The 42,584-nt window shown below is 36.5% G+C and carries 42 protein-coding genes, 1 tRNA gene and 1 pseudogene; 26 read left to right on the top strand and 18 right to left on the bottom strand.

Annotated features, from left to right (window positions below; all coding sequences use genetic code 11):
- From VLB74_RS04965 to VLB74_RS04930, 8 genes are all read left to right on the top strand, one after another.
- Window positions 1-753 (top strand): TolC family protein (locus VLB74_RS04965; RefSeq protein ID WP_325202355.1); only part of this gene is annotated, 753 nt, incomplete at its 5' end.
- Window positions 754-769: 16 nt separating this feature from the next.
- The gene (locus VLB74_RS04960) at window positions 770-1,672 is read left to right on the top strand and encodes an HlyD family secretion protein (RefSeq protein WP_325202354.1); all 903 of its coding nucleotides are present in this window, start codon (window positions 770-772) and stop codon (window positions 1,670-1,672) included.
- 3 nt (window positions 1,673-1,675) lie between these two features.
- A complete protein-coding gene (locus VLB74_RS04955) occupies window positions 1,676-2,632 on the top strand; it encodes an ABC transporter ATP-binding protein (protein ID WP_325202353.1) in 957 nt (318 codons plus the stop codon).
- Window positions 2,622-3,365, top strand: coding sequence for an ABC transporter ATP-binding protein (locus tag VLB74_RS04950; protein WP_325202352.1), 744 nt, complete (start codon window positions 2,622-2,624; stop codon window positions 3,363-3,365). Before VLB74_RS04955 ends, VLB74_RS04950 begins: the two co-directional genes overlap by 11 nt.
- 28 nt (window positions 3,366-3,393) lie before the next feature.
- Window positions 3,394-4,500, top strand: a complete 1,107-nt coding sequence (locus VLB74_RS04945; protein ID WP_325202351.1) for an ABC transporter permease — start codon at window positions 3,394-3,396, stop codon at window positions 4,498-4,500.
- Window positions 4,497-5,621 (top strand): ABC transporter permease, encoded by a 1,125-nt coding sequence (locus VLB74_RS04940; RefSeq protein ID WP_325202350.1) that lies wholly within the window; start codon window positions 4,497-4,499, stop codon window positions 5,619-5,621. Before VLB74_RS04945 ends, VLB74_RS04940 begins: the two co-directional genes overlap by 4 nt.
- Window positions 5,622-5,826: 205 nt before the next feature.
- Window positions 5,827-6,456, top strand: a complete 630-nt coding sequence (gene pnuC / locus VLB74_RS04935) for a nicotinamide riboside transporter PnuC (protein WP_325202349.1) — start codon at window positions 5,827-5,829, stop codon at window positions 6,454-6,456.
- A complete protein-coding gene (locus VLB74_RS04930) occupies window positions 6,449-7,450 on the top strand; it encodes an AAA family ATPase (RefSeq protein WP_325202348.1) in 1,002 nt (333 codons plus the stop codon). Before pnuC ends, VLB74_RS04930 begins: the two co-directional genes overlap by 8 nt.
- An 88-nt stretch (window positions 7,451-7,538) precedes the next feature.
- Here VLB74_RS04930 and VLB74_RS04925 read toward each other — a convergent pair whose 3' ends face one another.
- Together VLB74_RS04925 and VLB74_RS04920 are read right to left on the bottom strand one after the other, a co-directional pair.
- Complete coding sequence (locus VLB74_RS04925) at window positions 7,539-7,790, bottom strand: 4a-hydroxytetrahydrobiopterin dehydratase (RefSeq protein ID WP_325202347.1); 252 nt, start codon at window positions 7,788-7,790, stop codon at window positions 7,539-7,541.
- Window positions 7,791-7,930: 140 nt separating this feature from the next.
- The gene (locus tag VLB74_RS04920) at window positions 7,931-8,575 is read right to left on the bottom strand and encodes a hypothetical protein (protein WP_325202346.1); all 645 of its coding nucleotides are present in this window, start codon (window positions 8,573-8,575) and stop codon (window positions 7,931-7,933) included.
- 326 nt (window positions 8,576-8,901) lie between these two features.
- Here VLB74_RS04920 and VLB74_RS04915 point away from each other — a divergent pair, with 326 nt between their 5' ends.
- Together VLB74_RS04915 and VLB74_RS04910 are read left to right on the top strand one after the other, a co-directional pair.
- Entirely contained in the window at window positions 8,902-9,648 is a 747-nt protein-coding gene (locus VLB74_RS04915) for a hypothetical protein (protein WP_325202345.1), read from the top strand.
- A gap of 168 nt (window positions 9,649-9,816) precedes the next feature.
- Window positions 9,817-9,957 (top strand): SsrA-binding protein, encoded by a 141-nt coding sequence (locus tag VLB74_RS04910; protein WP_325202344.1) that lies wholly within the window; start codon window positions 9,817-9,819, stop codon window positions 9,955-9,957.
- Window positions 9,958-9,975: 18 nt separating this feature from the next.
- On the opposite strand, the gene VLB74_RS04905 is transcribed toward VLB74_RS04910, so the two are convergent.
- Window positions 9,976-10,488 carry an adenine phosphoribosyltransferase gene (locus tag VLB74_RS04905; protein WP_325202343.1) on the bottom strand — a complete coding sequence of 171 codons (513 nt, stop codon included), beginning with the start codon at window positions 10,486-10,488 and terminating at the stop codon, window positions 9,976-9,978.
- Between the two features lie 73 nt (window positions 10,489-10,561).
- Between VLB74_RS04905 and VLB74_RS04900 the strand changes: the two genes are divergently transcribed.
- The 4 genes from VLB74_RS04900 to VLB74_RS04885 all read left to right on the top strand — a co-directional run bounded on the left by VLB74_RS04900 (window position 10,562) and on the right by VLB74_RS04885 (window position 14,092).
- Window positions 10,562-10,635, top strand: a tRNA-Arg gene (locus VLB74_RS04900).
- A gap of 113 nt (window positions 10,636-10,748) precedes the next feature.
- On the top strand, window positions 10,749-13,106 hold the full coding sequence (locus VLB74_RS04895; RefSeq protein WP_325202342.1) for a PAS domain S-box protein: 2,358 nt from the start codon (window positions 10,749-10,751) through the stop codon (window positions 13,104-13,106).
- On the top strand, window positions 13,106-13,489 hold the full coding sequence (locus VLB74_RS04890) for a response regulator (protein WP_325202341.1): 384 nt from the start codon (window positions 13,106-13,108) through the stop codon (window positions 13,487-13,489). Before VLB74_RS04895 ends, VLB74_RS04890 begins: the two co-directional genes overlap by 1 nt.
- A gap of 27 nt (window positions 13,490-13,516) precedes the next feature.
- Window positions 13,517-14,092, top strand: a complete 576-nt coding sequence (locus tag VLB74_RS04885; protein WP_325202340.1) for a pentapeptide repeat-containing protein — start codon at window positions 13,517-13,519, stop codon at window positions 14,090-14,092.
- A 51-nt stretch (window positions 14,093-14,143) separates the two neighbouring features.
- Here VLB74_RS04885 and VLB74_RS04880 read toward each other — a convergent pair whose 3' ends face one another.
- The 3 genes from VLB74_RS04880 to gyrA form a co-directional block, all read right to left on the bottom strand.
- Window positions 14,144-14,821 carry a hypothetical protein gene (locus VLB74_RS04880; protein ID WP_325202339.1) on the bottom strand — a complete coding sequence of 226 codons (678 nt, stop codon included), beginning with the start codon at window positions 14,819-14,821 and terminating at the stop codon, window positions 14,144-14,146.
- Window positions 14,822-14,974: 153 nt separating this feature from the next.
- Window positions 14,975-16,294: a tetratricopeptide repeat protein gene (locus tag VLB74_RS04875; RefSeq protein WP_325202338.1), complete on the bottom strand. Its 1,320-nt coding sequence runs from the start codon at window positions 16,292-16,294 to the stop codon at window positions 14,975-14,977.
- Between the two features lie 18 nt (window positions 16,295-16,312).
- On the bottom strand, window positions 16,313-18,868 hold the full coding sequence (gene gyrA / locus VLB74_RS04870) for a DNA gyrase subunit A (protein WP_325202337.1): 2,556 nt from the start codon (window positions 18,866-18,868) through the stop codon (window positions 16,313-16,315).
- 266 nt (window positions 18,869-19,134) lie between these two features.
- On the opposite strand from gyrA, the gene VLB74_RS04865 reads away from it, so the two are divergent.
- The 7 genes from VLB74_RS04865 to VLB74_RS04840 all read left to right on the top strand — a co-directional run bounded on the left by VLB74_RS04865 (window position 19,135) and on the right by VLB74_RS04840 (window position 25,280).
- A complete protein-coding gene (locus VLB74_RS04865; RefSeq protein ID WP_325202336.1) occupies window positions 19,135-21,684 on the top strand; it encodes an ATP-dependent Clp protease ATP-binding subunit in 2,550 nt (849 codons plus the stop codon).
- A gap of 79 nt (window positions 21,685-21,763) precedes the next feature.
- Window positions 21,764-23,131: a 30S ribosomal protein S6--L-glutamate ligase gene (rimK, locus tag VLB74_RS04860; RefSeq protein WP_325202335.1), complete on the top strand. Its 1,368-nt coding sequence runs from the start codon at window positions 21,764-21,766 to the stop codon at window positions 23,129-23,131.
- 42 nt (window positions 23,132-23,173) lie between these two features.
- Complete coding sequence (locus VLB74_RS04855; RefSeq protein ID WP_325202334.1) at window positions 23,174-23,677, top strand: DUF421 domain-containing protein; 504 nt, start codon at window positions 23,174-23,176, stop codon at window positions 23,675-23,677.
- 6 nt (window positions 23,678-23,683) lie between these two features.
- Window positions 23,684-24,262 (top strand): TMEM175 family protein, encoded by a 579-nt coding sequence (locus tag VLB74_RS04850; RefSeq protein WP_325202333.1) that lies wholly within the window; start codon window positions 23,684-23,686, stop codon window positions 24,260-24,262.
- Between the two features lie 14 nt (window positions 24,263-24,276).
- A complete protein-coding gene (locus VLB74_RS04845) occupies window positions 24,277-24,705 on the top strand; it encodes an SRPBCC family protein (RefSeq protein ID WP_325202332.1) in 429 nt (142 codons plus the stop codon).
- Between the two features lie 10 nt (window positions 24,706-24,715).
- A complete protein-coding gene (locus VLB74_RS13425; RefSeq protein ID WP_414655587.1) occupies window positions 24,716-24,913 on the top strand; it encodes a GldL-related protein in 198 nt (65 codons plus the stop codon).
- 1 nt (window position 24,914) lies between these two features.
- The gene (locus VLB74_RS04840) at window positions 24,915-25,280 is read left to right on the top strand and encodes a DUF1304 domain-containing protein (RefSeq protein ID WP_325202331.1); all 366 of its coding nucleotides are present in this window, start codon (window positions 24,915-24,917) and stop codon (window positions 25,278-25,280) included.
- A gap of 109 nt (window positions 25,281-25,389) precedes the next feature.
- Here the strand turns inward: VLB74_RS04840 and hutH are convergent, their stop codons facing one another.
- Window positions 25,390-26,898, bottom strand: coding sequence for a histidine ammonia-lyase (hutH, locus tag VLB74_RS04835; RefSeq protein ID WP_325202330.1), 1,509 nt, complete (start codon window positions 26,896-26,898; stop codon window positions 25,390-25,392).
- Between the two features lie 128 nt (window positions 26,899-27,026).
- Here hutH and VLB74_RS04830 point away from each other — a divergent pair, with 128 nt between their 5' ends.
- A complete protein-coding gene (locus VLB74_RS04830; protein ID WP_325202329.1) occupies window positions 27,027-28,391 on the top strand; it encodes a TlpA family protein disulfide reductase in 1,365 nt (454 codons plus the stop codon).
- A 59-nt stretch (window positions 28,392-28,450) separates the two neighbouring features.
- Here the strand turns inward: VLB74_RS04830 and VLB74_RS04825 are convergent, their stop codons facing one another.
- The gene (locus VLB74_RS04825) at window positions 28,451-29,296 is read right to left on the bottom strand and encodes an NAD(P)H-hydrate dehydratase (protein WP_325202328.1); all 846 of its coding nucleotides are present in this window, start codon (window positions 29,294-29,296) and stop codon (window positions 28,451-28,453) included.
- Window positions 29,297-29,389: 93 nt separating this feature from the next.
- Between VLB74_RS04825 and gcvT the strand changes: the two genes are divergently transcribed.
- Window positions 29,390-30,472, top strand: a complete 1,083-nt coding sequence (gcvT, locus tag VLB74_RS04820) for a glycine cleavage system aminomethyltransferase GcvT (protein ID WP_325202327.1) — start codon at window positions 29,390-29,392, stop codon at window positions 30,470-30,472.
- 65 nt (window positions 30,473-30,537) lie between these two features.
- On the opposite strand, the gene VLB74_RS04815 is transcribed toward gcvT, so the two are convergent.
- Window positions 30,538-31,152 carry a porin family protein gene (locus VLB74_RS04815; RefSeq protein WP_325202326.1) on the bottom strand — a complete coding sequence of 205 codons (615 nt, stop codon included), beginning with the start codon at window positions 31,150-31,152 and terminating at the stop codon, window positions 30,538-30,540.
- 121 nt (window positions 31,153-31,273) lie between these two features.
- Here VLB74_RS04815 and VLB74_RS04810 point away from each other — a divergent pair, with 121 nt between their 5' ends.
- Window positions 31,274-31,984 (top strand): YebC/PmpR family DNA-binding transcriptional regulator, encoded by a 711-nt coding sequence (locus tag VLB74_RS04810; RefSeq protein ID WP_325202325.1) that lies wholly within the window; start codon window positions 31,274-31,276, stop codon window positions 31,982-31,984.
- Between the two features lie 82 nt (window positions 31,985-32,066).
- Here VLB74_RS04810 and VLB74_RS04805 read toward each other — a convergent pair whose 3' ends face one another.
- The 3 genes from VLB74_RS04805 to VLB74_RS04795 form a co-directional block, all read right to left on the bottom strand.
- The gene (locus tag VLB74_RS04805) at window positions 32,067-32,369 is read right to left on the bottom strand and encodes a hypothetical protein (protein ID WP_325202324.1); all 303 of its coding nucleotides are present in this window, start codon (window positions 32,367-32,369) and stop codon (window positions 32,067-32,069) included.
- 79 nt (window positions 32,370-32,448) lie between these two features.
- Window positions 32,449-33,489, bottom strand: coding sequence for a cysteate synthase (locus VLB74_RS04800; RefSeq protein WP_325202323.1), 1,041 nt, complete (start codon window positions 33,487-33,489; stop codon window positions 32,449-32,451).
- A gap of 81 nt (window positions 33,490-33,570) precedes the next feature.
- Entirely contained in the window at window positions 33,571-35,631 is a 2,061-nt protein-coding gene (locus VLB74_RS04795) for a S9 family peptidase (RefSeq protein WP_325202322.1), read from the bottom strand.
- Window positions 35,632-35,774: 143 nt separating this feature from the next.
- Between VLB74_RS04795 and VLB74_RS04790 the strand changes: the two genes are divergently transcribed.
- Entirely contained in the window at window positions 35,775-36,098 is a 324-nt protein-coding gene (locus VLB74_RS04790; protein ID WP_325202321.1) for a YbaB/EbfC family nucleoid-associated protein, read from the top strand.
- Window positions 36,099-36,132: 34 nt separating this feature from the next.
- Here the strand turns inward: VLB74_RS04790 and phoU are convergent, their stop codons facing one another.
- From phoU to VLB74_RS04760, 6 genes are all read right to left on the bottom strand, one after another.
- Entirely contained in the window at window positions 36,133-36,807 is a 675-nt protein-coding gene (gene phoU / locus VLB74_RS04785; protein ID WP_325202320.1) for a phosphate signaling complex protein PhoU, read from the bottom strand.
- A gap of 43 nt (window positions 36,808-36,850) precedes the next feature.
- The gene (pstB, locus tag VLB74_RS04780; protein ID WP_325202319.1) at window positions 36,851-37,603 is read right to left on the bottom strand and encodes a phosphate ABC transporter ATP-binding protein PstB; all 753 of its coding nucleotides are present in this window, start codon (window positions 37,601-37,603) and stop codon (window positions 36,851-36,853) included.
- Between the two features lies 1 nt (window position 37,604).
- Window positions 37,605-38,483, bottom strand: a complete 879-nt coding sequence (pstA, locus tag VLB74_RS04775) for a phosphate ABC transporter permease PstA (protein ID WP_325202318.1) — start codon at window positions 38,481-38,483, stop codon at window positions 37,605-37,607.
- Window positions 38,484-38,486: 3 nt separating this feature from the next.
- Window positions 38,487-39,695, bottom strand: coding sequence for a phosphate ABC transporter permease subunit PstC (gene pstC, locus VLB74_RS04770; RefSeq protein ID WP_325202317.1), 1,209 nt, complete (start codon window positions 39,693-39,695; stop codon window positions 38,487-38,489).
- 185 nt (window positions 39,696-39,880) lie between these two features.
- Complete coding sequence (locus VLB74_RS04765; protein WP_325202316.1) at window positions 39,881-40,753, bottom strand: phosphate ABC transporter substrate-binding protein; 873 nt, start codon at window positions 40,751-40,753, stop codon at window positions 39,881-39,883.
- Between the two features lie 194 nt (window positions 40,754-40,947).
- Window positions 40,948-41,802 (bottom strand): DUF2490 domain-containing protein, encoded by an 855-nt coding sequence (locus VLB74_RS04760; RefSeq protein WP_325202315.1) that lies wholly within the window; start codon window positions 41,800-41,802, stop codon window positions 40,948-40,950.
- Window positions 41,803-41,981: 179 nt separating this feature from the next.
- Here VLB74_RS04760 and VLB74_RS04755 point away from each other — a divergent pair.
- Window positions 41,982-42,584 (top strand): annotated as a pseudogene (locus VLB74_RS04755) (RNA pseudouridine synthase); the annotation flags it as partial.

Here is a 42,584-nt window from a genome sequence, read left to right as displayed (position 1 = left end):
AAAATTAAGTTGTCAAAGGAAAATGGTCTTGCGTACCAAACCGATGTGGATGAAGTAAAAGCCGAGGTATTAAATGTCGAACAAAAGAAAATCGAGTTCTATTATACCCGCAAAGGTTACGTGGAAATGCTTTCGCTGCTTATCGGAGAAAAACTTAACGACTATGTGAAATTGGAAACTCCTTTCATATCGTATTCATCTGAAACTCTTGATAATAACCGACCTGAATTAAACCTATATGCCAATCAGTTAAAATTGGTCGAAGCACAATCTGCTATGAACAAAGTAAGCAATATGCCGAAAATAGGATTGCTTGGCGCGGGTGTTTTACTGGAGCCGGGTATTAATTTCGGATCATCAAAGTTTAACAGCCTGGCCGTTGTCGGATTGAGTGCATCATGGAACACCGATGGAATTTTCAGAAGCTCCAACAATAAAAACCTGGATAAAATCCGCATGGAAAAAATCACCAACCAGCAGGAGACTTTTTTGTTCAACAACAAACTGGAGCTGAATCAGGCATCAAGCGATATTGAAAAACATAAAGCCATTATTGCTAAAGATGATGAAATTATCCGCCTTAAAACTGCCATTAAAAAAGGCTATCTGACAAAATATGATGCCGGAATGTGCTCTATGAATGATGTAATAACTTCCTTGAATAAAGAAAGTGAAGCGTTAAGCAACAGGGCATTGCACAATGTTCAGCTATTAATGAGCATGTACAACCACAAAACAATCAACGGAAATTAATTTAACATCAGATAAAATGACAAGTAAACACATCACCATAAGTCTCTTACTACTTGGCTCTATACTGTCTTCATGCAATGATAAGGATAAAGAATTTGATGCTTCCGGAACTTTTGAAGCGACAGAAACGATTGTCTCTGCCGAAGCCAACGGAAAAATACTCGCACTGAACATCAACGAAGGCGATATTCTCAAAGAGGGTCAGCAGATTGGCTACATCGACAGTACGCAGCTACATTTATCAAAACTCCAACTGATGAAGAATCAAAAGTCAATTTTATCAGGACGTCCGGATATCAATGTTCAATTACAATCTCTGGAGAGAGAAAAAGCAAGCGCGATAAGTGATAGAAAAAGAATCGAAATATTGGTAAAAGGCGATGTAGCTTCCCAAAAACAACTGGACGATGCGAATACTAAAATTAGAGTGCTCCAGTCGAAAATTGATGCCATGAAAAGCTCGCTATCCACTACCACTTCTACACTGAACGAGCAAGGTGGCGGCGTAGGAATTCAGTTGCAACAGATTGAAGACCAATTACATAAATGCAACATTACCAGTCCTGTCAATGGTACGGTTTTGACTAAATACTCCAATACCTATGAAATGGCCGCTATAGGAAAACCATTGTATAAAATAGCCGACTTGTCCACTATCATCCTTCGTGCCTACATCACCGGAAACCAGTTATCCCAGGTGAAAATCAATCAGAAAGTAAACGTGTCCGTTGATGATGGTAAGGGGGGTTTTAAAACAACCACGGGGACTATCAGTTGGATAAATGATAAAGCCGAATTCACCCCAAAAACCATTCAGACAAAAGACGAAAGAGCCAATATGGTCTATGCCATAAAAGTAAAAGTTGCCAATGACGGCACTTACAAAATCGGGATGTATGGTGAAATAAAATTTCAGTAAGACATGATAGATGTCCAGTTAAACAATATTGTCAAAACCTACAACAATGGCGAAATAAAAGCCGTGAACGATGTTTCTTTTTCGGTTGAAAAAGGAGAATTGTTTGGCTTGATAGGTCCTGATGGTGCAGGTAAAACAAGTATTTTCCGTATACTCACCACGTTGCTGCTTCCGGATAGCGGCACGGCCACTGTAAACGGATTCGATATAGTAAAAGACTATAAGCAAATACGACAACAAGTTGGCTACATGCCCGGTAAATTTTCGCTCTATCAGGATTTATCCGTTGAGGAAAACCTGAACTTTTTCGCTACGGTATTCAACACCACCATCGAAGAAAACTACGATTTGATTAAAGACATTTATGTGCAGATTGAACCCTTCAAAACCAGAAGAGCCGGAAAACTCTCGGGTGGTATGAAACAGAAATTAGCCTTGTGCTGTGCCTTGATCCACAAACCCGAAGTATTGTTTTTAGATGAGCCGACTACTGGTGTAGATGTAGTTTCACGTAAAGAGTTCTGGGAAATGTTGTACAAGCTGAAAGATCAAAATATTACGATTGTCGTTTCGACACCTTATATGGACGAAGCCAAATTATGCGACCGTATTGCGCTGCTTCAGAACGGAACAATAATGTCTATTGACAAACCCGGGAATATTGTTCAAAACTTTCCCAAGCCTTTATTTGCTGTTAAGGCCGATAATATTTATAAGCTGCTAAAGGATTTGCGATCTGATGCCGCAGTTGAAAGTTGTTATGCTTTTGGAGAATTTCTGCACCTTACATTTGTTTCAAACGATATCAGCGAACAAAAAGTAAAGGAAATTACCGGTAAACACAGCCCCGAAGGATTAGAAGTAAAAAAAATAACACCTACTATTGAAGACAGTTTCATCCGCTTAATGAAGGAACGTAGCAACATAAAAGAATTGAAAGAAACTGCAGATGGAAAATAAAGTAATTATCTGTAAAAATCTCACCAAAAGATTTGGCGATTTTAAAGCCGTAGACAACATAAGCTTTGATGTTGACAAGGGTGAAATATTCGGATTTCTTGGTGCCAATGGTGCAGGGAAAACAACGGCTATACGGATCCTTTGCGGTTTGTCTCATCCTACATCAGGCGAAGCAATGGTTGCAGGATTTGATGTTTATAAACAACGGGAAGAAATCAAACGGAATATAGGCTATATGAGTCAAAAATTTTCTTTGTACGACAATCTCTCCATTCTCGAAAACATTGAGTTTTATGGCGGAGTTTATGGCGTTTCCCGGTCGGAAATAAAAGTTCGCAGTCAGGAGCTCGTCACTACATTAGGATTAGAAAATGAAGCTAAAAAAATGGTGGGTTCATTGCCTTTGGGATGGAAGCAGAAATTAGCATTTTCGGTCGCTATTTTTCATCGTCCCCAAATCGTATTTCTGGATGAACCCACGGGAGGTGTAGATCCCATTACAAGACGACAGTTTTGGGATATGATTTATGAAGCGGCTGCAAACGGTATCACTGTATTTGTAACCACGCACTATATGGATGAAGCGGAATATTGCAACCGCATCAGCATAATGGTCGATGGCCGTGTAGAGGCGATGGACAGTCCTTCGAATTTGAAAAAACAGTTTAACACCCATTCGATGGACGAAGTTTTTGTTCAACTGGCACGTGGTGCGAAAAGATCATCCGATTAATTGACAATGGACAATTGATAATTGAAAAATGAAACAGTTATTAGCATTTATACGCAAGGAATTTTACCATGTTTTCAGGGATAAAAGAACCCTGCTCATCCTATTTGGGCTTCCGATAGTGCAAATAGTGCTTTTCGGATTTGCATTGAGCAGTGAAGTGAAAAATATTGGTATTGCTATTCAGGATAATGCCCATGATATTCGTTCACAGGAAATCATCAACAGAATAAAAACCAGTTCTTATTTTCATGTAAAAGACCCCGTAATTAACTATGCAGCTATTGAAAACCGATTTAAAGACGGAAGTATAAAATGCGCTTTAATTTTTCCCTCCAATTTTGGCAATGACCTCTATCGTACCGGCGGAGCACAAATACAAATTATTGCCGATGCTTCCGATCCGAATACAGCAACTATTCTAACCAACTATCTATCGGCGATCTTAAATAATTATCTGCAGGAACTTAATCCTAATATAAAACCGAAGTACCAAATTGTACCACAGTTAAGGATGCTTTACAATGAAGAACAAAACGGTTCCTTAAATTTTATTCCCGGAGTCATTGCTCTAATTTTCATGATAGTAAGTACAGCTCTTACATCAGTTTCAGTTGTGCGGGAAAAAGAATTGGGCACAATGGAAATATTGCTGGTATCGCCCTTCAAACCTATAATGGTCTTAATAGCAAAAGCAATTCCTTATCTGGTATTGTCGCTAATCAATTTTATTATCATCCTTTTGCTTTCCGTATTTCTGTTGAAAATTGAAATTAAAGGCAGCCTGCTATTACTTTTTGCCGAAAGCATCTTGTTCATTATTACCTGTCTTTCACTGGGTTTGTTGATTTCAAATGTTACCAACTCCCAGCAAACTGCCATGCTGATATCCATGATGGGGATGATGATACCTACTTTATTATTTACCGGATTTATGTTTCCGATAGAAAATATGCCATGGATATTCCAGGTGATATCTCACATAGTACCTTCGAGATACTTTTATGCAATTGTAAAAGCCGTAATGCTGAAAGGACTTGGTTTCAGTTATGTCTGGAAAGAAACACTGGTACTGGCAGGAATGTCTGTACTGCTGCTTACGATCGCCTTGAAAAAATTTAAAATCAGGTTGTCATGAAAGTATTAAGGTTCATATTACAGAAAGAATTTCGCCAGATATTCAGGGATAAGATAATATTAGCAATGATGTTTGCAGTACCCACTATTCAGTTGATCATTTTGCCGTTGGCAGCCAATTTTGAAGTAAAAAACATCAACGTAGCCTATGTAGATCACGACCACAGTACCTATTCCCAAAAGCTTATCAACAAAATCGCCTCATCAGGTTATTTTCAGATTGTAAGCAGTCCGCTTTCCTACAAAGAAGGATTGCAAATGATTGAAAAAGGCGAAGCCGATTTGATTTTGGAAATCCCCGCCGGCTTTGAACGGAATTTAGTAAGGGAAGGCAAACAAGAGGTGAACGTTACCGCAGATGCAATCAACGGAACCAAATCTTCTCTTGGTGGTGGCTATCTCACTTCGGTGCTTGCAGATTTCAATCGGAATCTTGACATAAACATCAAATCACCAGCAACTATGATTTCAGGCTCGGTAGCAACGCTGGATATTGCCAATTCCAATTGGTATAATCCGCGGGCAGAGTACAAATACTACATGGTTCCCGGTATCCTGGTTTTACTGCTGACACTGATTGGCGGTTTCATAACGGCACTAAACATTGTCAGGGAAAAAGAAATTGGCACGATAGAGCAAATTAACGTAACCCCTATTAAAAAATGGGAGTTTATCTTGGGTAAGCTCATTCCGTTCTGGATTGTGGGAATGATTGTTTTTACCGTGGGTTTGATCGTGATGTATGTGGTATACGGTATTTTTCCAAAAGGAAATATTGCCGTATTGTATTTGTTTGCAGCAGTCTACCTAATTGCATTGTTAGGCATGGGATTGTTTATTTCAACACTTGGAGACACACAGCTACAGGCAATGTTTATTGCATTTTTCTTTATGATGATTTTCATGCTGATGAGCGGTTTTTTTACAAGCATTGACAGTATGCCGGATTGGGCAAGAGCATTTTCCAACTTCACACCGGTTACCCATTTTATAAAAGTGGTCCGACTGATTGTCCTAAAAGGAAGCGGATTGAATCAAGTAGGAATTGAACTTCTTTACCTGTTAGGATTTGCTGTTATACTAAATGGTTTGGCTATTTATAATTACAGAAAAACCAATTAGGAAAATAGGTCTTGATTATCAACTGAAAACAAAGTCGAGAAACTTCCCATTATATCGGACTTGATAAAATTATTTTCAAAAGGAATTATTCTCCTCTAAATATTTATTTTTGAAGAAAAGTTCGCTTAAAAGTGTTTTTTTAAACGGACTTGTACTGTGTCTGATTTTAAAACAGGACAGACCTCAAAAAACTCAAAAGTTTAAAATGACCTTTTTCGACATAAACAATATTGCTTTTGAAGTAAGCGCTTATCCTATCAGTTATATTGAATTAATTGGAACATTATTCGGATTCTTATCTGTTTATTTTGCATCAAGGGCCAATATTCTTACTTGGTCAACTGGAATAATCAATGAATTGTTTCTGTTCATTTTATTTTTTCAAGTACAACTTTATGCAGATATGTTTTTGCAGATTTATTTTTTCGTAGTGACTCTTTACGGCTGGTACAATTGGAAACATAAACCGAAGCAAAACAGCATTATTTCAGTCAGCTTCAAAACAAAACTTTGGATTGCAAGTACGATTTTTATAGGAACAATTGTCGCAGGTTTTCTATTCGCTAATATTCACATGTATTTACCTCAATATTTTAAAACGCAAGCCTCATTCCCTTATGTGGATTCATTCGTAATGGTATTGAGCATTATTGCGACCATTTTGCTTGCCAGAAAAGAAATAGAAACGTGGCATTTATGGATTTTAGTGGATATAATCTGCGTATTCTTATTCTTTAAAAAAGGTATCCTATTTTTAGCATTAGAATATCTTATCTTTCTTGGGTTAGCAACTTATGGCTTGTTAAATTGGAAAAAGCAGTTGAATAATGGTTAAAGCATTTGTATTTGGAAAATTTCTACCTTTTCACAAAGGACACGAAGCAATGATAAAATTTGCTTTGACAAAATGTGATTTTCTAACAGTGTTAATTTGTTGTAGCGATAGAGAAAATATTCCTGCTAAAACAAGGCAAAATTGGATTCAAAAAACTTTTGAAACAAATAAAAAAATTGAAATAAGAATTTACAATTATTTAGAAAGTGAACTACCTAATACTTCTGAATCTTCAAAAGAAGTTTCAAAGGTATGGTCGGAAAAATTCAAAGCGTTTTTCCCTGATTATGATTTGGTGATTACTTCAGAAGCATACGGAAATTATGTAGCTTCTTTCATGAAAATAGAACATATTGCTTTTGACATTCCCAAACAACAGTTTCCCGTTTCGGCTACTGCAGTACGGAAGGACCTTTTTACTAACTGGAAATTTTTACCCAATAGTGTAAAACCCGACTTTGCTATAAAAGTTGTTGTGCTTGGCACTGAAAGCACAGGAAAAACTACATTAACCGAAAAACTTGCCCAATATTTTAATTGTAGTTCAGTAAAAGAAGCCGGCAGGGACTTAATAGCCAATTCCAACTCATTTGAATTTGATGACTTACATAATGTTGCCATAGAACAAGCCAAGAAGATTGATACAGCTGTTTTAGAACAAAGTCCACTTGTCATTATTGACACAGATATTCACATAACCAAATCTTACGCTAATTACCTATTTGACAAGAAACTTGAAGTAGATAATAAAATCTACAATTCTAATAAAGCTGATTTATACCTTTATCTCAATAATGATGTGGAATATGTACAGGACGGAACCCGCTTGAATGAAACAGACAGAAACTTATTGGATTTATCTCACCGAGAAATTTTAAAACTACACAATATTGACTTTATAGAAATAAACGGGAATTGGGAACAGCGATTTGAAAAAGCAGTAGCAATTATAAACCGGCTAATAAAAAAGAATAATAGAAAATACCTTAAGTAGAATGGTATTACTTTAGATTGCTTAATCTGAACGTCACTCTACCTGACATTCGGGTAACCAACAATCAGAGTAAGTTCAGCTTCTCGATTTAAACCAAACTGTCAATTTTTGACGCTAATTCACGATCCTTACTTGTAACTACATTTCCTGCGGAGTGAGTCGACAGCCAGATTTCGACTTTATTCCATGTATTTGTCCAGGTTGGATGATGATCAAGTTGCTGGGCTATCAATGCAACTCTAGTCATAAACCCAAAAGCTTGAGAAAAATCATTGAAAAGAAAACTTTTGTAAAGCTTGTTGTTTTCTTCTATCCATTCAGCGTTATTATTTGTTGTCATAAGCTTTCATTTTAACTTATTGTTTTTATCACTTAAAGTTACGCAAAATTGTGTTGGGAAATGGTACTGATATTACTTTTGTCCTTTAACCTTTTTGATTACCACGTTAGTTACAAACTGAAATTTTTAGGAGTTTTGTTTTAACACGGAAACCACCAATGCATCAAATAAAGTCTGTCATTTTTGAAAAAAATCATAATGTGCCCTTCTGAATTATTTTCAGCATCTTCTCTCAACGTAATTACTTCCAGTGGTCCTTCATCATAAACATCAAGTATTCCAATGTTTTCTATTGCATACGGAAAGTACTTTTTTAAATCATTTTTTGTTGTTTTTGCATTCATTATGATGCCTCTGTAGTTAATAAAGTTCTTATCCGTAAATTTAAATTCGTCAACAGCAACTTTATCTTTTGAATTTTCAAATCTTGATCCGTCTTTATAAATATATTTATCTTCTAAATCTTTACTGCCATCCTCATTTTCAAATTCATAATTACAAGGTTCCTCTTTTGACATTAGAATCAGACTATCAGGCTTTCCGAAAACGTTTTCAAATTCTTTCAGATTAAAATAACGCGTGAGTTTTCCATTGAACAGGATGTCATTTTGATCCATTACTTCAGCTTTTTGCAAGTCATAGTAAAGACTGTCATCTAAAATTAATTTTTCTTCCTTTATTGAATTAAGATGTGTTGTTTTAGGATCAGTTTTTTGTGGTTTTTGAACAGTATTCTTTTTACTGCAAGCGGCAAAAATTAAAAGTAGAAAAAAGATTTTTTTCATAGACAAAGTTTTACAATTTCATTCAAATCAAAACAAACCAACAATGTAATTACTGTCTGTTTTAATTTCTCAAACATAACCATTTCATTCCAATTCCGTATTCACCAATTTTGGTAATTTTTTCATACTTCTATTACTGATTTTTTGTTTCAAAAAACGGCATCAGAAGCAGTTTAATTATAGAAAAAATCAAAATTAATACCGCATATTACACACACATATATCGCTGATAATAAACAAATTAACAACCATAAAAATCATTTTTTCGTCGTAAATTTGATAGTACAAAGAAGACCGGTTAATAAATACTAAAAAACAGAGGAATCATGAAAAATGGACCATACCACTCAGAACTCAGAGCCCTACTGTCAATAAGAAATTTTAACAGCGCTTTGGAAAAGCATTATACTCAAATGCTTCAAATAGAGAAAAACCTGGATGAGTTGAACAAAAATGCTTTAGTGATAATTGAAGCTCATAGTTCTCCGAAATTACAGGAAGAATGGAAGGAAGGTCTAAAGGAAGTAAATCTTTCTTTAGAGGGTATAAACGATGTACTAAATTCCGCTAAAGAAAAAGTCAAAAACCATGACAGATCTGATTCATCAGAATTATGGAATCAGTTTCATTTCTATTTGAATAAGTTGGAAAAAACAATTAAAAAACAGGAAGATTTAGGATTCAAAATACTTCCTGAAAGCCAGCATGTACATTGGAAAAAAGACGTATGTAATTTTGAAGATACAATCTTACCCCTAATTGTTTCACATGCCAAAGCTTGTGAAATAGAACTTCAAATGATGGAAAAATATACGCCAAAAGAAATACATAAGCTCACTGAAATTCTTGTGGCTCACATCCCTGAAAGTTACAGTTTTGAAGAAGCGGAAAAATATGAAGAAGACTATATGAAAACTTTTGAAACTTTTAAAAAAGAATTTAGCGAGGACAAAAATCTTTGGGACACGTTTCTCGATATTTTAGCAGGTGGAACACATCAAGCTCCATCTGAAAGAGTAATGCTTCAAAGATGGATTGAAGGAGAAAGAGGTGATTTAAAGGATAATCTGTAATCCCGGTTTGTAATTTTATCAACGAATATTCCGACGCGGAATCACCAGAATAAACGGCATGCCAACAAAAAAGTGTTGACGCAGTCAATTGATCCCACAATTTAAGCCATAATTGATCTGGTACAGAAATGTAATCTTAATTTCTATATTTGTAAAAATTAAGAGTTTATGTTCAAAATATTAGCCCGAATAAACAAATTTATTTTACCTAGTTTTACAAAACAGCGCCTTGATTTGGGAAGAGCAAAAAAGTGGCAGAAAGCAATAATCGCCTATCGTTATTATGTAACCGTAAGAGCATTAGGTTAATTGTAATTTGAAACTAAACTAGTACGTCATTGCTGCGAAAATCTCTTTGCCTTCTATTTTTTTTCTTCCGTTAAGGAAAGTCAGTTCCATCAGGAAATTACACTGAACAACCTCCCCTCCCAATTTCTCAACCAATTCACAAACGGCTTTTGCTGTTCCTCCCGATGCCAGAACATCATCATGAATCAAAATTCTGTCTCCTTTTTTAATAGCATCGGTATGGATTTCCAAAGTGTCTGTACCATATTCAAGCTGATACGAAGCCGAAATTGTCGTGAATGGTAATTTTTTTGGTTTTCGTACCGGAACAAAACCCACATTTAATTCGTTCGCCAAAAGCGTAGCAAAGAAAAACCCCCTACTTTCCACTCCTACTACTTTATCAACCTTCTTCCCATCTAAACTACTGATTAACAAAGACAAACATTCTTTAGTACCTTCCGGACTCGATAATAACGGCGTTATATCTTTAAAAACAATTCCTTTTTTTGGAAAATCCTGAATATCACGGATGTAGTCTTTTAAACCCATATTTTTTAAAATTTATATTGAATTTCATTTGCAAGTTATACAATAATGCCTATATTTGCACTCGTTAAAACAAGGCCTCGTGGCGCAACTGAATAGCGCATCTGATTACGGCTCAGAAGGTTACAGGTTTGAATCCTGTCGAGGTCACAAAAGCTCACCAATGGTGGGCTTTTTCATTTTCCCTATCTACCTCATTTAAAACTCTAATTTAATAATAATTATGTGAAATTAGTTATATTTATATTCTAAAACGATTGTGAGTGGGGCTTAAAAAGAAAATAAACGCTTTAGACAATTGGTTCATACTTCACCCAAAACTTTCGGGAACCCTTGTATTTATCATACTCTTTTCCATTTTAAATCTGACTATTTACTTTCGATATGAAGTCATAAGGGAAAACGAAGAGCACAACATGCATTACATTTTGAATGTAATCAAGCAAAATGTTGAGCAGACTTTAAAAAACAGTTACGGGGCTACAATTTCGTTAGCGTTGTCAATCGACGATTCCGGAAACCCAAAAAACTTTGAGGATATCGCAAAAAATCTGGTGGCGACTTATAAATCCATTAATGCTGTACAACTGGTTCCCAAAGGCGTCATCAAATATACTTATCCATTAAAAGGAAACGAGGCTGCAATCGATTTTGACATCCTTCATCATCCATTACACAGAAAAGCAGCATTAAGGGCAATTGCTACCAAAGCTATTTATTTTTCCGGACCATTAGAATTAAAACAGGGAGGTTTGGCTATTATTGGACGTTTACCTGTATACAAAAAAGGAAGGTTCTGGGGATTTTCCGCCGTAATTTTCAAATTCGACACTTTTATCAAATCAACCGGAATCGGGTCATTTAAAAGTGATAAGTATTATTTTCAACTTTCAAAAATTAATCCGGAAACCCATAAAGAAGATTTTTTCCTTGCCGATAAATCCGATTTCTCAAAAAAACATTATCAAAAAGTTGAAATCCCGGAAGGCGATTGGAATTTGTATATCATCCCAAAAAACGAATCGGTTATTTTTTGGAGTTTTATGCCTGTTGTGTTCATTTCTTTTTTATTGAGCCTTCTTTGCGGACTTTTCGTAACCATGTTATTAAAAAAACCGTCGGAGCTACAAAAATTAGTTGAAGAACAAACTTTGAAATTAACCCGAAGCCGATCCCTTTTTAAATCCATTTTTGATCACGCCGGTTTAGGCATCACCCATAATAATACTATTGATGGTACGTTCATTGATGCCAATGAGAAATTCTGCGAACTAATCGGCTACAGCCAGGAAGAAATCAAGAACATGAATTTCATGATGATTACTCACCCTGACGATTTAGAAGCTGATTTAGAGAATATGGAACGCCTTAGAAGCGGTAAAATCAATCAATATTCCACAGAAAAAAGGTATTTTGACAAAAATGGAAAAATCAACTGGGTCAATATTACGGTTTCTCCTCTTTGGGAAAAAAATGAAAAACCGAGCAACCACATAACCATCGTTGAAAATATCAATCAAAGAAAAGAAGCTGAAAAACTTATTCTCGAATCGCAAAAGAAAATCAAAGATCTCATCGACAGTATTGATGGGATTGTCTGGGAAGGAAATTCTGTCGAACCCGGTCTAACTTACGTTAGCAAAAAATCTGAAGAAATCCTGGGATATACTCCCGAAGAATGGCTTGCCGATCCATATTTCTGGAGAAAAAAAATCCATCCGGATGACAGGGATTGGGTAATCAAACAAAGTATTGACAATGCAAAAATCAGAAAACCCTTCGACACTGAATACCGTATGATTTCCAAAAACGGGAACACTGTTTGGATGCGGGACATTGTCAGTATCTATCATGAAAGCGAAGATTCTATTAAATTAAGGGGAATTTTAATCGATATTACAAAATCAAAACAATTTGAAATCGACCTTAACAATTCGCTTACGCTGGTTACCGAACAAAACAAACGATTGCTGAATTTCTCACACATCGTTTCACATAATTTGCGTTCGCATACCAGCAACATTGAATCGCTTATCAACCTGATTGAAATGAGTGAAGATGAAAATGAAAAAAAAGAATTATTAGTGTTATTGAAATCCGTTTCGGAAACACTAAACGAAACCATGGATAACCTAAATGAAGTAGTATCCATTCAAACCGATATCAACCCGATAATTGAGGAACTGAACCTAAACACGTTTTTTAAAAAAACTATGGAGGTTTTGCGAAATCAGATTATTAAAAATGAAGCTGAAATCATAAACAATATTCCTCATGAAGCCGTAGTAAACTTCAATCCTGCTTATCTTGAAAGTATCCTTCTCAATTTCCTTTCTAATGCAATCCGGTACAAACATCCGGACCGAAATCCGAAAATAGAACTGAATTTTCATATCCAAAAAAACTACAAAGTACTTGAAATAAAGGATAATGGCATAGGAATTGATTTGGATAAAAATGGAAACAAACTTTTCGGAATGTATAAAACGTTTACAAATAATCCGGAATCACGTGGTATCGGTCTTTTCATGACAAAAAACCAGATTGATGCCATGAAAGGAAAAATTGAAGTGGAAAGTACATTAAACAAAGGAACAACTTTTAAAATATATTTCAGATAATGGTTCAAAAACGTATTTGCATAATCGATGACGATCCGATTTATCAGCTTGTAACAAAAAAACTGATTGAAAAAACATCACTTTTCAACGACAGCAAGTCTTTTGTAAATGGCAGTGAAGCGCTTTCCTATTTTGAAAATACGGGAGACATTCCGGATATTATCCTCCTTGATATTGAAATGCCTGAAATGGACGGCTGGGATTTTCTGAACCAACTATTGCTTATTGAAAAAAACTTTGATAAAGAGGCAACCATATACATTGCCAGCTCTTCCATTGCTTTTGAGGATAAAATGAAAGCCAAAAACTATCCTTGCGTAAAAGACTTTCTCAGCAAACCAATGAATATTGAAAAATTAAAAACAATAGCCGCCGAATTATAATCTATCTTTGCATTCAAACCCACTACAATGAATGCCGATTTTATTTACGATAAAGAATACAGAAACAACATTTTCGCAGAATACGAAATTAAGTTCAAGGAATTTGAAAACTGCACCTTTAACCATTGTGATTTCACGCTTTGCAATTTTTTAGGAACTGTTTTTATTGACTGTACCTTTTATCATTGTAATTTCAGGGAAGCTAAAGTTGGTCATATCGGAATGCGGAATGCTGTTTTTAACGACTGTGATTTTACTTCTGTGAATTTCGCCATGACCGATCAGATTTTGCATGAATTTCACTTTAACAACTCGCTACTTGATTATTCGCAATTTTATGCCTTAAAACTGAAACGAATCAGTTTTACAAACTGCAGCATGGTAAGCGTGGATTTCATGAAAACCGATTTGACCGAAGCCCTATTCGACAACTGCAACCTTCGTTTGGCCGTTTTCACGGATGCCAATTGTGAAAAAACCGATTTTTATTCCAGTTTCGATTTCAATATCGATCCGGAAAAGACCAAACTAAAAAAAGCGATATTTTCTTCGGAAGGAATAAAAGGATTGCTTACTAAATACAATCTTGTTATTAAGGATTAAGTCATTTGAAGACTATAAAAAAACTCCAAATTATATTGGAGTTATAAATTTTTATTCTTTGATAATTAATAACCTTGCTTTAAATCCGGTTGAAAGGTCCCATTGTTCAGCTAATAAAACATTTCCTTTATCATCAAGATAAATAAACTCACCTGTATTTGGCGAACTCGTCCCTTCATTTAACGCTTCAATTTCAAAATTATTGAATCCTGGAACAAGACCAATTTCAACGGTATTGCGATAGCCCTCCAAAGAGATTCTATCCCTAAAAACAATATTATTTACCGATATTTTTACAACATCACCATCTATAGCTGCAAAATCTCTTAAAAGAATTTTGACACTATTCCCTTTTGTTCTGATTTCCCCAAAATCCTGGTTCCTTCTAAAATCTTTTGAATTTACATCTCCTTCGGATTTAGGCATTGCATTTTTCGGAATGTCATAAGGACTTATAAACTTTTCTGGTTTTTTATCCGTTTTCTGTCCTATTTGAGCTGTTGACGTGCCTTCTTTTGGAAAAGTGATTGGCTTGTCCTTATCCAAAACCGAATCACTGAAATCCATAGGCTGAAAACGTGTCATATCTGCTTTTGCAGGCAACGGATTAACCGTTACTTCCGGATCTTTCATACGCGGAATCACAACGGTTTTCTTACCATTATCCGGTTGTGCAAACCCTTGAAGTGAAAAGAGCACTAACACTGCTAAAAAGTATAAAAATTTCACATTTTCATTTTTTAATTATTCCAAAAATAATAAATCAAGAACCGTTCCAATCTTAAAATTAATGTAAAAAACGTTAAGATTAGTTAAATTTAAATAAACAATACCTTATTATTAAAATAATAAAAAAACCCTCAATAATGAGGGCTTTTTAATTTATTTTTTTGCTTTAAGGGCTTTGTATTTTGCATCCATTTCTAAAACCTGATAGCAATTCAGCAATATTGACTTTACACCTTCATTTTGAGGTTCTAACTCCAAAGCCTTTTCAAAATAAGGAATGGCACTTGAGAACATCTTTTGTCGTTTTGCTTTTAACTCATCGTAGCGTTTGCTTTCTTTTGGTGTCATTCCCAAAGAGTTCATCTCTTTAACAATCTTGTCATCACCTGATAAGCACAAGGCTCCTAAATTATTATAAGCATTGAAATATTTAGGATTGATTGCAATAGCTTTTTCATAGTATTTTTTTGCTTCTTCAATCTCACCGGTGTTTGTACTTACGACTCCTAAATTAAAATATAAATCAGGATCATTTGGTTTTTTAGCAATAACCTCATTGATAAGTTTTTTGTAAGTTACCATATCTTTAGCCTCATAATAAAGATTTGCTTCTGCTAAAATCAAATCAGTATCATCGGGATTAAGAGTTCTTGCTTCAGCAATTGCTTTTTTAGCCTCGTCTGCTCTTCCTTTTTCCAATAAAATTGAAGCGTAATTTTTATAGATTTCTCCTCTTTTGGATGGAATTTTCTCATCTCTCGGTTTCTCATGGGTTCCCATACCGATTGCTTTCTTTCTGTCAGCCAAGGATCCAAAAGGCTCTTCCTGACCGCTTGCTTTATTTACAGCATAATAAATTGTACCTTCTCCGGTATAATTTATGTTTTTCAATTCTTCATAATACTTAAGGGCATTATCATAATCCTGAACCTGAACCGCTAAAAGAGAAGCATTGTATAAATTCGAAGGATCTGATTTATCAAGATTATAGACCGCCGCAAATACTTGAGATGCTTCTTTAAACTTTGATGCCTGATTTAAGCCGTAAGCATATTGCAGCATCATCGGTTTAAAACCTCCGATCATCTCCTTAATGTCCTTTGTATAAATTTCTTTACCCGATTTCTTTTCAAATTCCAATACTTCATTAAATGAATTAGCCATCAAATTGATATTGGCTGGAGACAGATGTTTTGTCATCGCCTGAATATCATTCGGATTTTTAGTCATGGCAGCCTGTAATTCCGCTAAAGGTAACACTCCTTTATAAAAATTAAGGTATACCTGATCTGCTTCCGCTAAACCAGACATGCTGCCCAATTTATTTACATTGGCTTTGTAACTTGAAATATCATCAGACGATAAATCATCTTTATCGTATAATTTCCTCAAAGCCTTTAACTCGTCTTTCTGAGCAAAAGAAGCTGCTGAAAGCATCAATGAAGATGCTAATAATACGTATTTAATTTTCATTTTATAATTCTGTTTTGGTTATTCTTGAATATCCGTTTCTTCTGAAGAAGTTGAAACATCATCTGTTTCTCCAACAAATTCGTCAGCTACATCTGTTTCTTCCTCTTCTTCACGCATTACCTTACAAACTGCCGCAATACCGTCTTTTCCTTTAATATTAATTAAACGAACCCCTTGCGTTGCACGTCCCATAATACGTAAATCAGAAACTTTCATACGGATTGTTAATCCGGATTTGTTAATGATCATCAGATCATCTTCATCAGTAACGTTATTAATTGAAATTAACGCCCCCGTTTTTTCGGTAATGTTTAAAGTCTTAACTCCTTTTCCTCCACGGTTAGTGATACGATATACATCTTCTCCGTCTTCATCAACTACTTTGGTACGTTTTCCGTAACCGTTTTCCGTAACTACCAAAATCTGTGAATCGTTTACATGATCTCTGTCGATTGAAACCATTCCGATTACTTCATCCTCTTTTTCGTCAGCTAAAGTAATACCGCGTACTCCGGAAGCCGTTCTTCCCATCGGACGGGTTTTCTCTTCTTCGAAACGTACCAACTTACCGGACTTCACAGCAATCAATACCTGACTGTTTCCTGTTGTTAGTTTTGCTTCTAATAATTCGTCGTCTTCTTTAATCGTAATTGCGGCTACTCCGTTAACACGCGGTCTCGAATACTGCTCCAAAGATGTTTTCTTCACCTGACCCTGTTTGGTCACCATGATTACATAATGGTTATTGATGTATTCCTGATCTTTTAAGTCTTGTGTACAGATAAACGCTTTTACCTTATCGTCATTTTCGATGTTGATAAGATTCTGGATTGCACGTCCTTTGCTGGTTTTACTTCCTTCCGGAATTTCATACACACGCATCCAGAAACATTTTCCTTTTTGGGTAAAGAACAACATGTACTGATGGTTTGTAGCCGCATACATATGCTCTAAGAAATCCTGGTCACGGGTTCCGGCCGATTTTTGTCCTACGCCTCCTCGGTTCTGTGTTTTATATTCAGAAAGCGGCGTACGTTTGATATAACCCGCATGAGAAATGGTTATTACCACCTGTTCATCGGCAATTAAATCTTCGATACTTACATCACCTCCGGCATATTCAATTTGTGAACGACGGGCATCACCATATTTATCTCTGATTTCAGCTAACTCGTCTTTGATTACCTGCATTCTCATTTCTTTGCTTGCCAATAATTCTTTCAAATAAGCAATCAATTTCATGATTTCGTCGTATTCCGCTCTTAACTTATCCTGTTCCAGACCGGTTAACTGACGTAAACGCATTTCAACAATCGCGCGAGCCTGAATTTCTGATAAATTGAAACGCTCTATTAACTTACCTCTTGCTTCGTCTCCATCTTTAGAAGCTCTGATTAAAGCGATTACTTCATCAATATTATCCGAAGCAATGATTAAACCTTCTAAAATGTGTGCTCTTTCTTCCGCTTTGCGTAAATCAAACTGCGCACGACGGGTTACCACATCATGACGGTGCTCTACGAAATAATGAATTAAATCTTTTAAATTCAGCATTTGCGGACGTCCGTTTACCAATGCAATATTATTCACACTGAAAGACGACTGCAATTGCGTATACTTATATAAGGTATTCAACACCACATTCGGTACCGCTTCACGTTTCAGTACATAAACGATACGCATACCATTTCTGTCGGATTCGTCACGAATGGTTGAAATTCCTTCAATTTTCTTTTCGTTTACTAAATCAGCGGTATGCTTAATCATACTTGCTTTATTCACCTGATACGGAATTTCAGTAACGATAATAGATTCACGTCCATCAACTTCCTCAAAATTCACCTTGGCACGCATTACCACACGTCCACGACCGGTTTTAAAAGCCTCCCTTACACCATCCATACCGTAAATAATACCTCCGGTAGGGAAATCAGGCGCTTTGATATGATGCATTAACTCATCAATCTCAATATCGGTATTTTCAATATAAGCTAAAGTACCGTCAATTACCTCAGTTAAGTTGTGAGGTGCCATGTTGGTCGCCATACCTACTGCAATACCCGAAGCTCCGTTTACCAATAAGTTCGGAACTTTGGTTGGCATTACTTTCGGCTCTTCCAGTGTATCGTCGAAGTTTAGCTGGAAATCAACTGTTTCTTTATCGATATCGGCAAGCATCTCTTCGGAGAACTTTTTCATTCTGGCCTCCGTATAACGCATTGCTGCCGGACTGTCACCATCTACGGAACCGAAGTTACCCTGACCGTCTACCATAAGATAACGTAAACTCCACTCTTGTGCCATACGAACCATGGCATCGTAAACTGAACTATCTCCATGCGGGTGGTACTTACCAAGAACCTCCCCTACAATTCTCGCTGATTTTTTATGCGCTCTATTGGATAATACTCCTAATTCATACATCCCGAATAAAACTCTTCGGTGTACTGGTTTCAAGCCATCTCTAACATCAGGAAGCGCTCTGGATACAATTACAGACATCGAATAATCGATGTAAGCTGATTTCATTTCGTCCTCAATGTTAATAGGAATTAACTTTTCTCCTTCAGACATAAGTATTTATATTAAAAAATTATAGCTATTTCAAAACGTGCCAATATACACATTTTTACAGTAACAATACAGTATTTTATTGACAATTTTAGCTATTTTATTAACACTCAAGAAGACCTAAAAAGTTAAAAAAACCTGCAATTTTATCTTTTATTTCTCAATTTTTATTCGTCTATTAGCAATATCAGTGGAAGCTATTTTGTCAGGTATGATTTTTGCACAGCCTTTACAGAATTAGTAAATTTACAGTATCAAAGATTTTTGCAATGGACGATAATTTTTCACCAAGAGTTAAAGACGTGATTACCTACAGTAAAGAGGAAGCTTTGCGATTAGGCCACGACTTTATTGGTACAGAACATTTAATGCTGGGGATATTAAGGGACGGTAACGGTACCGCTATCAATATATTAAACAACCTTTCAGTAGATTTAGAACATTTACGTCGGAAAATAGAAATTGTTAGCCCCCCAAATCCCAATGCTGACAGGAGCAATGACAAGAAAAACCTGCATTTGACCCGTCAGGCTGAACGCGCTTTGCGAACAACCTTTCTGGAGGCAAAAGTTTTTCAAAGCACTTCCATAAGTACGGCACATCTTCTGTTGTGCATTTTACGCAACGAGAACGATCCAACGACTAAGCTTCTGAACAAATTAAAAATTGACTACGAACTTGTTAAAGAACAATTTATAGCTATGACATCAAACGAAGAAGACTATATCGAAAACTTACCTAAAAACGAATCGTTTAATGACGATTCCGGACAAGATGACAGTTTACGTGACGCAGGTTTCAACAATCCGGGTGCTGCAGGAAAGGCCAATAAAAAATCCAAAACCCCTGTTTTAGATAATTTTGGTCGTGATTTAACAGAATTAGCCGAAGAAGGCAAACTGGATCCTGTAGTTGGCCGCGAGAAAGAAATCGAACGTGTTTCACAGATTTTAAGCCGAAGAAAGAAAAACAATCCACTTCTGATTGGTGAGCCGGGTGTTGGTAAATCTGCCATTGCCGAAGGTCTTGCTTTACGCATCATTCAAAAGAAAGTATCACGTATTTTATTCAACAAACGAGTGGTAACATTGGATTTAGCCAGTTTAGTGGCTGGAACAAAATACCGCGGACAGTTTGAAGAACGAATGAAAGCCGTTATGAACGAGCTGGAAAAAAATGATGATATCATTCTTTTCATCGACGAGATCCATACCATTGTAGGTGCCGGAGGAGCTACTGGATCTTTAGACGCTTCCAACATGTTCAAACCTGCTTTAGCAAGAGGCGAAATCCAATGTATTGGTGCCACTACCCTTGACGAATATCGTCAATATATAGAAAAAGACGGTGCTTTGGAAAGACGTTTCCAGAAAGTCATTGTAGAACCAACTTCTGTTGAGGAAACAATCACGATTCTGAACAACATCAAAAACAAATACGAAGACCATCACAATGTTATTTATACGCCGGAAGCTATCGAGGCGTGTGTAAAACTGACAAACCGATACATGACCGAGCGTTTCTTACCGGACAAAGCCATTGATGCTTTAGACGAGGCAGGATCACGTGTTCACATCACCAATATAGATGTTCCGAAACAAATTCTTGAACTTGAAAAACAGTTGGAAGAAGTTCGCGAACTGAAAAATTCTGTTGTCAAAAAACAGAAATACGAAGAAGCCGCAAAACTTCGCGATGACGAAAAACGTATTGAAAAAGACTTGTCCATCGCCCAGGAACAATGGGAAGAAGACGCTAAAAACAATCGTATTACCGTTACCGAAGACAATGTTGCGGATGTAGTTTCCATGATGACAGGAATCCCTGTAAATCGTATCGCGCAGACAGAGAGCAATAAATTAGCCCACTTACCGGAACTTATCAAAGGTAAAGTTATCGGACAGGATGAAGCGGTGATGAAAATTGCCAAATCCATCCAAAGAAACCGTGCCGGATTAAAAGACCCGAACAAACCTATCGGATCCTTTATATTCCTGGGTCAGACCGGAGTTGGTAAAACGCAGTTAGCCAAAGTAATTGCTAAAGAATTATTTGATTCTGAAGATGCCTTGGTTCGCATCGACATGAGTGAGTACATGGAGAAATTCGCGATTTCAAGATTGGTCGGAGCGCCTCCGGGATATGTTGGCTACGAAGAAGGCGGTCAGCTAACCGAAAAAGTACGAAGAAAACCTTATTGTGTTGTATTGCTTGACGAGATCGAAAAAGCCCACCCGGATGTATTCAACATGATGCTTCAGGTATTGGATGACGGACATTTAACCGATAGTTTAGGCCGTAAAATCGATTTCAGAAATACGATCATCATCATGACTTCCAACATTGGTGCACGTCAGTTAAAAGATTTCGGAACCGGAGTTGGCTTCGGAACTGCTTCTAAAAACGCTCAAGCTGATGACATCTCCAAAGGTATTATCGAGAACGCATTGAAAAAATCATTCGCTCCGGAATTCCTGAACCGAATTGACGATGTAATCGTATTCAACCCATTAGAAAAAGAACATATCGACTTGATTATCGATATCGAAATGGATAAATTATATGCCCGAGTGGCTGATTTAGGATACAATCTTAAATTATCCGAAAAGGCAAAAGATTATATCGCCGAAAAAGGTTTTGATAAACAATTTGGAGCCAGACCACTGAAACGTGCCATTCAGAAATATGTTGAAGATGAACTGGCGGAAGAAATCATCACTTCCAAAATACACGAAGGTGATGAAATCTTCATGGATCTGAACGATGAAAAACAAGAACTCTTCGTTACCATTAAAAGAGCTGAAAAACCTACTAATTAGTAGGTTTTTTCTTTTTTAGGCAAAATTGTTTGGCATTTCAAAAAAAGTAGTACTTTAGAATTACCAATTATACTAAAAAATGCTAGACAAAGTTATTGTGGGAAGTGAAGAATGGTGCTCATTCCCTACTCTTGGAATCCCAACTATTAAAGCCCGAGTTGATTCGGGTGCAAAAACATCGGCGCTTCACGCTACAAACATTACTCCTTTCGAAAAAGACGGTGAAAACTGGGTTCGATTTGACATTAACCCGATTCAGAACAACCTAAAAGCAGTAATACATTGCGAGGCAATTTTAGTTGACAAACGCGTGGTAAAAAGTTCCAGCGGATACCGCGAACAACGTTATGTAATCAAAACCGACCTTGAAATAGGTGGAAGCCTTTGGGAAGTGGAAGTAACCTTGACCAACCGGGATTCCATGGGATTCCGTATGTTATTAGGTCGTGAAGCCATGTCAGGCCGAATTTTAGTCGATCCGGAACAAAAGTACCTGTTGGGTCAGCCTACCAATGAAAAAATAAAAGAGTATTATTACAACGATGAACCTTCAAAAAAAGGACTTCGAATAGGGTTATTGGCAAGTAATCCGGAATTGTACAGCAACAAAAGGATCATGGAAGCCGGTGAAATGCGCGGACATGAAATGCATTTCCTGAATCTGAAATACTGTTACATGAAACTCGATGCTGATACTCCTGAAATTCACTATCGGGGGGGGCGCGTTTTAGATAATTTCGATGCCGTAATACCTAGAATACGACCAAGCATGACTTATTATGGTTGTGCTCTTACGCGTCAGTTTGAAGCTTTGAAAGTATTTTCACTTAACAATTCGGCAGCTATAAGTCAGTCGAGAGACAAACTATTTTCATTGCAATTACTTTTAAACAATGGAGTAGATATTCCGACAACAGGATTTGCCAACTCTCCTTTGGACACTAACGATTTGATTAAAATGGTTGGCGGTTCTCCACTGATAGTCAAACTACTGGAAGGAACACAAGGAAAAGGGGTTGTATTGGCGGAAACCAAAAAAGCTGCCGAATCCGTAATCAATGCTTTCAAGAGCTTAAATGCTAACATTTTAGTACAGGAATTCATCAAAGAAGCAAACGGAAAAGACTTACGTCTGTTTGTAGTCGACGGAAAAGTAGTGGCAGCAATGCAGCGTGAAGCTTTACCGGGAGAATTCAGGGCAAACATCCATTTGGGAGGAACCGCTTCAATTGTAAAAGTAACTTCCGAAGAAAAAAGAATTGCCATCAAAGCAGCAAAAGCAATGAATCTGAAAGTCGCCGGTGTGGATATTATCCGATCTTCGAAAGGTCCACTCTTACTGGAAGTAAACTCTTCTCCGGGATTGGAAGGAATTGAGGGGGCTACCAATAAAGACATCGCAGGTGAAATGATTAAAGCCATTGAGAAAAACTTTAAATGGAAATAATTATAATTGCTAATGAATAAATTAACAATTGATAATTAGAATATGAATCCATACCTTGAAATCATAGTACGAAGTTCGGCCGTTTATTTATTCATGGTTGTTGCTTTACGTCTTTTTGGTAAAAAAGAACTTTCCCAACTCAACACCGCCGATGTAATCCTGATTTTGCTGATCAGTAATTCAGTACAGAATGCCATGGTTGGCAGTGACACCAGCCTTTTGGGTGGAATATCGGCTGCTCTGGTTTTGTTTATAATCAACTATGTCTTAAAAAAACTTATGTACCGATTCAAAAAACTGAATGATTTAGTTCAGGACAAACCTGAAATCCTGATTCATAACGGAAAAACGGAATACAAAACACTGGCCAAGTTAGGTATTACATCAGACGAAATGGAAGAAGCCATTCGTGAACACGGAGTTGAATATTACAAAGATGTCAAATTAGCAATGCTGGAAATAGACGGTAACATCAGCATAATTTCCGGGGAGGGATATTTAAAACAATCCCATCATAAGCGAAGAACACATAAGACCTTAAGTTAATTTCTCATGAATAAAACCCGATTAGAAGCTTTTAGTGACGGTGTCCTCGCTATTATCATTACCATTATGGTATTGGAATTAAAAGTTCCGGAAGGTTCTGATTTTGAATCACTACTCGTCCTTCTTCCAAAGTTCTTGAGTTATGTTTTAAGTTTTATCTACGTAGGCATTTATTGGAACAACCATCATCACATGATGCATACCGTAAAAAGAGTAACCGGTGGTATTCTTTGGGCTAACCTGCATCTTTTATTCTGGCTGTCACTTATCCCTTTTGTTACTGCCTGGATTGGTGAAAACAACTTCGGCTCATTCCCCATGACAATGTACGGGGTAATACTTTTAATGGCAGCGATTGCCTATTTCATTTTGCAGTCTCAAATCCTGAAAAAACACGGACCGGATTCGGTACTTTCAAAAGCCATTGGAAGTGATTTTAAAGGAAAAATTTCCCCTGTTTTGTATCTGATCGGAATAATTTGTGCTAACTTTAATCCAATTCTTGCCGGACTCATGTACATCGCTGTAGCATTAATGTGGTTGATTCCGGATAAACGAATTGAAAACATTATTGATTCTGAATAATCAAAACCGAAATTATGCAGACCATTTATCATGATTTTGTAATCGATGTCCCTAGAGAGATGGTTTTTAAAGCAATTTCAACTCCGGAAGGATTAAATAACTGGTGGACATTTCGCTGTAAAGGCACACCCGGTTTAAACGAAAAATACAATTTATACTTCGCAGAAGAATACGATTGGTTTGCTACCGTTTCAAAATTTGAAGAAAATGAAGTCATTGAATTTTCCATGACGGATGCAATGGATGAATGGTTGCCGACTCAATTCGGATTCATTTTAAAAAAAGAAAATACAGACCATACTTATATTCAATTTTATCATAAAAACTGGAAAGAAGTCAGTCAGGAATTCAGAATCGCTAGTTATTGTTGGGCCAATTTACTGCGACAATTGAAACAATACCTTGAAAAAGGAATCATTACACCATTTGAAGAACGAAACTAAATAGTAAAACATGAAAAACAAACAGATTTTAATAGCTTTTATTTTAGGATGTATTATTACAATCATTGGGGCACTTTTCAAAATAATGCATTGGCCTTACGCATCCGCTTTATTAATTTCAGGAATGTTATGCCAAGTCTGTGCTGGTATTGGACTGATAATCAAAATTTATAAAGATCAGAATCCAAATGGTTTTTTCAACAAATAACATGACTGTTCTATCCAAAATACTAATTAGTTTAGTGGCTTTCATCCATATTTACATTGTATGGCTGGAAATGTTCGCATGGACCACCCGGGCAAAAAAAGTATTTCGAAAAGTTCCAGCTGATATGTTTGAAAAAACAAAACAACTGGCTGGTAATCAAGGATTATACAATGGATTTTTGGCTGCAGGACTTATTTGGTCACTGCTTATTGGGGATGCTCATTGGAGTTTCAACGTGGCACTATTCTTTCTGACCTGTGTTTTCGTTGCCGGGATTTATGGCGCAATTACAGTACAAAAGACCATTTTTTATGTTCAGTCTGTTCCTGCGATACTGGCAATTATCAGTATACATTTTATGAAATAAGAAAACCTTCTTATTAAACTTAAAAAAGAAGCCACAAATTCACGAATATCTTTTACCTTTTAATTCAGTAAAAATTCGTGAATTCGTGGCATAATAGCCTTTTAATATATTACTCTAAAACTTCACTGTCAAGTTGTAAACTGTTCAGGAAAACAATAGATTTTTCAATGTCATAATGTAAAATTCTGTCTTCTCCAACCAACGGAACATCTTCACGGTATGATTTTACAAAACTCTCTAAAAATTCACTTGATTTTAAAGGTCTTCTAAATTCAATTGCTTGAGAAGCGTTCATCAATTCGATAGCTAAAATACGTTCAAGATTTTCAATAATCTTCAAACACTTTGTAGCGGCATTGGCTCCCATGCTCACATGATCTTCCTGTCCGTTTGAAGAAACGATACTGTCAATACTTGCCGGAGTAGCCAATTGTTTGTTCTGACTAACAATACTGGCAGCAGTGTATTGCGGAATCATGAAACCGGAATTCAGTCCGGGATTGCTTACCAGGAATGCAGGTAATCCTCTTAATCCTGAAATTAGCTGATATGTTCTTCTTTCTGATATATTTCCGATTTCAGCTAAAGCGATACCTAAAAAGTCTAAAGCCAAAGCTAAAGGCTGTCCGTGGAAATTCCCACCCGAAATAATCAAATCCTCATCCGCGAAAATATTTGGATTATCGGTAACCGAATTGATTTCCGTTTTGAACACTTTTTTCACATAATCGATAGCATCTTTTGAAGCGCCGTGAACTTGAGGAATACAACGGAAAGAATATGGATCCTGTACGTGTTCTTTCGGCTGGGCAATAATTTCACTGTCTTCCAACAATTCCTGGAAACGTCTTGCGGTATTGATCTGACCTTTATGCGGACGAACGATGTGGATCAATTCATTGAAAGGCTCGATTCTTCCATCAAAACCTTCAAGGGAAACCGCACCGATTACATCTGCCAAATAGGTTAATTTCATGGATTTCAAAAGAATGTAGCAGCCGTATGAACTCATAAATTGTGTTCCGTTCAATAATGCCAAACCTTCTTTCGACTGCAATTCGATTGGTTTCCAGTTCATTTTCTCCAACACTTTCATGGCTGGCTGGCGGAAACCATCAAAATAAACCTCTCCCTCTCCAATCAATGGCAGGGATAAATGGGCTAAAGGAGCTAAATCTCCAGATGCTCCCAACGAACCTTGAGTATAAACTACCGGTAGAATATCATTATTGTAAAAATCGATCAAACGCTCAACGGTTTGCAACTGAACACCGGAATTTCCGTAGCTCAATGATTTGATTTTAAGCAACAACATGATTTTCACGATCTCGTGCGGCACTTCTTCTCCGGTTCCGCAAGCGTGTGATTTTACTAAATTCTCCTGAAGTTTAGTAAGGTTTTCATTTGAAATCTTAATGTTGCATAACGATCCGAAACCGGTATTGATTCCGTAAATCGGTTCGCTGTGCGATTGCATTTTGTTATCTAGATAAGCACGGCATTTTTCAATGTTAATACGCGCCTCTTCAGATAGTTCCAAGGTTTTATTTTGAGAAATAATTTCCTGAAGTAATTCCAAAGAAAAAACATCGGAACTTATATAATGTACTGTATCCATTTTCACGGTTGTTTTAAGGCGTCAAAATTCAGCAAAATGCGTTTAAAATGCAAGATTTATTATTAGTATTTCATTATGAAAATTTATGGGATACTATTCTTATATTTGGGCAACAAAAACTAGTAAACATGAAACACACACTTTACCTCCTATTGGTTGTCTTTCTCGCTTCTTTTACGACACCAAAGGAAACCATTACCGTTTCCGGGAAAATTACCAATACAGAAGACGGAAAACTAAAGATTAAAGGAGAATCTTTTGAAAAAGAAATCACTCTAAAAGCTGATGGTTCGTTTTCTGAAACCTTGCAGATTGATTACAACGGGACTTATAATTTTGGTACCAAAGCGAATCGTTCTTCTTTGTATTTAGCTAAAGGAACAGCACTTGTTATCAATTTTGATGACAAAAACTTCCCTACAACTTTAAAATTTTCAGGGAAAGGAAGTGCTGAAAATCAATATTTAAATGATAAATCGGTTGCTGTTAACAAAATGATGGACAACGTTCAGGAGTTTTATGCTTTAGACGAAACTGCTTTCCTTGCTAAATTGAAAGAGGTAAAAACGGCTATGACGGATTTATTGAACAAATCAAAAATCACTGATGCCGCATTCAAGAAAAATGAAATGAAAAGCATTGGTTATTTCGAGCAGCTGCAAATCCTGAATTACCCTACTTACCACGCACATTATGCTAAAATTGAGGGTTTTACGCCATCGGCTACTTTCCCAAAATTTGATGATAAAATCGATTTGGATAATCAGGAAGACTTCTTGTTTTCATCATCTTATAAACAGATTGTTGCGACAAAATTCAACAACGCCTTATATGCACAAATGGGTGAAAATGATGAATACACATACAAATTAGCATTACCTGAAATCAAAAAAGTAAAAAGCCCGGCTATCAAAAATGCGCATATTCAAAATCTAGCTTATGAAGTAAGTGCCGGAAATCCTGAAGCTGCTATGCTTTATAAAGAATTAATGGCTGCGTCTTCTGATGAAAATTTCAAAAAAGACCTGACTGTAAAATTCGACAAAATCAAAACCTTAACTCCAGGAAATGTTTCTCCTAAATTTGACTATGAGAACTTTAAAGGTGGAAAAACATCTTTAGAAAGCTTAAAAGGAAAATATGTTTATATTGATGTTTGGGCAACATGGTGCGGACCTTGCCGTCGTGAAATTCCAAGCTTGCAAAAAGTGGAAGAACAATATCACGGTAAAAACATCGAGTTCGTAAGTCTTTCCATTGATACTAAAAAAGACTACGAAAAATGGAGAAAATTTGTAGAAGAAAAGAAACTCGGCGGTGTTCAGTTATTTGCTGACAATGACTGGAATTCGAAATTCGTACAGGATTATGCCATCGAAGGTATTCCAAGATTTATTTTGGTAGATCCGAATGGTAACATTGTTTCTGCAGATGCTCCTCGCCCATCCGATCCTAAATTGATTGCTAAATTTGAGGAATTAGGGATTAAATAATCTCATCAAAACACAAAAAGACAAACCCTTTCATGAACTTCTGAAAGGGTTTGTTTTTTTTAATATAAACTTAAAAAAGCTTTTCCGAGATTATTAATACAATCAGAAGCAATAAACGAATGATACCCTGTTTCGGAAACACCAATATTGGCTGTTAATCCGTGAAGATAAACCCCCAGGACAGCTGCATCAACAGGCGCATACCCTTGTGAAAGCAAACCTGCTAAGATTCCGCTTAAAACATCACCGCTTCCGGCTGTAGCCAAAGCTTGGTTTCCGGTAGTATTTTCAAAAACAGCATCCATATAAACTATATAGGTTGGCGCTCCTTTAACAACAATGATAACATCAAATTTCTTCGAAAAATCCTTTACTTTTCGTAACATCTCCTCATGAGAATCCCAAACACCTATCAAACGTTCCAGTTCTTTAGCATGAGGCGTTAAAATCGCATGTTTGTGCAACAATTCAAACCATTCTTTATTTTGGGAAAGAATATTCAGAGCATCCGCATCAACAACCATCGGAATTGCCGACATTTTTAAAAAATGAAACAATGCGTGTTGTGTATCCGAATGATGCCCCATTCCCATTCCGATAGCAGCAGCATCAACTTTTATCTTATATCCGATGGCAGTGATATGATCCGTGTAATCATCCGTTATGACCATTGCTTCCGGAACTCCTGTCTGTAAAATTTCGTATCCGCATTTGGGGATATAGGCCGTAACCAAACCTGCACCCGACTTAAGACAAGCTTTTGAAGAAAGGCAAACTGAACCCATTTTACCATAACTGCCTCCCACTATCAGCGTATGTCCCTGGATACCTTTATGGGCGTCACCAGCTATCGATCTAAATCGTTTCTGTGCTTCGAATCTGTCAATTAAAGTATAATTTTCCATACCTTAAATTTACGAAATTATGTCTGATTAATGGTTTTGCCACTCCGTAAAAAATCAATACCTTAGCGTCCGTAAATAAACAATCAACACAAGATGAAAAATACAGCATTAACGCACGTTCACGAAGGTTTAGGAGCAAAAATGGTTCCGTTTGCAGGTTACAACATGCCTGTTCAGTATGAAGGAGTTAACATAGAACACGAAACTGTTCGTAACGGCGTAGGTGTTTTTGACGTATCTCACATGGGGGAATTCTTTTTGAAAGGCGAAAACGCTTTGGCTTTGATTCAGAAAGTAACTTCAAATGACGCATCAAAATTAGTAGACGGAAAAGCACAATATTCTTGCTTACCAAACAATGAAGGCGGAATTGTTGACGATTTAATCGTTTATAAAGTAGCAGATAATCATTATATGTTAGTGGTAAATGCTTCCAATATCGAAAAAGACTGGAACTGGATTTCTTCACACAATGATTTGGGTGTGGATATGCAAAACCTTTCAGATAACTACTCTTTGTTGGCTATTCAAGGTCCGAAAGCTGCTGAAGCAATGCAGTCATTAACTTCTATCGATTTGATCAACATGCCATACTACTCTTTCCAGATTGGAGAATTTGCCGGCATGAAAGACGTAATTGTTTCTGCGACAGGATACACAGGTTCAGGAGGATTTGAAATCTATTTCAAAAATGAAGATGCTGAAATGATCTGGAACAAAGTTTTTGAAGCAGGTGCCGCATTCGGAATCAAACCAATCGGATTGGCTGCCCGTGATACTTTACGTTTGGAAATGGGCTTCTGTTTATACGGAAATGACATCAACGACACAACTTCTCCTTTGGAAGCCGGTTTAGGGTGGATCACAAAATTCGATAAAGAATTTACCAATTCAGTTAACCTGAAAAACCAAAAAGAGAACGGTGTTTCCAGAAAATTAGTTGCTTTTGAAATGACTGAGCGTGCCATTCCACGTCATGATTACGAAATAGTGGACGGAAGCGGAAACGTCATTGGAGTAGTAACTTCAGGAACTATGTCGCCATCAATGAACAAAGGTATCGGATTAGGTTATGTACCAACATCTTTATCGACTGTTGACAGCGAAATTTTCATCAGAATCAGAAAAAATGATGTTCCTGCGAAAGTGGTAAAATTGCCTTTCTACAAAAAATAAGAAAGATTATTATAAAAACAAAAAGCCGATTTTACAATCGGCTTTTTTTATTTCAATGTTTCAAATTACAGTCGAATAACACAGCCTAAATTAAAAGAACTGTAAACATTCCCAAATTTAATATCGGCCCCTTCTTTAGTCACACCTGTCAATCCACCCATTCCCTGATAATCGATTAAAATCCCGATATTCTCCTTAATTTCAAATTTGTAGCCCACCCCAAAATTAAATCCAAGCTGAAAAGAACTTAATTGCTTTTTAATATCTCTATCGTTAGATTTTGCTGAAAGCAAAAATCCCAGACTTGGTCCGAAATTCAAATTCCATTTTCTGGTTTTCCCAAAATGCCAGTTTGCATTAGCCGGTAAAGTCAAATAATCTAATTTATCTTTTGTCATCTCACCCCCAAGCGGAGTTAAATCATACTCGCTTCCCATTCTTTGGAATAATAAACCAGAGCGTAAACTCCAACGGTTATTGAAGTAATAATCACCATTTACCCCAAAATTAACAGAAGAAATAGGATCAGGATCATTTGAAAGTTTATCATTCGTATAATAAAAATAATTTGAGGCGGCAGAACCAACAATCGGAGCAACTTCAATGGCACCTTTTTCCCTTTGTTGAGAAAATCCAAAAAAGCCGCATAACACCAAACCCAAGCAAATAATTTTTTTCATATTTAAAGTTTTTAAATCCAGTAAAATTTACTAAAAATTCTGATACTAAAAAAGATTAAAACATTGCTTTAAAAGTTTTGTCGATTTCTTATTTTTGCAATCTCAAATAAATTCATTAGAAATGGGAAGAGCGTTTGAATTCAGAAAAGCACGTAAAATGAAACGTTGGTCGGCAATGGCTAAAACGTTTACGCGAATTGGAAAAGATATAGTAATGGCTGTTAAGGAAGGTGGGCCAAATCCGGAAACCAACTCTCGTTTAAGAGCTGTTATACAAAATGCAAAGGCAGCAAACATGCCTAAAGACAATGTAGAGAGAGCAATTAAAAAAGCATCTGATAAAGATACCGCCAATTTTAAGGAGGTTTTATTCGAAGGCTATGCACCTCACGGAATTGCCATTCTGATTGAAACTGCTACGGACAACAACAACAGAACCGTTGCCAACATCAGAAGTTACTTCAACAAATGTAACGGAACTATGGGAACACAAGGTTCTGTAGAATTTATGTTTGACCACACCTGTAACTTCCGTATCCCTTCTGAAGGACAAGATGTGGAAGAACTGGAATTGGAAATGATCGATTTTGGCGTGGAAGAAATTTTCGCAGACGAAGACGGCATATTAATGTATGCTCCTTTTGAAAGTTTTGGTGCTATCCAGAAAGAACTGGAAAACAGAAACATTGAAATCTTATCATCCGGTTTTGAACGCATTCCTCAAATCACAAAAGAATTAACACCAGATCAAGTTGCCGATGTTGAGAAATTATTGGAAAAGATCGAAGAAGATGATGACGTAATGAACGTTTATCACACTATGCAGGAATAATTTTCAGAATTCTTAGATTTTATAATAAAAAACTCCGAAATAAATTTCGGAGTTTTTTGTTTATTCCAAATAGCTGATCGTATTATTTCCCAACATATTCAGCTGCATTCATTGCAAAATTTTTCCATTTATCACTGTACCGAAAAGGCACCTGAACCCACTCTTTCATTGCCCTTCCTTTTCCAGAGGGATCGAAAAGCTGTGCTCCTTCAAGGCTTAAGGCTTGACTATGGAAATCTCCATTAAGCTTAAAAACCATTTCATTCTGAAAAAAGCAGACAAATGCTTTTCCGTTTATTTTGAAGCACGGTTTACCAAACATTTGGCTTTTTTCGGCTCCTTCAATTTGACTACCAATGGCAACATAAAAAGCTTCTTCTTCCATCGTACGATGTATTTCATAAAAAAACTCCGCTAAATGCAGAGTCTTTTATCTATTTACTTTATTCTATTTTCTAAACAGATTATTTAATGAATTCAATTTTTTGAACTTCTTCAGCGTTAATGCTGTCAAAGAACCCTTGCTCGTTCATCCACTCATCACTGAATACTTTGCTCATATAACGAGAACCATGATCAGGGAAAATAACAACTACATTACTGTTCTCGTCAAATTCTCCTTCTTCAGCAAATTGCTTTACAGCCTGCATTGCTGCTCCTGAAGTATATCCTACGAACAAGCCTTCTTTTTTAGCTATTTCTCGGGCAGTATGAGCACTTTCCTCATCGGTAACTTTTGTAAATTTATCGATAGCATCAAAATCGGTTGCTGTCGGGATTAAATTTTTCCCTAAACCTTCTATTCTGTAAGGATAAATTTCTTCGTTATCAAACTCTCTGGTTTCGTGGTATTTTTTCAAAACGGAACCAAAAGCATCTACACCGAATATTTTAATGTTTGGATTCTTTTCTTTTAAGAAACGAGCTGTACCGGAAATTGTTCCTCCAGTACCGCTGCAGGCAATTAAATGGGTAATTTTTCCATTTGTCTGCTCCCAGATTTCAGGTCCTGTAGAGTTGTAATGCGCATCAACATTTAAATCATTAAAATATTGGTTGATGTATACCGAACCTTTAGTTTCTTCATGTAAACGTTTTGCGACGTTATAATAAGAGCGGGGATCATCGGCAGAAACATGAGCAGGGCAAACATAAACTTTAGCTCCCATTGCTCTCAGCATGTCAATTTTATCTTTGGAAGATTTTGAGCTAACAGCTAAAACACAATTGTATCCCTTAATGATACTTACCATTGCAATACTAAAGCCAGTATTACCGGAAGTCGTTTCAATTATGGTGTCACCAGGTTTTAATATCCCTCTCTTTTCCGCTTCCTCTATTATATAAAGAGCAATTCTGTCTTTTGTTGAATGACCCGGATTAAAGGCTTCCACTTTCGCGTAAAAGGTACCTTTTAATCCTCCTGTGATCGTATTAAGCCTTATCAGGGGTGTATTTCCTATTAATTCTAATACGTTATTATAGGCTTTTATTTCTTCTTTCATAAAAAATAAATTACTCAATGTGTGAATTTAATCATTTTTTGAAATATTCACAACCTTGCAAATGTATAAAAAATTCTTTATCTACTTTTTAATTCCTTCCAAATCTAATAAAAAAGTGTACTCTTTTGTAACTTCTTTAATCGCTTCAAATCGTCCTGAAGCTCCACCATGTCCCGTATCCATGTTGGTATCTAAAAACAACTGACTGTCTCCCAGCTTCATAACCCTCAATTTAGCCACCCATTTTGCCGGCTCCCAATATTGCACTTGAGAATCATGTAAACCGGTTGTCACTAACATATTTGGATATTTTTGCTGCTTAACATTATCGTAAGGCGAATAAGACAACATATAATCATAGTATTTTTTTTCATTCGGGTTCCCCCATTCGTCATATTCTCCTGTTGTAAGGGGAATAGTATCATCTAACATAGTAGTGATAACATCTACGAAAGGAACCTGGGCGATAACTCCATTATACAGCTCCGGAGCTTCATTAATTATGGCTCCCATCAATAATCCTCCGGCCGAACCGCCTTCTGCATACAAATGCTTTTCTGATGTGTATTTCTGCTCGATTACGTATCGGGAACAATCGATAAAATCTGTAAACGTATTTTTCTTTTTAAGCAATTTTCCATTTTCATACCATTCACGTCCTAAATCTTCCCCACCTCTGATGTGTGCAATGGCATAAATAAAACCTCTGTCCAATAAACTCAAGCGGATGGATGAGAAATACGGATCCATAGAAGAACCATAAGAACCATAAGCATACAAAAGAAACGGATTACTTCCATCTTTCTTTATTCCATTGCGATGCACTAAAGAAATAGGCACTTTGGTTCCGTCCTTTGCGGTTGCCCAAATTCGTTCCTCGGTATAATTGTTTTTATCAAATTTCCCACCAAGGACTTCCTGCTCTTTTTTGATTGTCTTTTCCTTGGTACGCATGTTAAAATCTATAACCGAAGGAGGCGTAGCCATGGACTGATAGCTATAGCGTAAAATTTCAGTATCAAAATCGACATTGGTAGTTGTATAAGCCGTATAAGTTTCTATCTCGAAAGGCAAATAATATTCCCCTTCTCCGTTCGAAGGCATGATCCTGATTTTATTTAGGCCATTGTTTCGCTCTTCCACAACCAGATAGTCCCTGAAAATATCAATACCTTCCAGCAAAGTATCTTCACGATGCGGAATCAAATCTACCCAATTCTCTTTTGAAGTAGCATTTTCAGGCGTTTTCATCAATTTGAAATTAGTCGCCTTATCTTTATTGGTCAAAATATAAAAACTGTCTCCAAAATGCGAAATGGAATACTCCAATTCGCGGGTTCTTTTCTGGAACAGTTCAAATTTCCCATCCGGGTTATCAGCTCTTAAAATCTGATATTCCGAGGTAAGCGTACTTGAAGAACCGATTACAAGGTATTTTTTGGATTTCTCTTTATAAATGAAAGTAGAAAACGTATCGTCTTTTTCATGAAAAACAACCTGATCGTCATTGGGTTCCGAACCTAATTTATGTTTATAGATTTTATCGGAACGCAAGGTTACCAAGTCCTTACGCGTGTAAAACAAAGTTTTATTATCTGCTGCCCAAGTAGAACCACCTGTCGTTTTTTCCAATTTTACAGGAAGAATTTCACTCGTTTCAAGATTTTTTATCTGAATCGTATATTCACGACGGGAAACTGTATCAACTCCAAATGCACACCATTTGTTATCTTCACTGACACTCATCCCACTCAACTGAAAATAAACAAATCCTTTTGCCATTTCATTGCAATCGAACATGATTTCCTCCTCTGCATCCAGACTTTCCTTTTTTCTGGAATAGATTGGGTAATCCTTGCCTTTTTCAAATCGGGTAATGTAGTAATAACCATTATAAAGGTACGGAACAGAACTGTCGTCTTCTTTGATTCTTGACTTCATTTCTTCAAACAAATCAGCCTGGAATTGCTTGGTATGCTCCGTCATTTTGTTGTAATACTCATTCTCTTTGTTGAGATAGTCTATTACTTCCGGATTTTCCCTTTCATTTAACCAATAATAATTGTCTGTACGAACGTGTCCGTGTTTTTCAATCTGGTGTGGCTTTACGGTTGCCAACGGTGCCGTTATTAATTCTACCATTTTAGGTTTATTATTTTGAGAAATTGCGGATGTAAAAGTAAAACAAACGCATCTCAAAAGAAATTCATTTTTAATTGTAAAGACGTAAATATCTCTTTGCAATTTAATAATTTTGCCATTCAATAATCATTAAATTTATTAACATGTTTGGAGATATCATGGGGATGATGGGTAAGCTAAAAGAAACCCAGCAAAAAATAGAGGAAACAAAAAAAAGATTAGACACTGTTTTAATTGACGAACAAAGCAATGACGGGCTTTTGAAAGTTACATTGACGGCTAACAGAAAGGTAAAATCGATATTAATTGATGACAGTTTATTAGAAGACAAAGAACAGTTGGAAGATTATTTGGTTTTAGTTATGAACAAAGCTATCGAAAAAGCAACCAATGTAAACGAAGCAGAATTGGGCGCTGTGGCCAAAGACGGCATGCCAAACATTCCGGGTCTGGATATGTTTAAATAAAACAAAGGTGGTTTTAAAACCACCTTTTATTTTATTATTTCTTTTTATTCGGTTTCGATTTATGTTTCAGCACTTTAGCTTCAATATAAAAAATCGTTTCTTCGGCCATATTTTTAGCCTGATCCCCCACTCTTTCCAGTTTTTGGATAATTGACAAGAGATACAATGCCTGCTCAATATTATCAGGCTGTTCCTTACAATATTTCGCGATGACACCGTTTGCCTTTTTTGTAATTTTATCCAGTGTTTCATCCTGTTTAAAAATCTTACGGGCTAATTTTGTGTCTTCTTTCTCAAAAGCTTCCAAAACATTGGACATCATAAAAATAGACACTTCAAACATCTCCTTTACATTTGCAGCCTCGAGAAGGCTTTTTTCAAAACCATCTTCTATATCCTTTACGAATTTTGCAATCTCTGCAGCAATATCACCCGTGCGTTCCAGATTCGTATTGATTTTTAATACAGCCAATACAAATCGTAAATCCATGGCAACCGGACTAAAAAGTGCGAAAACATTTTCACAGTTACGGTCCAGTTTCAATTCATAAGAATTAACTCTTTTTTCATTGGCAATTATTTCTCTCGCCAGATCATTATCCATTGAAAATAATGACTGCTGCGTTTTCTCCAATTGCAGGTTTACCAACAACCACAAATCAATTAATTCCTCTTTTAAATTCTGTATTTCGTCTTCTAATTGTGTCATACCGTATATTTTTAATTATAAACAAAAATCATCTGGCTTAAAATTAACCAAAACGACCTGTAATATAGTTTTGAGTTCTTTCTTTTTTGGGATTTGTAAACATGTTTTTCGTCTTATCATACTCAATCAGTTCTCCCATGTAGAAAAATGCCGTATTATCGCTTACACGTCCAGCTTGCTGCATATTATGAGTAACGATTACAATCGTATAATTATTTTTCAATTCATAAATAAGCTCTTCCACTTTGGTTGTTGAGATTGGATCCAAAGCAGATGTAGGTTCATCCATCAGTAATATCGAAGGCTGAATAGCAAGTGCACGGGCAATACACAATCTTTGCTGCTGTCCTCCCGACAATTCAAATGCCGACTTATGTAATTTGTCTTTTACTTCTTCCCAAAGCGCTACTTGTTTAATTGACGTAACTACTCTTTCTTCTATCACTTTCTTATCGGAAATACCATTCACTTTCAAACCGTAAGCGACATTTTCATAAATTGATTTAGGAAATGGGTTTGGCTTTTGAAACACCATTCCGACATTCTTTCTCAAATCATCAACATTGGTGTTTTTATCGTAAATATTATGACCGTCGATATAAATTTCACCGTTGAGATGTGTATTATCAATCAAATCATTCATTCGGTTCAGCAAACGCAAATACGTCGATTTTCCGCATCCGGATGGTCCAATTAATGCAGTAACCATATTTTCCTTCATCGATAACGAAATATCGTGTAAAGCCTGTGTTTCTCCGTAATAGAAATTTACGTTTTTAGATTCAATTTTATGCATGCTAATTCATTTTTACTTTTTTTCCGAAATATTTACGAAGCGCATTGGCCAGCAAATTGGAAAGTAATACAATTATAATTAAAATCAGAGCTGTTCCGTAAGCCATTGCTCTCGAGGCTTCAATATTTGTTCCACTTGTTGAAATTACATATAAGTGATATGGCAGTGCCATCGCCTGATCAAAAATCGATGTTGGCAACTTCGGCAGAAAATAAGCCGCGACAGTAAATAAAATAGGAGCTGTTTCTCCGGAAACCCTTCCTACCGATAAAATTAAACCGGTTAAGATGTTTGGAAAAGCAATTGGTAAAACAACCTCGCTTGTGGTTTGCCATTTTGAAGCGCCTAATGCCAGACTCGCATGTCTGAAAGTATCGTCTACAGCTTTCAAAGCTTCTTCTGTAGTTCTTATCACAACCGGCAAAACCAGTAATCCTAATGTTAAAGAACCAGCCAAAAGCGAATCGCCAAATTCCAGTTTATTTACAAATAATGCCATACCAAACAAACCAAAAACAATGGAAGGAACACCCGCAAGATTATTTGTCATTTGTTTAATAATACGTTTGGGCCAACCATCTTTTACGTATTCATTCATATAGACCGCTGCCAAAACGCCAACAGGAAACGCAAAAAGCATACTTCCCGCAACAAGGCAAAGTGTTCCTATTATGGCTGGGTAAATTCCTCCTTTTGTCATTCCGTCTTTTGGCATTCCAGTAATAAATTCCCAACTGATAACACTGAATCCTTTTATGACAATAAATGCCAAGATAACGAACAAAAGTGCTACTATTGAATAACTTATGAGCTGAAACAATCCGAAAGCTATATTCTGATTCCTTCTTTTTCGTTTTGCTAATCGATTTACTTTTTTCATTTCTTAATGCTTTTTATGTCCGTTTCTATGGGTAACCACCTCAACCAACATATTAATACAAAACGTAATCAGGAATAAGATACACCCTAATGCGAACAATGCTTTATAGTGCATTCCACCACTGGCTGCTTCACCAAGTTCTGCCGCAATTGTTGCAGGAATCGTACGCACAGGTGCAAGCAATGTATGCGGAATTACAGCTGCATTTCCGGTAACCATCAAAACCGCCATGGTTTCTCCGATAGCGCGACCAATCCCCAAGATTGCTCCTGCAGTAATCCCGGAAGCGGAATATGGGATGACAACTTTATAAATGGTCTGCCAGTGACTTGCCCCTAAAGCCAAACTAGCTTCTTTCATGGCACGCGGAGTGTTGTTCATGGCATCTTCTGAAATCGTGATAATCGTTGGTAACGCCATGATTGCCAATACGATACTACCCGCCAAACCTGTTTCACCAACCGGTAAATTAAAACAATCCTGAACCATCGGAACGATTACAACCAAACCAAAAAATCCGTAAACAACCGATGGGATTCCGGCCAACAATTCGATTAAAGGTTTAAGAATATTTCGGGTACGTTTTCTGGCGATTTCACTTAAGTAGATTGCCGCAGCCAAACCTATTGGTAAAGCTATTAATATAGCTCCAAAACTCACCCATAAAGTACCCAAAATCAGAGGCTTAACCCCCATTTGAGCAACCGGATGCGCAGTAGGAAACCATTCATTTCCGGATAAAAATTCTCTAACTTTTATTTTGTTGATATCAAGCGCTCGTCCGTGAAAATCTTTGGATTTGTATTTTTCTGAAAAGAAAGCGATTACCCCAGGTGTTTTGGATATATGCTCATCTATTTTCTCCGGAAAATGCTCGAAGTTTTCGCCTAATTCTTCTTCCGAATAAAACTCGGCAATATCTTCTGTACGGAACGGAACAATAGGCACATTCTTGCCCCCTAATTGTGACCAGTTCGTTATTTTTTTATCAAAAATATCCTTAATCTGAGCCGGTTCAAGTTTTTTAATTGTATTCGATGGATGTACCGCCAATAAAAATCCTTCCTCGATTGGTTTTTTATTAAAAACCCCAGCTCCTTCAATAAAGAGAAAAAACACTATCAAAATGATCGTAACACTTGTAGTAGCACTACTCAGCATCAGAATCTTTTCTATTATTGTTTCCTTTATTTGCTTAAAATTTGTTTTCAAAACTGTGTTTTTATTATCACCACAAAAGTATATGAGACCGCCTTTAAGTATGTATTTTCTGCATTAACCTTGTGTTAAGTTAGTGTTAAGCAGATACTTATAAATTTACTAATTTCTTTTTTCTTTACATAAAAAAAAGGCAACCTTAAACAGATTGCCCTTTTCTAAATATAAAAAACCTTTTCTTAATTTAGTGGAATATAACCTACTTCCGAAACCACTTTCTGGCCTTCAGGAGACAGTGCATAGTCAACAACAACTTTTACTTTTGCAGCATTTGCTTTGTCATACATATAGAACAAAGGTCTTGCAATTGGATAAGTTTTATCTTTGGCAGCTGCGATAGAAGGGGCAACAAATGTTTTTCCTTGGTCGTAAGAAACAGCAATATGTTTTACTTCTTTTGATTCGTATGCCAATCCAACATAACCGATAGCACCTTTAGTTTGTCCAACTGCCTGTACGATAGCTCCTGTTGCAGGCATACTTAAAACATCAGCCGCATAGTTCTTTTTCTCCATTACCTCTTCTTTGAAGAACTCATACGTTCCGGAAGAAGATTCTCTTGAGTAAGCTACGATTTTCTCATCAGCACCACCAACTTCTTTCCAGTTTTTAATTTCTCCGGTAAAGATTTTTTCAATTTGCTCACGGGTTAACTGACCAACTTTATTAGCCGGGTTAACAATTACCGCTAATGCGTCAAAGGCAATAGTAACTTTTTCAATTTCTTTTTTTCCTTCAGAAAATTTCAATTTCTCTTCCGTTTTTAAATCTCTGGAAGCCATTGCGATATCAGTTGTTCCTTCTAAAAGAGCCGTAATACCAACTCCGGTACCACCGCCAACTACAGTAACACTAACATCTTTGTTATTCTTCATCATTTCTTCCGATTCTTTTTGCGCTAAAGGCAAAACAGTATCACTACCTTTTATTGTTACGGAAGTTGTTGCTGTTGAAGCCGCTTCAGTAGCAGTTGCTCCTTCTTCGTTTTTTCCTTTACCACAGCTTAACATTCCAATTAAAGGCAACATTAAGAATAATGCTTTTTTAGTCATTTTGTCTAGTTTTTAAATTTGATACAAATGTATTTGAGTAGTATTAACTTATCGTTAACTCAATATTACTGTATCATTATTTATCAAAATACTGAACTACAATTTAACGATTAATTTCAGACAGCACAACATTTTAAAAACAAAAAAAGCGCAACAAATTTCTTCGCTGCGCATTTCTCAGTTAATCATGAAAATTATTTATTTTCCTCTATCGATTTCTTTTTAAACATCTTTGTAAAATCGAGGTTGTATGTTAATGCCAACTGGTACGTATGGTTATTTTCTTTATGAACCCCATCTCCTTTTTCGATGAACTGATTCATATAACCTGTCTGAATATTGAAATCTTTATTGAATCTCCAACCCAAAGCAAGGTACAAACGGTTCTGGTCGAAAATATTAGCTGTGGTATGTTTTCCGAAGTTTGCAAAAATCTCATCGGAAGCAACAAGGAAAAGCGTATTATCTTTCATCTCCGGATTAGACAATGGCACCTGAACTCTGAAACGGTAACGGGCTCTCTGCCTGAATCTCCAGTCTTCCGCACCTGGATTAGCAGCAAGGTAAGCATCTGAAGGTCTTGTATAATCAACACCATTCTCTTTAACTAAGTTAGCAATCCATCTTTGCTCCAAACGGAAACGGCTGTCATAATGAAAACGGCCAACATGTTCGTGGTTAATTACGAATTGCTGCCAGATTCGCTGTTCGTTAAATTTAAACTGGTTGTATTTTGGAGTTGGTGTTTCTTTGGCCAGTTCACCGTATTCAAATGTTTCCACATAAGACCAACCGGCAGTAACCATATAAGTCTTGTTGATTTTATAATCCAAACCTAAACGAACCTGATTTTGCATCGGATCTGAAAACCCTTCGCTTCTTCTCCATTGGAATTCTGTATGAAGTCCCCATTTCTCTGAAAGTTTGTGATTTCCCGTGTAAAAAACCCAGGCATTGTACTGATCCACTTTAGGATCAAAAGTTTGGGCAAATGCCGCATCAGAAAAAGATAAAATTGTTAAAAATACAATGATAAAAATTCTTTTCATTTCGTGTTGTGTTAAGTTTCGGCAAAACTAATGTTATTTCAATTTCCAAATATTAAGTTAATGTTACCATTCTGAAAACTTAATGTAACTATTATATTTCCATAATATTACTACTTTTGCGGCACATACACAATATTATATCTGATTGCCATTCCGTTAAAAACCGAAGTTAATAAATAATGAATCCGTCTGAAATCCCATCTCCAAGTTGTTTTCTATCCTTTAAAACAGCGATAGATTCGTATTCATTACCGGAACGGTTCACTTTTCCGTTTTATTATGAACCGCATCCGTTGAGCATTTTAGCTGCCAGGGAATTACAGGATTATATTCAAAATCAAACGGATTGGAAACACAACTTCGGATTGGATGAAAATCAGGGGGGATTGGTTATCGGCAAAATGTTTGGTGTGATGGTCGTCCGAAACCAGCAAAATGAAATCGGTTACATAGCGGCTTTTTCAGGAAAACTGGCTGATAAAAACAATCATCCTTTATTTGTTCCTCCCATTTACGACATGCTTGAAGAGGACAGTTTCTTTATCAATGGGATGAAAGAACTTAATCAGATCAATGAGCGAATTGAAATACTGGAAAGCAACCCGGATTACATTTCACTTACCGATGAACTTCAAATAGAAACAACCTCGGCCGAGCGCAAAATAGAAGAGCAGAAAGTAAAAATGAGTGAGGCCAAAAAAGCCCGCAAACTGCTCCGAAAAAAAGCCCAGGAAGAAAACATGGATGCCGAATCTCTGGAAACTTACATGAATGAATTAGTT

It is taken from the genome of Flavobacterium sp., from assembly GCF_035456225.1.
Taxonomy (GTDB): domain Bacteria; phylum Bacteroidota; class Bacteroidia; order Flavobacteriales; family Flavobacteriaceae; genus Flavobacterium.
Note: the sequence above shows the minus strand (reverse complement) of the source record. Positions and strands in the feature narration are given on the sequence as shown.

Coding starts and splice junctions, on each gene's coding strand:
- VLB74_RS04910 (WP_325202344.1), top strand. CDS start 9,817: ATGTTCAAAATATTAGCCCGAATAAACAAATTTATTTTACCTAGTTTT.
- VLB74_RS04790 (WP_325202321.1), top strand. CDS start 35,775: ATGTTTGGAGATATCATGGGGATGATGGGTAAGCTAAAAGAAACCCAG.
- pnuC (WP_325202349.1), top strand. CDS start 5,827: ATGACCTTTTTCGACATAAACAATATTGCTTTTGAAGTAAGCGCTTAT.
- VLB74_RS13425 (WP_414655587.1), top strand. CDS start 24,716: ATGAAAAACAAACAGATTTTAATAGCTTTTATTTTAGGATGTATTATT.
- VLB74_RS04840 (WP_325202331.1), top strand. CDS start 24,915: ATGACTGTTCTATCCAAAATACTAATTAGTTTAGTGGCTTTCATCCAT.
- VLB74_RS04930 (WP_325202348.1), top strand. CDS start 6,449: ATGGTTAAAGCATTTGTATTTGGAAAATTTCTACCTTTTCACAAAGGA.
- pstA (WP_325202318.1), bottom strand. CDS start 38,483: ATGAAAAAAGTAAATCGATTAGCAAAACGAAAAAGAAGGAATCAGAAT.
- VLB74_RS04805 (WP_325202324.1), bottom strand. CDS start 32,369: ATGGAAGAAGAAGCTTTTTATGTTGCCATTGGTAGTCAAATTGAAGGA.
- VLB74_RS04875 (WP_325202338.1), bottom strand. CDS start 16,294: ATGAAAATTAAATACGTATTATTAGCATCTTCATTGATGCTTTCAGCA.
- phoU (WP_325202320.1), bottom strand. CDS start 36,807: ATGACACAATTAGAAGACGAAATACAGAATTTAAAAGAGGAATTAATT.
- VLB74_RS04905 (WP_325202343.1), bottom strand. CDS start 10,488: ATGGGTTTAAAAGACTACATCCGTGATATTCAGGATTTTCCAAAAAAA.
- VLB74_RS04865 (WP_325202336.1), top strand. CDS start 19,135: ATGGACGATAATTTTTCACCAAGAGTTAAAGACGTGATTACCTACAGT.
- VLB74_RS04810 (WP_325202325.1), top strand. CDS start 31,274: ATGGGAAGAGCGTTTGAATTCAGAAAAGCACGTAAAATGAAACGTTGG.
- pstB (WP_325202319.1), bottom strand. CDS start 37,603: ATGCATAAAATTGAATCTAAAAACGTAAATTTCTATTACGGAGAAACA.
- VLB74_RS04945 (WP_325202351.1), top strand. CDS start 3,394: ATGAAACAGTTATTAGCATTTATACGCAAGGAATTTTACCATGTTTTC.
- VLB74_RS04940 (WP_325202350.1), top strand. CDS start 4,497: ATGAAAGTATTAAGGTTCATATTACAGAAAGAATTTCGCCAGATATTC.
- VLB74_RS04845 (WP_325202332.1), top strand. CDS start 24,277: ATGCAGACCATTTATCATGATTTTGTAATCGATGTCCCTAGAGAGATG.
- VLB74_RS04795 (WP_325202322.1), bottom strand. CDS start 35,631: ATGGTAGAATTAATAACGGCACCGTTGGCAACCGTAAAGCCACACCAG.
- VLB74_RS04760 (WP_325202315.1), bottom strand. CDS start 41,802: ATGAAAAGAATTTTTATCATTGTATTTTTAACAATTTTATCTTTTTCT.
- VLB74_RS04815 (WP_325202326.1), bottom strand. CDS start 31,152: ATGAAAAAAATTATTTGCTTGGGTTTGGTGTTATGCGGCTTTTTTGGA.
- VLB74_RS04915 (WP_325202345.1), top strand. CDS start 8,902: ATGAAAAATGGACCATACCACTCAGAACTCAGAGCCCTACTGTCAATA.
- VLB74_RS04765 (WP_325202316.1), bottom strand. CDS start 40,753: ATGACTAAAAAAGCATTATTCTTAATGTTGCCTTTAATTGGAATGTTA.
- gyrA (WP_325202337.1), bottom strand. CDS start 18,868: ATGTCTGAAGGAGAAAAGTTAATTCCTATTAACATTGAGGACGAAATG.
- VLB74_RS04850 (WP_325202333.1), top strand. CDS start 23,684: ATGAATAAAACCCGATTAGAAGCTTTTAGTGACGGTGTCCTCGCTATT.
- gcvT (WP_325202327.1), top strand. CDS start 29,390: ATGAAAAATACAGCATTAACGCACGTTCACGAAGGTTTAGGAGCAAAA.
- VLB74_RS04890 (WP_325202341.1), top strand. CDS start 13,106: ATGGTTCAAAAACGTATTTGCATAATCGATGACGATCCGATTTATCAG.
- VLB74_RS04855 (WP_325202334.1), top strand. CDS start 23,174: ATGAATCCATACCTTGAAATCATAGTACGAAGTTCGGCCGTTTATTTA.
- VLB74_RS04925 (WP_325202347.1), bottom strand. CDS start 7,790: ATGACAACAAATAATAACGCTGAATGGATAGAAGAAAACAACAAGCTT.
- VLB74_RS04960 (WP_325202354.1), top strand. CDS start 770: ATGACAAGTAAACACATCACCATAAGTCTCTTACTACTTGGCTCTATA.
- VLB74_RS04800 (WP_325202323.1), bottom strand. CDS start 33,489: ATGAAAGAAGAAATAAAAGCCTATAATAACGTATTAGAATTAATAGGA.
- hutH (WP_325202330.1), bottom strand. CDS start 26,898: ATGGATACAGTACATTATATAAGTTCCGATGTTTTTTCTTTGGAATTA.
- VLB74_RS04885 (WP_325202340.1), top strand. CDS start 13,517: ATGAATGCCGATTTTATTTACGATAAAGAATACAGAAACAACATTTTC.
- VLB74_RS04825 (WP_325202328.1), bottom strand. CDS start 29,296: ATGGAAAATTATACTTTAATTGACAGATTCGAAGCACAGAAACGATTT.
- VLB74_RS04920 (WP_325202346.1), bottom strand. CDS start 8,575: ATGAAAAAAATCTTTTTTCTACTTTTAATTTTTGCCGCTTGCAGTAAA.
- VLB74_RS04955 (WP_325202353.1), top strand. CDS start 1,676: ATGATAGATGTCCAGTTAAACAATATTGTCAAAACCTACAACAATGGC.
- VLB74_RS04950 (WP_325202352.1), top strand. CDS start 2,622: ATGGAAAATAAAGTAATTATCTGTAAAAATCTCACCAAAAGATTTGGC.
- rimK (WP_325202335.1), top strand. CDS start 21,764: ATGCTAGACAAAGTTATTGTGGGAAGTGAAGAATGGTGCTCATTCCCT.
- VLB74_RS04830 (WP_325202329.1), top strand. CDS start 27,027: ATGAAACACACACTTTACCTCCTATTGGTTGTCTTTCTCGCTTCTTTT.